Origin of the sequence: Actinospica acidithermotolerans (genome assembly GCF_018139625.1) — a bacterium.
GTDB classification, from domain to species: Bacteria; Actinomycetota; Actinomycetes; order Streptomycetales; family Catenulisporaceae; genus Actinospica; species Actinospica acidithermotolerans.
Map to the genome: position 1 here is coordinate 1 of NZ_JAGSOH010000015.1, position 57671 is coordinate 57671.

The following is a 57671-nucleotide window of genomic DNA, read 5'->3' on the forward strand; positions in this document are numbered from 1 at the left end:
GCTTGGGGCCGCCCCGGCCGTGAGGCGGCCGGGCGGCCGGCCGGCCCGGGGCCGCGGCCCTAGCGGTCGGCTATCACCGGGGCCGCCGGGGCGGGCTGGCTCGGCTGCTCGGCGGCCGGCTCGGCCTTCTCGATCCGCACCCGGGAGACGCGGCGGCCGTCCATCGACTGCACGGTGAAGCGCAGCCCGTCGTAGCCGACCTCGTCGCCCAGCGCCGGCAGCCGGCCGAGCTGCGCTATCAGGAAGCCGGCCAGCGTCTCGTACGGGCCCTCCGGCAGCGGCACGCCGACCACCTCGGCCGCGTCCTCCAGGTTGATCAGGCCGGACAGGTCCAGGCCGCCGCCGCGCAGCCGGATCACGTCGGAGCGGGCGCTGTCGTACTCGTCGCGGATGTCGCCGATGACCTCCTCGACCAGGTCCTCCAGGGTGACGATGCCGGCGGTGCCGCCGTACTCGTCGACGACGATCGCCAGGTGGAAGGAGTCGCGGCGCATCTCGGACAGCGCGTCGAGCACGTGCTTGGTGCCGGGCAGGAAGAGCGCGGGCCTGGTCAGCTCGGAGACCCGTCCGGCGTTCTCCGCGGCGTCGGGGCTCAGCAGGTCGCGCACGTGCACGAAGCCGACGACGTTGTCCGCGCTCTCGTCGATGACCGGGTAGCGCGAGTGCGGGTGGCGGCCTATCTCGGCGGCGGCCTCGGGGACCGGCGTGGCCGCGTCCAGGAAGACGACCTCGGTGCGCGGCACGAGCACCTCGCGCAGCTGCCGGTCGCCCGCGCCGAAGACCTCGTCGATCAGCCGGCGCTCGTCCGTGCTGAGCGAGGTGTTGTCGGCGACCATGCGGCGCAGCTCGGACTCGCTGACCTGCTCGCGCGCGGCGGACGGGTCGCCGCCGAACATCCGCACGACCACGTCGGTGCACACCGAGAGCAGCCAGATGACCGGGCGGCAGATCGTCGACATGCCGTTCACGAACGGGCCGACGGCGCGCGCGGTGGCCTCGATCCGCTGCATGGCCAGCCGCTTGGGCGCGAGCTCGCCGATCACCAGCGTGACGAAGGAGATCACCATGGTGACGCCGACCAGGCCGATGAATCCGGCCAGGCCGGAGCTCAGCCCGGTGGTCTCCAGAGCGCGCTTGGCGTCCTCGGAGAGCGTGGTCGCGCCGTACGCCGAGGAGAGCAGGGCGGTCAGCGTCACGCCGATCTGCACCGTGGCCAGGAAGCGGTTGGGGTCGCGGACCAGCCGCGCGACGACGGCGCCGCGGCGGCCGGACTCGGCGAGTTCCTGCACCTGGGATTCGCGCAGCGAGACCAGCGCGATCTCAGAGGCGACGAACAGCGCCTCGACCAGGATGAGGGCGAGTACGACGAGGCAGGAGGTCAGTGTCTGGTTCACCGGCTCTGCTCCTCGGCTTTCGGGAGCGAGCCGCCGGGTCTGTTGCACTCCGACGGAGGCGATGGGGCCATGGCACCAGTCTACGATGCCCGGACCTGCCGCTCGGCGGCCCGGGCACCGGGTTCACCCCCTGGTCGGCGCGGCGTGTCGGGTGACCCGTCAGCTGACGTACGACGTGGTGAGGGTGGCGCTGTCCGCGGCGAGGGCGCAGATGAAGAAGTCCTGGCTGTCGAACGTGTCCGAGTCCTGCGGGAAGAAGTACTCGGTGCCGATCGAGGACGGGGCGTCCGCGGAGATCGCGGAGGTCGCGGAGTCCGCGTCGCAGTCGGCCTTCGCCTCGGTCTGCAGGGTGCTGACGCCCGGGAAGGTGCTCTCGCTGATCTTCGGCTCCGCGTAGACCTGCGAGTCGTGCGCCTGGGTGCACGGGATGGCCTTGACCGAGGAGATGCCCGAGGTGCCGCTGGGCGAGTCGAAGCAGTCGCCGACGGCCAGGTCGGTCGCGGCGAGCGAGCCGGACTGGGTGACCTGCCCGTTGGAGTTGCGCGTCGCGTTGTCGGAGGTGGCGAAGTGGTAGATCGCGACGCCGCCGGCGATCACCAGGAAGATCACCAGCCGGCCGATCGCGCTGCGCAGGAACGCCGCCGCGACCAGGCCGCCGCGGCCGCGCTGCTTGACCGGCTGCATCGGCACGCCACCGGCGTACGGCTGCTGCTGGTAGGGGTTGCCCGCGGCGTACGGGTTCGCGTTCGGGTCCGGGTACGCGGCGGTCGGCTGGGTCGCGGGCTGGCCCCACGCGGGCGCGCCCTGCGGCTGCTGCGCGTACTGCGCGGGCTGCTGCGGAGCGACGGGCTGGACCGGCTGCTGCGGCTGGCCCTGCTGCGGGACCGGCGCGCCGAACTGCGGCGGCTGGCCGTACTGCTGCTGCCCTGGGTTCTGGTCGTACGGGCTTGACATGAGAGTCCTGCTCCCCCGGTTTAAGTTCGATGTCTTCGAACGGACCGGGCTAGACAAACGCATCCGTACGCGCTACCGCAAGCGGAGTTACCGAACCGAGAGAGAGCGCGGCCCGCCTCGGTCCGGGGAAATCCGGAGAGGCGGGCCGCGCTCACGGAACGTCAGGCCGAACCGGGGGGATCGTCAGATCAGGCCGAGCTTGACGACCTCGTCGCGCTCCGAGGCGAGCTCGGCGACGGAGGCGTCGATCCGGCCCCGGGAGAACTCGTTGACGTCCAGGCCCTGGACGATCTCGTAGTCGCCGTCCTTGGTGGTGACCGGGAAGGAGGAGACCAGGCCCTCCGGCACGCCGTAGGAGCCGTCGGACACGATGCCCATCGAGGTCCAGTCGCCGGGCGCGGTGCCGTTGAACCAGGTGTTCACGTGGTTCAGCGCGGCGGAGGCCGCGCTGGCCGCGGAGGACAGGCCGCGGGCCTCGATGATGGCGGCGCCGCGCTTGGCGACGGTCGGGATGAAGTCGCCCTCCAGCCACGCCTGGTCGTCGATGACCGCCGCCGCGCTCTTGCCGTTGATCCTGGCGTTGAACAGGTCGGGGTACTGGGTGGCGGAGTGGTTGCCCCAGATCGTCAGGTTGCTGATCTCGGTCACCGGGACGCCGGCCTTCTTGGCGACCTGGGCGACGGCGCGGTTGTGGTCGAGCCGGGTCATCGCGGTGAAGCGGGTCTTCGGCACGTCGGGGGCGTTGTTCGCGGCGATCAGCGCGTTGGTGTTCGCCGGGTTGCCGACGACCAGCACCCGGATGTCGTCCGCGGCGTGGTCGTTGATGGCGCGGCCCTGCGGCTTGAAGATGCCGCCGTTGGCGGAGAGCAGGTCGCCGCGCTCCATGCCGGCCTTCCGCGGCATCGCGCCGACCAGCAGCGCCACGTTGGCGCCGTCGAAGGCGGTCTTCAGGTCGTCGGTGATCTCGATCCCGCGCAGCAGCGGGAACGCGCAGTCGTCGAGCTCCATCGCGGTGCCCTCGGCGGCCTTGAGCGCCGGGGTGATCTCGAGCAGGCGCAGGCTGACCGGGACGTCCGGGCCGAGCAGGTGGCCGGACGCGATCCGGAACAGCAGCGAGTAACCGATCTGGCCGGCCGCGCCGGTCACCGTGACGTTGACGGGGGTGCGAGTCATGTCGTGACGCCTTCTTCTGCTTCGAAGTCCAGGGGCTTTGGCGGGGTTTCCCGCCGGTAACGTTACTCTGCCGCGACCTCCGGTACGGCCCGGGACGGCTGTGAGACTGACGACAGAGCGGCGCCGCGCTCATCGCCCGCGAAATGACGCGGTGGATACGCCCGCGTGCGGATAGCATCAGGCCTCCGCAGGACTTCGGGAATCCCACACTGGAGGTCGCGTGCGCTTCGCGCTGCTCGGTCCGCTCTCGGTGCACGTTGGATCCGGCGAGATATCCGTGGCCGGACGGCTGCGGCGCACACTGCTCGCGGCGCTGCTCTTGGAGGCGGGCACGCCGGTGTCGACCGACCGGCTCGCCGCGCTGCTGTGGGGAGAAGAGGCGTCCGGCTCGTCGGCGCCGACGGCGTTGCACGTTCAGGTGATGCGGCTGCGTCACGCGCTCGGCGACGGGGAGCAGGAGCGGGTGCGCGCGGTGCCTCCCGGCTATCTGATCCAGGTGGAGCCCGGCGAGCTCGACCTGCACGTGTTCGCCGAGGAGTACGCGGCGGGCCGGCGGAAGCTGGGCGAGCAGGCGTGGGCGGAGGCGGCGAAGCGGTTCGGCGCGGCGCTGGAACTCTGGCGGGGTCGTCCGCTTGCGGATATACCCGCGCTCGCGGACGACGCACGGGTGCGCGAGCTGGAGGAGACCTACGTCCAGGCCTTGCAGGGCCGGATCGAGGCCGAGCTGAACCTTGGGCGGCACCATGAACTCGCCGACGAACTGGCCGCGCTCATTCGAGAGCACCCGCGCAACGAGACGTTCCACCGGCAGCTGATGCTCGCGTTGCACCGCGCCGGGCGATCCGGCGAAGCGGTCGGCGCCTACGACGCATATGAGAGGTCGCTGCTCGACGAGCTCGGCCTCGAACCGTCCGCCGAGCTCGCGGAGCTGCGCGAGGCTGTCGTCCGCGACGATGCCTCGCTCGCGCTTCGGCCGAACCCCGACGCGCCGCGTCAACTGCCCGCCGACACGCGCCTGTTCACCGGCCGGGCCGCCGAGACGGCCGAGCTCGTCGCCGCGGCCGAGAAGTCCCCGGGCACGCTGGTGATCTCCGCGCTCGACGGCCTCGGCGGCATCGGCAAGACCACGCTCGCCGTGCACGCCGCGCACCGCCTCGCCGACCGCTTCCCGGACGGCCAGCTGTTCATCGACCTGCGCGGGCACTCGGCGGGCACCGAACCCGTCTCGCCGGGGGACGCGCTGGCCTACCTGCTGCGCTCGCTCGGCGTGCCGCCGCGGGGCGTGCCGGACGAGGTGCCGGAGCGCTCGGCACTCTACCGGAGCAAGCTCGCCGACAGCAGGACCCTGATCGTGCTGGACAACGCGGCGAGCCCGGAGCAGGTCCGTCCGCTGCTGCCGGGCGCCCCCGGCTGCCTCGTGCTGATCACCAGCCGCAACCGGATGACGGGCCTCGAGCACGCCGAGGCGATGACCGTGGACGTGCTGAGCGAGGCTGAGTCGCTGGCCCTGCTCGCCGTCGTCGCCGGTCCGCGGCGTGCGCTGACCGACTCTCCCGCCGTGCGCGAAGTGGCAGCGTTGTGCGGGCACCTCCCGCTCGCCTTGCGCATCGTCGCGGCACGGCTGCGGCATCAGGACACGTTGACGGTCGAGAGCCTGGTCGAAGAGCTCGCTGACGAGGATCGACGGCTCGGCGGCCTCTCCGACGGCGAGCGCGATCTGCGGTCGGTGTTCGACTCCTCGCTCGCCGCGCTGCCCGCGCCGGAGCGCGACCTGCTGGTCCTGCTGGGCCAGATCACCGGCCCGGACGTCGACGTCTACGGCGCCGCGAACCTGGCGGACCTCGACCTGGCGACGGCCCGGCGTCTGCTGGACGCCTTGGTCGAGCACAATCTGCTGATCCGGCAGGCGGATCGCTACGGCCTGCACGATCTCGTGCGCTCGTATGTCCGTACCCTGATGGACCGGACCGGCGTCCGGGCGCGCGCCGCGCGGGAGCGGCTGCTCGACTACTACCAGCACACGGCGTGGATCGGCGCCATGCAGCAGGCAGCCGGGGTCCGGTGGCGCGCCCTTGCCTTCCCCGAGCCGTCGGGCCCGGTCCCCGAACTGCCGGACGTATCGGGCTCGCTGTCCTGGTTCCGGGCGGAGCGGGCGAACCTGCTCGCCGCCGTCTCGGACGCCGGCATACCGCCGGAGCGGCGCATCGACCTGACCTCGGCGCTCGCGGGCTACCTGCTGCAGGACGGCCCGTGGTCGCAGACCGCTCAGTTGCACGAGACCGCCGCGCGGATCGCCGAGGGGCTCGACGAGCCGCTCGCGCTGGCCGCCGCGCTGTGCAATCTGAGCCAGATCCTCCGTCAGATCGGGCGGAGCAGGTTCGACGAGGCCGTGGAATCGGCCGAGCGGGCGCTGCGGATCTGCCGCGAGCTCGGGCACCGACGCGGCGAGGCCGACGCGCTCTACCGGCTCGGGCAGATCTCCTACAACCAGGGCAGGCCAGCGGACACGGTCGCGACGCACATGCTGGCGCTGCCGATCGCTCAGGAGACCGGCGACCGGTATGCGGAGGCGCAGATCAGGCTGGCATTGGGCCAGAGCTGCGACCTGCTCGGCAAGCACGAGGAATCCCGCGTGCACCACGACATGTCCGTGCGGATCCTGCGCGAGCTCGGCCTTCCGCACATGGAAGCGCTGGCGCTCAGCTCGTCCACCCGCAAGCTGATCAGCGAGGGCGAATTCGCGGTCGCGGCCGAGAACTGCCGACGCGGCCTGGCCATCGGCCGCGAATACGGCCACCGCCAGGTCGAGGCGAGCTTCCTGACGAACCTGGGCTGGATCCTCGGCATGACCGGCCGGCACGAGCAGGCTCACGCGGAATTCCGCAACGCGCTCCGGATCTACGAGGAGCTCGGCTACGAGACCGGCGTGACGATGGTGCTGGCCTTTCTCGGCCCGTCCCGAACCAACGCCGGCGACCCGGTCTCCGCGATCGGGTACCTCGAACGCGGCTACTCGGACACCGACGTCGCCGCGGCGGGCGCCCACCTCTATACGCAGGTCGAGCTGATGCGCGAGCTCGGCTACGCGCGCTACCTGACCGGCGATCCCCGGGGCCTGCCGCTGCTGGAGCGGGCCTTGGAGACGTACCGCGGGCCCCTGGACGACGATCAGGGCATGGGCGCGACGCTGAACCGCCTGGGCGCCGTCGCCCTCGACCAGGGCGAGACCGAGATCGCGATCGACCGCTTCGAGCAGGCGCTGCGACTCACCCGAACGGCGGGTATGCCGATCGACCAGGCTCACGCCCTGGACGGCCTGGCGCGCTGCCGGGAACGGCTCGGGGAGCGCGATTCGGCGCGGGAGAACCTGCGGGAGGCCGCGGAGCTCTACCGCCGGATGGGCGCCTTCGAGCTGGCCGACGCGGAGCGGCGTCTCGCGGCGCCAGGCGGCTGAGCCCCGGTACGCCGCGGGCCCGGGACTGAGGTATCTTGATGTCGAGAAAATAGCGAAGTCCTCAGCCGAGCGGAGCACCCGGTGACCGATTCGACCATCATCTACACGCACACCGACGAGGCGCCCGCGCTGGCGACGTACTCGTTCCTGCCGATCATCCAGGCCTACGCCTCGACCGCCGGGATCGCCGTGGAGACGCGCGACATCTCGCTGGCCGGACGCATCCTGGCGGTGTTCCCGGAGTACCTGACCGAGGACCAGCGGATCGGCGACGCGCTCACCGAGCTCGGCGAGCTGGCCACCACCCCCGGCGCGAACATCATCAAGCTGCCGAACATCTCCGCCTCGGTGCCGCAGCTCAAGGCCGCGGTCGCCGAGCTGCAGGGCCAGGGGTACGCGCTCCCGGACTACCCGGACGAGCCGAAGACCGACGAGGAGCGCGACGTTCGCGCCCGCTACGACAAGGTCAAGGGCAGCGCGGTGAACCCGGTGCTGCGCGAGGGCAACTCGGACCGCCGCGCCCCCGCCTCGGTGAAGAACTACGCGAAGACCCACCCGCACCGCATGGGCGCCTGGTCGGCCGACTCGAAGACCGAGGTCGCGACGATGGGCGCGAACGACTTCCGGTCCACCGAGAAGTCCGCCACGCTGTCCGCCGCGGGCACCCTGCGCATCGAGCACGTCGCGACCGACGGCGCGGTGACCGTGCTCAAGCCGAGCGTGCCGGTGCTCGAGGGCGAGGTCGTGGACGCATCCGTGCTGCACGTCGGCGCGCTGGAGACCTTCCTCGGCGAGCAGATCGCCCGCGCCAAGGCCGAGGGCGTGCTCTTCTCCGTGCACCTGAAGGCCACCATGATGAAGGTCTCCGACCCGATCATCTTCGGCCACGTGGTGCGCGCCTTCTTCCCGAAGACCTTCGCCGCGTACGGCGCCGACCTCGCCGCCGCGGGCCTGAGCCCGAACGACGGCCTCGGCGGCATCCTCAACGGCCTGGCCGCGCTGCCGAACGGCGAGGAGATCAAGGCCTCGTTCGACGCCGAGCTCGCGGCCGGCCCGGCGCTGGCGATGGTCGACTCCGACCGCGGCATCACCAACCTGCACGTGCCCAGCGACGTGATCGTGGACGCCTCGATGCCCGCGATGATCCGCACCTCCGGCCACATGTGGGGCCCGGACGGCAAGGAGGCGGACACCATCGCCGTCCTGCCGGACAGCAGCTACTCCGGCGTCTACCAGGCCGTCATCGAGGACTGCAAGGCGCACGGCGCCTACGACCCGGCCACCATGGGCTCGGTGCCGAACGTCGGCCTGATGGCGCAGAAGGCCGAGGAGTACGGCAGCCACGACAAGACCTTCGAGATCGCCGCGGCCGGCACCGTCCGCGTCGTCGACGGCTCCGGCGCCGTGGTGCTCGAGCAGCCGGTCGAGGCCGGGGACATCTTCCGGATGTGCCAGACCAAGGACCTGCCGATCCGCGACTGGGTCAAGCTGGCCGTCACCCGCGCCCGCGCCACCGGCGACCCGGCGGTGTTCTGGCTGGACGCCACCCGCGCGCACGATGCCGAGCTGATCAAGAAGATCGAGGCGTACCTGCCGGAGCACGACACCGACGGGCTGACCGTCAAGGTGCTCTCCCCGGTCGAGGCGACGAAGTTCTCGGTCGAGCGCATCCGCCGCGGCGAGAACACCATCTCGGTCACCGGCAACGTGCTGCGCGACTACCTGACCGACCTGTTCCCGATCCTGGAGCTCGGCACCAGCGCCAAGATGCTCTCCGTCGTCCCGCTGATGAACGGCGGCGGCCTGTTCGAGACCGGCGCCGGCGGCTCCGCGCCCAAGCACGTGCAGCAGCTGGTCAAGGAGAACTACCTGCGCTGGGACAGCCTGGGCGAGTTCCTGGCGCTGGCGGTCAGCTTCGAGCAGTTCGCCACCACCGTCGGCAACGCCCGCGCGCAGGTCCTCGCGGACACCCTGGACCGGGCCACCGCGACGTTCCTGAACGAGGACAAGTCGCCCAGCCGCAGGCTCGGCGGGATCGACAACCGCGGCTCGCACTTCTACCTGGCGCTGTACTGGGCCAAGGAGCTCGCCGCGCAGACCGCGGACGCCGAGCTCGCGGCCGCCTTCGCCGACCTGGCGAAGACCCTCGCCGAGCAGGAGAAGACGATCGTCGACGAGCTGATCGCCGTCCAGGGCACGCCGGTCGACCTCGGCGGCTACTACCAGCCCGACCCGGCGAAGGCGAGCAGGGCGATGCGCCCCTCGGCCACCTTCAACCAGGCGCTGGAGCTGCTCGCGAAGTAGGCCTCGCCGACAGGCGGGCCCCGCGGCGCGGCACGAGCGCTTTCGAGAACGGCCCTCGACCCGGGTGTGCGGACCCGGGCCGAGGGCCGTTCGTTCTCGAACCCGCTCCGCGGTGGCCGCGCCTGGCCGCTCGACGGCCTCGGGGCCGGTCTGCGGGAGGGCTTCAGTCGCTCGGCGGGACGGTGCCGGCCGGCGGGCTCGGGTCAGTCGGCCGGCCGGCCTCAGTTGGTCAGCGGGACGACCGAGAGAACCAGCATCACCAGGCCGAGCAGGCCCATGGTGACCACGTCCGCGCCGCGGCCGCGGATCGCCAGCAGCCCGGCGCGCGGGGTGGGCAGCGCGAACCTCAGCCCGGAGCCGAGCAGCAGCGCGCAGCCCAGGATGAGCACGCCGTGCTGCAGATTGCCGAGCGCGATCAGCGCCACTGCGGCGAGGGCCACCGCGAACACGGTGGCGAAGGGCCACTCACGCCGTACGTCCATACCTCCATGGAACCACGCTTCCGGGCCTCGTGCGGAACGCTGCCGAGAGGCGGACGATTCATCGTGCCCTTATCCTGCTGTCCGAGAGGAGGCACACATGGGTGCGAACATCCCGCCGGTCGGTGCGGCGGAACCGGAACGCAAGCGCGACCCGGGGCTGGCGGGGCGGCTGGCCTCGCCGAAGGTCTTCATCGGCGGCCTCGTCACGATCGCGGCCGTCTGGTTCATCATCGCCAACAACGCGCAGGTCCGGATCCACCTGTGGGTGACCTGGGTCAGCGCGCCGCTGTGGCTGGTGCTGCTGCTGGTCTTCCTGGCCGGGGGCCTGGTCGGCTTCCTGGCCGGCCGCCGCAAGCGCAACCGCAAGCCGAAGCGCGACTAGCGGGGCGCGAGCCGTCGCGAAACGATCCGCGAAGTGCGTCGCGAAGCGATCAGCGAAGTGGGTCGCGGGGCGATCCGCGCAGTGCGTCGCGGGGCGGCGCTCCGGCTCGTGCGGTTCGGAATACGGACCGCGCGATACCGGTCCCGAACGGCCGGCGGCTCTCGCGGCTCAGCGGGCGCGGGGCGCCGCGCCAGGGGCGCGCGACGTGCGCCGTGACGCCCGGATGGCTACGACGGCGGACGTCGGGCGCCGTATGCACCGTGGTACTGCGGCGCCTTGTGATCTACCGTGAAGGTCACCGGCGGGCAGGCTCGGTACCCACACGCAGTGAGTCCACGTCTGGTGAGGTGCATCCGTGGTCCCCGATCGTCATTCACCCGTACAGCGCAAGACCGTCCGAAATCCGGAGCTCTGCTCGATCCGCGTCTTCTGCGGGGACTGCAATTGCGGATGCCCCGAACTCTTCCTCGATCCCGAGGCCGACCTACCCCGCCGGATCGTGCTCGCCGACGACTTCGGGCAGCGCGTGCAGATGTCCGTGGAGCAGCTCGAAGAGCTGGTCAGCGACGCGAAGTCGGGTCTGCTCGACGAGCTGATCCGGCGGGCCACGGCCGGCCGCGGCCGCTCCTGACACGGCATGGGATGCCCGCCCCGGCGTGGCCGCGCGTCCGCCACGCCGTGTGCATCCGGTAACGCAGTGGCCTCCCGTACCACCCTCGAACGTGGCAGTCTGGGACAGGTGACGGGAGAAAAGAAGAAGAATCCGGCGGCCCACGACGCCACCGCCGGCACCGCGGCCCCTGCCGAGCGCACCGACCGCGCCGCGTTCGAAGGCCTGCTCGGCGGCTCGTGCCACGATCCGCACGCGCTGCTCGGCGCGCACCCGGCGGGAGAGGACTCCCGCGTCATCAGGGTGCTGCGGCCGTTCGCCGAGGGCGTGCGGGTGGTCCAGGCGGACGGCGAGTACGCGCTGCGGGACCAGGGCGAGGGACTGTTCGCGGGAGTCGTGCCCGGGCGTCCGGACGAGGCCTACCGGCTGCGCGTCGACTACGGCGAGACGGTGCACGAGCAGGACGACGCGTACCGCTTCCTGCCGCTGCCCGGCGAGGTCGACCTGCACCTGATCGGCGAGGGCCGGCACGAGCAGCTGTGGGAGGTGCTCGGCGCGCACGTGCGCACGGCCACCGCCCCGGACGGCACCGAGGTCGAGGGCACCGGCTTCGCGGTCTGGGCGCCGAACGCCCAGGGCGTCCGCGTGATCGGCGACTTCAACTACTGGGACGGCACCGGCTACCCGATGCGCTCGCTCGGCTCCAGCGGAGTCTGGGAGCTGTTCGTGCCGGGCATCGGCGCCGGGCAGCGGTACAAGTACGAGATCCTCGGCCGGGACGGGGTCTGGCGGCAGAAGGCCGACCCGCTCGCGCAGCAGACCGAGTGCCCGCCGGACACCGCGTCGGTGATCAGCGAGTCGCGCTACGAGTGGGGCGACGAGGAGTGGCTCAAGCGCCGCGCCGAGTCCGACCCGTACCGCGAGCCGCAGTCCGTGTACGAGCTGCACCTCGCCTCCTGGCGGCCCGGCCTGACCTACCGCGGCCTGGCCGAGCAGCTGCCGCCCTACCTCAACGAGCTCGGATTCACCCATGTCGAGTTCCTGCCGCCGACCGAGCACCCCTTCGGCGGCTCGTGGGGATACCAGGTCTCTTCGTACTTCGCGCCCACCGCGCGGCTCGGCGGCCCCGACGACTTCAGGGCCCTGATCGACGCGCTGCACGCGGCCGGGATCGGCGTGATCGTGGACTGGGTGCCGGCGCACTTCCCGAAGGACTCCTGGGCGCTGGCCCAGTTCGACGGGACGAACCTGTACGAGCACCCGGACCCGTGGCGCGGCGAGCACCCGGACTGGGGCACGCTCGTGTTCGACTTCGGCCGCCGCGAGGTGCGCAACTTCCTGCTCGCCTCCGCGCTGTACTGGTGCGAGCAGATGCACATCGACGGCCTGCGCGTCGACGCCGTCGCCTCGATGCTCTACCTCGACTACTCGCGGCCCGCGGGCTCCTGGCACCCGAACGCGTTCGGCGGCCGGGAGAACCTGGAGGCGGTCTCCTTCCTGCAGGAGCTGACCGCGACCGTCTTCAAGCGGGTGCCCGGCGTGCTCATGTACGCCGAGGAGTCCACCGCGTGGCCCGGCGTGACCAAGCCGACCGACAGCGACGGCCTCGGCTTCGGCTTCAAGTGGAACATGGGCTGGATGCACGACACGCTCGGCTACCTGGGCGAGGAGCCGATCAACCGCAGGTACCACCACCACCGGATGACGTTCTCGCTGGTCTACGCGTTCACCGAGAACTTCATCCTGCCGCTCAGCCACGACGAGGTCGTGCACGGCAAGCGCTCGCTGCTCAACAAGATGCCCGGCGACCGCTGGCAGCAGTTCGCGAATCTCAGGGCGCTGCTGGCCTACATGTGGGCGCACCCCGGCAAGCAGCTGCTGTTCTCCGGCGGCGAGTTCGCCCAGAGCGACGAGTGGTCCGAGCAGCACGGCCTCGACTGGTGGCTGCTCGACCACGCCGAGCACCGCGGCGTGTTCAAGACCGTCCAGGACCTGAACGCCGCGTACAAGGACCGCCCCGCCCTCTGGCAGCAGGACTTCGACCCGGCCGGCTTCACCTGGCTCTCCTCCGACGACGCCGACCACAACGTCTTCGCGTTCACCCGGTGGTCGGCCGACGGCAAGCCGCTCGTCTGCGTGGCCAACTTCGCCGGCAACCCCTGGGAGGACTTCCGCCTCCCGCTCCCCCTCCCCTACGACCGCGCCGCCCGCTGGACCGAGGTCCTCAACACCGACGCCCAGACCTACGGCGGCAGCGGTGTGGGCAACATGGGCACCGTGCACGCCATCGACGAGCCGATGTGGGGCCAGCCCGCCCACGCCGCCCTGCGCCTGCCGCCGCTGGGCGTGCTGTGGCTGGAGCCTGAGTAGACCGGCTGATCGGTGGGGGTGGAGGTCGGGGCCGACGACGGCTTGCGGGTTCGTCGTCGGCCCCACCTGTTTCGCCGATGCTCCGCTGCGCTCCGCGTCCGCGACTACGTCCGGGGACGATTAGTAGCCTCACTCCTCTCATGAGGACTTCTCCCGCAGGCGTGTAGTCCTGCACGCACAGGCTCGCGTCCTGGAATACGAGAAGGCACACGATGTGCGACCTCGTGATGCCGGGCGCAACGGCGTCCGGACCGGAAAGTGGGGGCCATGGGGGACCATGACGCATTCTTCGTCGGGCTCATCGAGTCCCGGTACAACGCGCTGGTCCGCAGCGCCTACCTGTTGACCGGCAACGTGGATTCGGCGCGGGACCTGGTGCAGGCAGCGTTGACCAAGGCCTACGCCAAGCGCGTCGGGATGCGTGATCCCGGCGCGATGGAGGGTTACGTGCGCCGCACCATCGTCAACCTGCACATCAGTTCGTGGCGTCGACACCGCGGGCGCGAGGCCACGGTCGCCCAGCCGCCAGAGCCGGTCTCGCGCCGCGTCGCAGGCGAACCGGAGCCGGCCCCCCTGGCCGACCAGGTGGCCGCGCAGGTGGACCTCTGGCGCGCACTCCAGACCCTGACACCACGTCAGCGCACCGCCGTCGTCCTGCGGTACTTCGAGGACCTGCCCGTCGCCGAGGTCGCCCGGCTCATGGACTGCGGGGAGCAGAGCGTGAAGACGCACACCGCGCGCGCCCTGGCGAATCTGCGCGACCGACTGGGCGCGCACGAGGTCAGCCGGATCGAATCGGCGAGAGCTGCGAAGGCGTCCGCGGGAGTCAACATTCTGAAGGAGGCCGAGGCCGCATGAACGAGCGCAGCGAGCACAGCGAGCACCACGAGCAGGCCGTCTTCGTCACCGACCCGTCCGGCCCGGGTGAGACCGGACTCGAGCAAGCCGTGCGGGCGACGCTGGAGCAGCACGCGGCGTGCATTGCGTTGCAGGATCCGCCTGCCGCACGACTTCTCAAGCGCGGCCGGGATCGTCGCCGCAGGCGCGACGCGCTGCGCGTCACCGGCGTGCTGGCGATGGTGTGCGCGGGCGTGCTCGGCATCCACTCGGTGAGCGCGGCCGGGTCGGGCAGAGCTACTGCGGCGACGCCGCAGGTCGTCGGGGTGACCACGCGGCCGACCGGGAGCGCGAGCGCGGCGGCCGGCTATCACGCGATGTTGCCGAGGAACTGGAAGCCCGGCGCCAAGCTGCCGCTGAGCACCTACTCCTCGGTGCCGCGCTGGGTGACGGCGACGAACGCGGCCACCGAACTCGGCGGCGACAAGGCGAAGGGCCATCACGTCAACCTGGGCATGAGCCCCGACCCGACCACCTGTCTCACCCTCGGGTCCAACCCGATCGTGTGGCCCGAGGGCTATTACGCCGAGGGGACCCCCCTGGTGGTGTTCGACCCCAAGGGGCGGCCCGTGTACGTCGTGGACCAGGGCCTGACCGGTGTGGACGGACCGGCCGAACTCGGCTTCGGCGACGGGCTGCATCTTCTGCCCGGGCTCGACGTGAGCCACTGCACGGCCGAGGCGGCCAACGGGATGGAGCCGTACGCGCTAGCCATGATCTTCCCGGACACGCCACACCAGTGAGCACCGCGCTCAAGGCGAGCGATCCATCACAGCGCCGACGTCGCGAACGACGCGCCGTGACCCGAATCGCGGCCTGGCTTCTGGGTATCGCACTCCTCGCCTTCGCGACGTTCGCGATCTACTTCATCGCGGCGGTGATGTACGCCGCGGCAACGGCAAGTCGCTGAACAGCCCGGCCCGCGCCGCGGAACGCAGGGGCGACGACCGGCTGCGGCCGGTCGCCGACCCTCAGCGCACTTACCGCGGGGCGGCCGCGGCCCTCTCCGCCGCCTCGACCACGTTCGTCAGCAGCAGGGCCCTGGTCATCGGGCCGACGCCGCCGGGGTTCGGGGACAGGAAGCCGGCGACCTCGGCGACCTCGGGGTGGACGTCGCCGGTGAGCTTGCCGTCGACGTGGGAGACGCCCACGTCGAGGACGGCTGCGCCGGGCTTGACCATGCCGGGGGTGATCATGTGCGGGACGCCCGCGGCGGCCACGACGATGTCGGCGCGCTTGACGTGGGCGGCGAGGTCGCGGGTGCCGGTGTGGCAGAGCGTCACGGTGGCGTTCTCGCTCTTGCGGCTGAGGATCAGGCCGAGGGGGCGGCCGACCGTGGTGCCGCGGCCGATGACGACCACTTCGGCGCCGTCGAGTTCCACGCCGAAGCGGCGCAGCAGGACCACGCAGCCCCAGGGGGTGCACGGAAGCGGGGTGGGCTCGCCGAGCACGAGCTTCCCCAGGCTGAGCGGGTGCAGGCCGTCGGCGTCCTTGGCCTGGTCGACCCGCTCGAGTACGCGGTACTCGTCCAGGCCCTTGGGCAGCGGCAACTGCACCAGGTACGCGTGGCACGCCGGGTTCTCGTTGAGCTCCCTGACCGCGGCCTCGACCTCGGCCTGGGTCGCGGTGGCGGGCAGCCTGCGGTCGATCGAGTCGATGCCGATCAGACCGCTGTCACGGTGCTTCATCGACACGTACGCGTGCGAACCCGGGTCGTCGCCGACGAGGATGGTGCCCAGGCCCGGGGTGACGCCCCGCTCCTTGAGCCCGGCCACGCGCTCGGCGAGGTCGGCCCGGATCTCCTTGGCCGTGGCCCAGCCGTCCAATACGGTCGCTGTCATGGTGTCATCCTCGCATTTGCTCTACGCTCATTCGGTGATCAGCCGAAATCCAAGGGCGTCATCTAATTCTTCAGATTCCGAAGGGTGAGGATCAGGTGTCCGAGCAGTGGGGGCAGCAGCCGCAGGACCAGCCGGATCAAGGTCAGACCCAAGCGCAGTTCCCGCAGTACTCTGAGCAGCAGTACCCGTCGGCGCCGCCGCTCGGGGGAGGCTTCGGCGGCGCTCCGGGCTACGGCGTTCCCGGGCAGCCCTACGGGCCGCCGCGTAACAGCAAGCTCGCCATCGCGTCGCTGATCCTCGGCATCGTCTCGCTCCCGCTGGTGCTGATCGCCGTCATCGGCCCGATCGCCGCGTTCGTCGGGCTGGTGCTCGGCGTCATCGGCATCGCGGGCGCGTCGCGCAAGAACCTCAAGCGCGGCGTCGGCATCGCCGGGATCGTGCTGAGCCTGATCGGGCTGATCGGCGGCGGCCTGGTGACCACCGTCGAGCTGCACGCGGTCAACGCCTGCAAGTCGATCGACAGCAAGACCGATCCGACGGCGTACAACGACTGCGTCCGGCACAACCTGAAGTTCTAGGCCGGAGGCTGCGGTGCCGTGCCTTGCCTGGCCCGGCGCTTCGCGGCGGCGGCCCGATCGCGGATCGGGCCGCCGCCGCGCTTCGGGTCAGTGCGCGAAGTGCCGCGTGCCCGTCAGGTACATCGTCACGCCGGCCGCGTCGGCGGCCGCGATCGAGTCGGCGTCGCGCACGGAGCCGCCGGGCTGGACGACCGCGCGCACCCCCGCGTCGATCAGCACCTGCAGGCCGTCGGCGAACGGGAAGTAGGCGTCCGAGGCGACGACCGAGCCCGCCGCCCGCTCGCCGGCCCTGGCCACCGCCAGGCGGGCCGAGTCGACCCGGTTCACCTGGCCCATGCCGACGCCGACCGAGGCCTGCCCCGCGGCCAGCAGGATCGCGTTGGACTTGACCGCGCGCACCGCCCGCCAGGCGAAGGCCAGGTCGGCCAGCACCTCGTCGGACGCCGCCGGGCCCGCGGCGAGCTGCCAGGCCTCGGGCGCGTCGCCGGGCGCCTGGTAGAGGTCGCCCTGCTGCACCAGCAGGCCGCCGCAGATCTGCCGGAACTCGACGTGCCGGCGGGCCCGGGCCGGGGTGCGCAGCAGCCGGATGTTCTTGCGGGCGGCCAGGATCTCGACGGCGCCGTCCTCGTACTCGGGGGCGATCAGCACCTCGGTGAACACCTCGGCGACCTGGCGCGCCATCTCGACGCTGACCGGCCGGTTCACGGCGATGACCCCGCCGAACGCGGAGACCGGGTCGCAGGCGTGCGCCTTGCGGTGCGCGTCGGCGATGTCCACGCCGGAGACCGCGATGCCGCACGGGTTCGCGTGCTTCATGATCGCGACGCACGGCTCCTCGAAGTCGTACGCGGCCCGCAGCGCGGCGTCGGAGTCGACGTAGTTGTTGAACGACATCTCCTTGCCGTGCAGCTGCTCGGCCTCGGCGAGCGTGCCGGCGCTGTGCTGCGCGAGGTAGAGCGCCGCACCCTGGTGCGGGTTCTCGCCGTAGCGCAGCACCGAGGAGCGCACGTACGGCATCGCCAGGAACTCGGGGAACGGCGAGTCGTCGGCGGGCGCGTAGTCCCGGGCGAACCAGGAGGCGACGGCCGCGTCGTACGCCGCGGTGTGCGCGAAGGCCTCGGCGGCCAGCCGCTTGCGCTGGGCCAGGGTGAAGCCGCCATCGGCCGAGTTCGCGGTGGCCAGCACGTCGGCGTAGCGCTCGGGGTTGACCACGACCGCGACGCTCGGGTGGTTCTTCGCGGCGGCGCGGACCATGGACGGCCCGCCGATGTCGATCTGCTCCACGCACTCGTCCGGGGCGGCGCCGGAGGCGACCGTCTGGGTGAACGGGTAGAGGTTGACCACGACCAGGTCGAAGGGCTCGACGCCGAGCTCCTCGAGCTGCGCGACGTGCTCGGGCAGCCGGCGGTCGGCGAGGATGCCGGCGTGCACCTTCGGGTGCAGCGTCTTGACCCGGCCGTCCAGGCACTCGGGGAAGCCGGTGAGCTCGGCGACCTCGGTGACCGGCACGCCCGCCTCGCGGATCCGCGCGGCCGTGCTGCCGGTGGAGACGATGGCGACGCCGGCCGCGTGCAGGCCGGTGGCCAGCTCGGCCAGGCCGGTCTTGTCGTAGACGCTGACCAGCGCCCGGCGGATCCTCACGGCCTGCTCTGCGTTGTTCTCGGTCATTTCACGGTCACCTTTCGCTCCGCGTCGATGGTCCAGCCGCCGCGGGCCATCCGGCCCACGTAGTCCACGAGCAGCGCGCGTTCCGCGACCTTGATGCGCTCGTGCAGGGAGTTCTCGTCGTCGTCCGCCTCCACGGGGACCGCGCTCTGCGCGATCACCGGGCCGTCGTCCACGCCCTCGGTCACCGCGAACAGCGTGCAGCCGGTGACCTTCACGCCGTACGCGAGCGCGTCGCGCGCCGCGTGCATGCCGGGGAAGGAGGGCAGCAGGGCCGGGTGCGTGTTCACCACCCGGCCGGGGAACGCGGCGAGGAAGTCGGGGCCGAGCAGCTTCATGAACCCGGCGCTGACCACCAGGTCGGGCTCGTAGCCGGCGACGGTGTCGCGGATCGCCAGGTCCCAGGCCCGGCGGTCCGGGTGGTCCTTGACCCGGTGGACGAAGGTGGGCACGCCCGCGCCCTCGGCCCTGGCCAGGCCTTGGATCGCGTCCCGGTCGGCCCCGACGGCGACGACCCGCGCGCCGTACGCGGGGTCCCGGCTCGCGTCGAGCAGAGCTTGGAGGTTGGTTCCCGAGCCGGAGACCAGCACGACGAGGCGCGCCGGCGCATGGCCGGGTAAGAGGTCCAGAGTGGAGGCCACGACCGCGGCTCCCTTTCTGTGAGATTCTGGCTGCAGAATTCGAACCGCGTCGTCCGTCCGGACGGTGTGTAACGGGCGGGACGCGGATTCGCGGCCAACGATATCTATGGATACCGTGAGAGGGCCAATCAGCGACTGACGACGATATGACGACGGAACCTGAGGAGAACGTGACCGACGCCTCGCCCAGCCAGACCGAGCCGGACAGCGGACTCGAGCCGTCGGGCGAGGGCCCCGGCGACGCTGCGCACGACGGCGCCCCGAAGCCCCCGCGCTGGTCGGACAGCCAGCCGGCGCCCGCGCCGTGGTTCGTCGGCCAGCCCGGCGGCGGTCCGCAGGCGCCTGCGCAGGCGGGCTGGGGCGTGGCGATGCCCCCGCAGCAGCCGATGCCCCCGCAGCAGCCCGCGCCGCCGCGCGAGTCGTCCGCGGCGCCGGGCGCGTCGCAGGATGCTCCGGCGCAGCACGCTCCGTCGCAGGACACGGATTCGGCGGACGCGCAGGCTTCGGCGGGCCCTGAGGATCAGTCCCCTGAGGCGCAGGGCGCTGCGGAGCCGCAGCAGCCGCCGATCGCGCCGCCGCCGCAGGGCCCGTACGGCCAGCCGCTGCCGCCGCCGATGCCGCCGTGGCACGGGCCGAGCCCGTACGGCCCGCCGCAGCACCGGCAGCAGCCCCCGCCGAACCGGCAGGACGATCCGTGGCAGCGGCAGCGCCAGCCGCGTCCGCCGGCCGAGGAGGACAAGCGCGCGCCGCTGGACCTGCGCACCCGCTGGGCCCGCGGCCTGGCGCTCGGCGCGATCGCCTGCACGATGGCGTCGATCTGGTACAGCGTCTCGAACTTCCCGACCTGGATGGTCGGGGCCGGGGCCGGGCTCGTGCTCGGCCTGGTCGGCCTGTGGCTCGGCGTGTTCGCGCAGCGCGCGGCGCTGGCGCGCAACAAGCGCGCGCCGGAGGCCGTCGGCGCGATCGTGTGGAGCTCGATCGCGGCGCTGCTCTCGCTGATGATCCTGGCGTTCTCGCTGATCTTCTACACGCAGCTCTCGCAGCTCTCGACCTGCCTGCGCTCGGCGACCACGATCTCCGCGCAGAACCAGTGCGAGACGAGCTTCCAGCACGATTTCGGGACCAGAGGCTGATGTACGCGGCCGGGGCGCCGTCGCCGAACCGGCTCGTGCGCCTCGCGCCGCGCCGGATGCCGGGGCGGCTGCGCTCGTGCGCCGCACGCCTCGGCCTGGCGGCGGCCTGCTCGCTCGGCGCCGCCTGGATCCACGAGCACCACGATCCGGGTGCGCTCTGCCCGCTGCGCCGGCTGACCGGCGTCCCGTGCCCGATGTGCGGGTCGACGACGGTGTTCATGGAGGCCGGCGCCGGGCACTGGACCGCGGCGCTGATGGCCAACCCGGTCACCGTGCTCGCGTTCATCGTCTTCCTCGCCGCGCCGCTCGCGCTCGTCGACCCGGTCGCGTCCTGGGCGAGCCTGCCCGCGCGGCGGCGCAACGCGCTGCTCGGCGTCGTGCTGGCGATCTCCTGGGCGTGGCAGCTGCACCGCTTCGGCTTCCTCCTCGGCGGCACGCGGTTGGAGTAGCCCGAGAGGCGGAACGCCCGCGCTCGTCACATGATCTGTTTGACGGACGGACAGATCTGGGAGGCCACGGTGAGCACGCCCGAGAACCCGAGTTCGCAGGACCCGCGACCGCCCGAGGAGCAGCGGTCCGAGGCGGCCGGCCAGGGCGGGGTCACGCCTGAGGACGCGCTGCGCGAACTGCACCAGCAGCCGCGGGTGGACGAGCAGGGCAATCCGACGGCGTTCACCGCGGTGCCGCCGCCGCTCAACCAGCAGCTGGGCCGGCCGGGACAGCATCCCGGTCCCCAGCAGCCGTGGGAGCCGCCGCCCGAGGGCGCTCAGCAGCAGCAACAGCAGCCCTACGGCCAGCAGTTCCAGCAGCCGCAGTACGGCCAGCCGCAGCAGCCCTCGTACGCGCAGCAGCAGCAACCCGGCTACGGCCAGCAGGGGCAGGGCGGCCAGTCCGGCTACGGCCAGCAGGCGCAGGGCGGGCAGCCCGGCTACGGCGAGCAGAGCCAGGGCGGGCAGCCCGGCTACGGCGAGCAGGGGCAGGGCGGGCAGCCCGGCTACGGACAGGGCCGGCAGGAACCGCAGCAGCCCTACGACCAGCCTCCGCCGCCGTACGGCCAGCAGGCTCCGTACGGCCAGCAGCAGCCGGGCTACGGCTATCCCCCGCCACCCGGCTATCCGCAGTACAGCGGTCAGCAGCAGCCCTACGGCGCCGAGGCGCTGCCGCCGGGGATGCCGCCGTTCGCCTCCTGGGGTCAGCGCGCCGGCGCGTGGATCATCGACAACCTGCTCGCGGTCATCGGAGGCTGGCTGACCGAGATCGCCTACTACGACTGGGGCGGCGGGCCGCGGGCGGTCGGCCTGGTGATCCTGGTCGTCGGACTGGTGTGGTCGATCTACAACGCGTACCTGGCCGGGAAGACCGGGCAGTCCACCGGGAAGCGGATGACCGGGATCCGGCTCGCGCGCTTCCGGGACGGGCAGGTGGTGGGTCCGGCGTACGGACTGCTGCGGCTGTTCATGAACGGGGTCTTCTGGGCGATCTGCGCGATCCCCGGGGTGCTCAACTACCTGTGGCCGCTGTGGGACCGGAAATCGCAGACCTGGAGCGACAAGATCGCGTCCTCGGTGGTGGTCCAGGCCAGGTGAACGCGCGGTTGGCGTTGACCACGATCAGGTGACAAGTACGGACCCGGGGTTACCTGACGTCCCATCGTCGGATAAATTGCGGAACCATGTCCGACCCCTCTTCCGAGTCCGCCAACGCGCCGTCCGACGCGCCCTCCGACGCGCAGTCAGCGCAGCCGGCGCCGCAGGCCGAGCCGACCCAGTGGGCGATTCCCACCCTGGGGAATCAGAACCCGAGCACCGAATCGGCACCGGAGCCGGCGGCCGCGCAGCCGTCGTCCGCGCAGGCCGAGCCGACGCAGTGGGCGATCCCGACGCTGGGCGGCCAGCCGGGCGCCGCTCCGCGGCCCGGCGCGGGCGACGCGCCGAGCCCCGCCGAGCCGACCAGGCTGACCTGGGGTCCGGGCCACGAGGGGACGGGCGCGCCGCAGCCGGCTCAGAACCCGCAGTTCGGTGCGCCGCAGCAGGGACAGCAGCAGTTCGGCGCGCCGGGGCAGCAGCCGCAGCAGGGCCAGAACCCGCAGTTCGGTGCGCCGCAGGGGCAGCAGCCGGGTCAGCCGCAGTTCGGACAGCAGCCGGGTCAGCTGCCCGGCCAGCAGAACCAGTTCGGCGTACCGCCGCAGGGGCAGAACCCTCAGTTCGGCGCCCCGCAGCAGGGACAGCAGCAGTTCGGCGCTCCCGGCCAGCAGCCGCAGTACGGCCAGCCCGGCCAGCCGCAGTACGGTCAGCAGCCGGGTCAGAACCCGCAGTTCGGCGTGCCGCCGCAGGGTCAGCAGCCGCAGTACGGCGCCCCGCAGCAGGCGCCGTACGGTCAGCCGCAGCAGCCGTACGGCCAGCCGGGCCAGCCGCAGTACGGCCAGCAGCCCGCGTTCGGCGCCCCGCAGCAGCAGGGCCAGCCGCAGTACGGCGCCCCGCAGGGACAGCAGCAGTTCGGCGCTCCCGGCCAGCAGCCGCAGTACGGCCAGCCCGGCCAGCCGCAGTACGGTCAGCAGACCTCGAGCACGCCGCCCGGCGGCTCGCCGACCTCGGCCCCGGCGACGCCGTGGGGTGCGCCGCAGGACCAGCAGCAGGGACAGCCGCAATACGGCATCCCGCAGCAGGGACAGCCGCAGTTCGGACAGCCCGGACCGCAGCAGCAGTACGGCCAGCCGGGGCAGCCGCAGTTCGGCGGACCGCAGGGACAGCCGCAATACGGGGCCCCTGGCCAGTACGGCGCCCCCCAGCAGGGCTACCCGGGCATGCCACAGGGCGCGTACGCGGGCGTGCCCGGCGCCGGTGCGGGGTCAGGCGCCCTCGCCAGCTGGGGGCAGCGGTTCGCCGCCGGGCTCATCGACTACGTCGCCCTGATGATCCCCTTCTGGATCTGCTACGCCTACTACGTCAGCGGCCTGCTCACTCCCATCACCGTCGACCCCACCACCGGTACCACCAGCGGCGGCCCCTCCGGCGGCGCCGTCATCGCCCTGCTCCTCGGCATGGTCTACATCATCGCCATCGGGCTCTGGAACGCCCACAAGCAGGGCACCACCGGCCAGTCCGTCGGCAAGGGCGTCATGCACATCCGGGTAATTCGGGAGGCTGACGGTCAGGTCACCGGCTTCGGCGGGGCCATCGGCCGGTACTTCTGCCACATCCTCGAGTTCGGCATCGGCTACTTCGCCCCGCTCTGGGACGCCAAGAACCAGACCTTCGCCGACAAGATCGTCCACACGGTCGTCGTCCAGGCCTGACGACGCCGGCACCACCCGCTCATCGCGCCCGCGCAGCCGTTCGGCCAGCGCGGGCGCCACGTACCAGGCCCCGAACGTGGCGGCGGCGGCCAGCAGCACCTCCGCGGACACGAGCGCGCCGACGAGCCACGCCGTCGAGCCGACCACGGACATCGCGCCGAAGGCCACCGGGCCGCCCGCGTACATCTCGGCCACGGCCAGGATCAGCCCGGCCGCCGCCGCCATCGCCGCGGTCGCGGTGATCCGGTCGGGCCACGACGCGGCCCGCCGCCCGACCAGCAGCGCGCCGAGCGCTCCGGCCGCCGCGGGCACGAGCAGGAGTGCGAGCCAGCCCATCGCAGGCTGCTGGGACGCCGGGGTCGCGGAGAGCAGCGGAAGGCCCGGCAGCGGGCCGCGCACCACGGAGAACAGCGATACGTCCGTGCCGGTGCCGAGTGCGAACCCGGGCCCCGCGAGCACGCCGATCACCCACAGCACCGCGTTCGGCACCAACGCGACGTCGATCAGGAACAGGCCGGCCTCGCCGGCCGGTCCCGCGCCGATCTGCTGCTGCGCCGTCAGTGCCGCGTCGGCGTGCGTGACGACGAGGGACGCCGCGAGCAAGGCCGCCGCCCCGAGGTAGACGCAGAGCGCGGCCGCCGTCCCGCGCGCGGCCGCCGGAAGCCACGGTGCTTCCGTACGCGGCAGCAGCTCCCTGATCGACCCGGCCGCGCCCGCCGCGTGGCCCGCGAGCGCGATTCCGGCGGGATACAGCAGCACCTGCGCGTACTCGGGAGTCAGGCCGTCGCCGGTCGCGCCCGCCGCGATGATGCATGCGCACGCCGCGTATCCCACCGCCGCGCCGACCGACGCCCGTACCGCGAAGCCGGGCACCTTCCGCGCTGTCCGCTGCCCCGCGGCGTACAGGCCGACCACCGGCAGCAGCGTGAATCCCAGGGGGCTGAGACCGAAGGGGCCGTCCGGGGCGTGGAGCATCACGTGATGCGCCGCCAGCCAGAGCTCGGCGCTCACCCGCAGCGGGATCGACGGGTCCGAGCCGGCGGGCGCCGCCGTGGCCCACAGCAGCAGCGTGAGCGACGCGGCGACCAGCCAGCCGCCCGCCGCCACCACCGCCGCCGCGCGCACGCCGGAGAGGTACGCGGAGCCGTTCTCGGCGAAGTCCCGGCGCACCCGCGAGGGCAGCGCCCGCACGGTCTCCGGGAGCGGCGGGAGCTGGGCGAGCTGATCGGCGATCAGCCGCGCGAGAGGCGGCCGGGCCCGGCCCGGCCCGAGCTCCTCCGGCTCGGCCGCGGACCCGGCGGCCGCTTGTTCGGTCTCGGCCATCCCCCCATGCTGGCGCGGGCGCCCGCGCGGCCGGGAAAGGCTCGCCAGCTCGTCACTCTAAAGAGAAAACGAGCTCCCTGCCCGCGTAACGGGCAGGGAGCTCACGTAAGCACCCGGCTGCGAAAGTCGACCGTACTACGGTCCCGACTGTCGTCTTACCGCAACCAACAACGGGCCTGAAACCGATTTACAGCGCTTCCACGATTTCGCGCATCAGCTTGGCGGTCTCGGACGGCGTCTTGCCGACCTTGACGCCGACGGCCTCGAGGGCCTCCTTCTTCGCCTGCGCGGTGCCGGAGGAACCGGACACGATGGCGCCGGCGTGGCCCATCGTCTTGCCCTCGGGCGCGGTGAAGCCGGCCACGTAGCCCACCACCGGCTTGGTGATGTGCTCCTTGATGTAGGCCGCGGCCCGCTCCTCGGCGTCGCCGCCGATCTCGCCGATCATCACGATCGCCGCGGTCTCCGGGTCGTCCTGGAAGGCCTGCAGCGCGTCGATGTGCGTGGTGCCGATGACCGGGTCGCCGCCGATGCCCACGGCGCTGGAGAAGCCCAGGTCGCGCAGCTCGTACATCATCTGGTAGGTCAGCGTGCCGGACTTCGAGACCAGGCCGATCTTGCCGGGCTTGGTGATGTCCGCCGGGATGATGCCCGCGTTGGACTTCCCGGGGCTGATCAGGCCGGGGCAGTTCGGGCCGACGATGCGGGTCTTCTTGCCCTGCGCGTGCGCCCAGAAGACGGTCGAGTCGTGCACCGGGATGCCCTCGGTGATGACGACGGCGAGCGGGATCTCGGCGTCGATCGCCTCGATGACGGCGCTCTTGGCGAAGGCCGGCGGCACGAAGATGACGGAGACGTTCGCGCCGGTCTCGGCGATCGCGTCGGCCACGGTGCCGAACACCGGGATGGACGCGCCGTCGATCTCGACCTTCTCGCCCGCCTTGCGCGGGTTGACGCCGCCGACGATCTTGGAGCCCGAAGCCAGCATGCGCTTCGTGTGCTTCATGCCCTCGGAGCCGGTCATGCCCTGGACGATGATCTTCGAGTCCTCGTTGAGGAAGATAGCCATGATCAGTCCTCTTCCTTACTTCGCGGCCAGCTCGGCGGCCCGCGCTGCGGCGCCGTCCATGGTGTCGACCTGCTCGAGCCGCGGCAGCGCCGCCTCGGTCAGGATCTTGCGGCCGAGCTCGGCGTTGTTGCCGTCGAGCCGGACCACGAGCGGCTTCGTGACGGCCTCGCCGCGCGACTCGAGCAGCGCGAAGGCCTGCACGATGCCGTTGGCGACCGCGTCGCACGCGGTGATGCCGCCGAAGACGTTGACGAACACGGACTTGACGTCGGTGTCGCCGAGAATGATCTCCAGGCCGTTGGCCATGACCTCGGCCGAGGCGCCGCCGCCGATGTCCAGGAAGTTGGCGGGCTTGACGCCGCCGTGGTTCTCGCCCGCGTACGCGACCACGTCCAGCGTGGACATGACCAGGCCGGCGCCGTTGCCGATGATGCCGACCTCGCCGTCCAGCTTCACGTAGTTGAGGTGCTTCTCCTTGGCCGCCGCCTCGAGCGGGTTGGCCGCGGCCTTGTCCTCGAGCTCGGCGTGGCCGGCCTGGCGGAACGCGGCGTTCTCGTCCAGCGAGACCTTGCCGTCGAGCGCCAGGATGTCGCCGGCCGGAGTCTTGACCAGCGGGTTGACCTCGACCAGGAGGGCGTCCTCCTGGACGAAGACCTGCCAGAGCTTGACCAGCACGTCGGCGACCTGGTCGGCGACGTCGGCCGGGAAGTTCGCGGCCGCGACGATCTCGGCCGCCTTCTCCGGGGTCACGCCCACGGTCGCGTCCACCGGGACCTTGGCCAGCGCCTCGGGCTTGGTGACGGCGATCTCCTCGATCTCCATACCGCCCTCGACGGAGGCCATCGCCAGGAAGGTGCGGTTGGAGCGGTCGAGCAGGAAGGAGACGTAGTACTCGGTCTCGATGTCGGCGGTCTGCGCCAGCATCAGACGGCGCACCACGTGCCCCTTGATGTCCAGGCCGAGGATGCCCTCGGCCTTGGCGCGCGCGTCGGCCGGGTCCTCGGCCAGCTTCACGCCGCCGGCCTTGCCGCGGCCGCCGGTCTTGACCTGGGCCTTGACGACGACCTTGCCGCCGAGCTCGGCGGCGACGGCCTCGGCTTCCTCGGGAGTGTCAGCGATCTTGGCCGAGAGTACGGGTACGCCGTGCTTGGCGAACAGGTCCCTCGCCTGGTATTCGAAAAGATCCACGCTCGTCCGTCCTCAATGACGTGCTGCGGCTCGGGGCACGGGGTCCCCGTCCTGGACTAGATTCTCGTCCGAGGTTATCCCGTCCGCGATGCGAGGGCGGAATCCGCGGAGTGTGAGCTACGCCGCTTGTGGGCATGTGTCAATGAATTATCGCCGCCCGCAAGATCGTCCGCAGCCGCTCCGCCCGACAGCCCGCACCACCCGTCCGGTTATCGGAACGAGCGTGGATCTCTCCGTCTGCCGGAACGCGCCGCGCTAGACCCGCTCGACGAGCCCGGCCAGCAGCCGTCCGACGGCCAGGTAGACGACGGCCGCGAGGCCATAGTCGAGCAGCGTGTTCCATTTCGCGCTGGACGTGGTGAACAGCCCGTCGAACCAGGCCGCGAGGTGCCGCGCCCAGGTGGCGTCCGTCGAGACGATGCTGTTGCCGGGGTTCGCGCCGATGAGCACGAACAGGATGTGCAGCACCAGAATCAGGACGATGACGCCGACGATGAGCATGATGACAGCGGCGAGGCCGCTGTACCGTCTCCGCAATGCTTCAGCCATACCGCCGAGTGCCCGCGAATCGCAGTGCTCATGCGTGCGAGAATCCCCCGGCGCGCAGCCGGGGGCGTTCGGCGGCAGGCGATCCGGGCTCAGCCGAGGTTGGCGTACGCCCAGTCCACGATCTCCTGGGTCGGGGTGCCCGGGGTGAACACGGCCGCGATGCCCGCGTCGAGCAGCGAGCGGATGTCGCCCTCGGGGATGATCCCGCCGACGAAGACCTTGATGTCCGCGGCGTCCTGGGCCTTGAGCAGCTCGACGACCTTCGGGCAGAGGGTCATGTGCGCGCCGGAGAGGATCGACATGCCGATGCCGTCCGCGTCCTCCTGGATGGCGGTGGCCACGATCTGCTCGGGCATCTGGTGCAGCCCCGTGTAGACGACCTCGACGCCGGCGTCGCGCAGGGCGCGGGCGACGACCTTGGCGCCGCGGTCGTGGCCGTCGAGGCCGGGCTTGGCGATGACGACGCGGATCGGCGCAGATCCGGGGGCGGGCGTGTGGGCAGCCTTGATCTCGGTCTCGCTCATGCTCACTCCTTCGTGAGGCCGATGGAGTACCCGCGTACTCGACACTTTCGGCCAGTCGCAGCGTAGCCGAGGCCGCCGCGGACGGCGCGCCGGCGGGGCTGTGATCTCCGGCACGGGGTGGGGCTGGCACCACCACGGACCCGGGTGCCCGCGCCCTCGTGCCGGACGGGTCCGGAGCGCGACGCTGGATCCATGCCGAAGAACACTGAGAACCTCCGCCGGGGCCACGCCCCCGCGATCGAGGCGCGCGGGCTGACCAAGTCCTACGGAAGCAAGACCGTGGTCGACGGGCTCGACTTCCAGGTGCACGCCGGCCGGGTGACCGGCTTCCTCGGGCCGAACGGCGCCGGGAAGTCGACCACGATGCGGCTGCTGCTCGGCCTCGAGCGCCCCGACTCGGGGCAGGCGCTGATCGAGGGCCGCCCGTACGCCGAGCTGACCGCGCCGCTCTCGCACGTCGGCGCGCTGCTCGAGGCGAAGGCCTTCCATAAGGGCCGCAGCGCGCGCAACCACCTGCTGGCGCTCGCGCAGTCCCAGGCGCTGCCCGAGCGGCGGGTCGACGAGGTGCTCGACCTGGTCGGGCTGCACGACGTGGCCGGCAAGCGGGCCGGCGGCTACTCGCTGGGCATGGCGCAGCGCCTCGGCATCGCGGCGGCGCTGCTCGGCGACCCGCGGATCGTGCTGCTGGACGAGCCGGTCAACGGCCTCGACCCCGAGGGGGTCTTCTGGATCAGGAACCTGATGAAGCGGCTGGCCGCCGAGGGCCGCGCGGTGCTCGTCTCCTCGCACCTGATGAACGAGATGGCGGTGACCGCGGACCACCTGATGGTGATCGGCCGCGGCCGGCTGCTGGCCGACTGCGGCACCGCCGAGTTCATCGAGCGGCACACCGATCCCGCCGTCTACGCGGCGACCCCGGACGTCGCCAGGCCCGCGCTGCTCGAAGAGGCCTTCATGCGGCTGACCGCGAGCGCCGTCGAGTACTCCGCCCGATAAGTCCGACTCCACGAGAACAGGGGATCCCACGATGACGACCGCCACCCTCACCCGCGCCGGGGACGCCGTGCGTCCCACGCACCGGCCCGGCATGACCGACCTGATGCGCAGCGAGTGGACCAAGCTCAGGTCCCTGCGCTCGACCTGGTGGTCGCTGGCCGCGATGATCGCGGTCAGCGTCGGCTTCACCGTCGCCGCGTGCGCCGTCTACACGCACGACTTCACCCATCTGGACGCGGCGACCCAGACCGAGTTCCGGCAGGACACGATCGGCCTGATCCTGCAGCCGGGCGTGCAGTTCGCCAGCCTGGCCGTGAGCGTGCTCGGGGCGATGCTGATCACCTCCGAGTACTCCACCGGGATGATCCGCGCGACGATGCTCGCCGAGCCGCGCCGGACCCGCGCGCTGCTGGCCAAGGCGGCGACCTTCGCGCTGTTCGTGTACGTCTTCTCGGAGCTGATCGCGATCCCGTCCTTCTTCATCGGCTCCGCGATCACCAGCGCGCACGCGTCCGTCTCCATCAGCGATCCGACGAACATCCGGGCGATCCTCAGCTTCGGACTGTTCATGACCGCGATGGGCCTGATCGCGCTGTCCATCGGCGCGATCGTCCGGCACACGGCCGCGGCCGTCAGCCTGGTGCTGGCGCTGCACTTCGTGCTGCCGGGCGTGCTCAGCCTGATCCCCGGCACCGTCGGCAAGCACCTCTCGGCGGCGATGCCGCAGGGCACGAGCGTGGTGGTCAGCAGCGGGCACAACGCGGGCAACCTGTACACGCCGGCGCAGGCCGGTCTGATCCTGGCGGCCTGGGTGGTCGTGCTCGGCGGCGCGGCGCTCGTGTCCGTCAAGCGCCGTGACGTGTAGGTTCCGATGAGTGAGAATGCTGTGACGATGGAGACGAACCCGGTCACGGCGGTGGTCAGGCGCGTGCTGCGTGAGCCGTTCACCGCACGCGCCTGGCGCACGTTCGTGTTCTGCTTCTGCCAGCCCTTCCTCGACCTGGTCTGCCTGATCGCCATCGGGATCGCGGTGGCGGTGTCGATCGTGACCGGCGGCCTGGCCTCTCCGGTGCTGCTGCCGCCGCTGCTCGGCCTCTCCCGCGGCCTCGGCGGGCTGCGCCGGGCGATGACCCGGCAGCTGCTCGGCGTGGACATCCCGGAGCCGGTCAGGGCGCCGCGGCGGCCCGGCGCGCTCGGCTTCATCGCGTACCACTTCGGCGAGGCGGTCGGCTGGCGCGGGATCGGCTACGTGCTGATCAGACTGCTGATGATCTTCGAGTTCGTGGTCGGCGTCGGCTTCCGGCTCGGCCTGCCGCTGGTCTTCATGGGCGCGATCCACGACCGGGGCGTCAACTCGGTCACGCTGGTGGCGGTGTGGACCGCGATGTTCCTGGCCGCGCCCCCGCTGACCGAGCTGATCCTCCAGCTGGACGTATGGCTGATGCGGCGGCTGCTCGGCCCCTCCGAGGACTCGCTGCGTATCAGGGAGCTGGAGCAGACCCGCTCGCACGCGATCAACGAGGCGGCGGCCACGCTGCGCCGGATCGAGCGCGACCTGCACGACGGGGCCCAGGCCCGGCTCGTGGCCCTCGGCATGCAGCTGGGAAGGGCGGAGCGGCAGTTCGAGCGCGGCGAGAGCGAAGCCGGGCTCTCGCTCATCCGCGAGACGCGGGCCGAGGCGAAGGCGATCGTGCAGGAGCTGCGCGACCTCGTCCGCGGCATCCACCCGCCCGCGCTCGACAGCGGCCTGGAGCCAGCGCTGCGCACCCTCGCCGCGAAGACGCCGATCCCGACGTCGGTGCGCGTGGGCCTGCGGTCGCGGCTGCCCGCCGCCACCGAGACGATCCTGTACTTCACCGCCGCCGAACTGCTGACCAACGCCGCCAAGCACAGCGGCGCCCAGGCGATCGCCGTCACCGTGATCGGCGACATCCGCGAGGACGCCGTCCAGCTCATCGTCACCGACGACGGACGCGGCGGCGCCCGGATGGACGGCGCGGGCACCGGCCTGCGCGGGCTGGCCGAGCGGATCCGGACCATGGACGGGCACCTCACGGTCCTCAGCCCCGTCGGCGGCCCGACGACCGTGACCGTGCAACTTCCGACGATGAAGGCCGACGAGGGGAACTGAGGGAATGCGCATCGTGGTGGCGGAGGACTCCCCGATCCTGCGGGCCGGGCTGGTGGGCCTGCTCGAGGACGAGGGGCACGAGGTGGTCGCGGCGCTACCCGACGCGACCCGGCTGCGCGAGGCGGTCGAGGAGCACCGCCCGCAGATCGTGGTCTCCGACATCCGGATGCCCCCCACCCACACCGACGAGGGCCTGCGCGCCGCCATCGAGCTGCGCGCCGCCGACCCGAGCCTCAGAATCCTGATCTTCTCGCAGTACGTCGAGACCCAGTACGCGAGCCGCCTCCTGGCCGGCAACTCGGCCGGCGTCGGCTACCTGCTCAAGGAGCGCGTTATGGACACCAAGGACTTCATGGACGCACTGGAGCGCGTCGCATCCGGCGGCACCGCCCTGGACCCGGAGGTCGTCTCCCAACTCGTGGGCGCCAGCAACTCGCGCAACGCCCTGGAGACCCTCACCCCCCGCGAACGCGAGGTGCTGGGCCTCATGGCCGAAGGCCGCTCCAACGCCGCCATCGCGGCGGCGCTGTTCGTCACGGAACGCGCGGTCGAGAAGCACGTGGCGAGCATCTTCACGAAGCTGGACCTGCCGGTCTCCGGCGCCGACCACCGCCGGGTGCTCGCGGTGCTGAGGTATCTGGGCGTGTAGCCGCGTCTCGCAATCAGGCTGACGGCACTTCGGCTCGATGCCGAGGACCCCTCGCGTCCAGCAGGCGTGACGATGGCGATGACGGAGGCCACTGCTTCATCTGCGAGCTCGCTGACGAGCCAACGACACCTGAGCACGAGACCGTGCTCTACCGCGATGAGCACTGGGCAGCGCAAACCACGGGGTGCGACAGCACCCCGAACCCCAGCCGTCCACCGCGACGCCGGCCCCGAGCTGAATCAGGACGGTCACAGCTTCTGCAGCGGTGCGAAGGCGAGCACCAGCTTCCTGACTCCCTCGGATCCGAAGTCCACCGTCGCGTGCTCGCCGGTGCGGCCCTCGACGGAGACGACCGTCCCCAGTCCGTAGGTGTCGTGGATGACGCGGTCGCCGGGGGCGACGGAGATCGGCTCGCGGCCGAAGGCGCCGAGGGACTTGAAGCCGGTCTTGCGCGTCTTGCTGGCGGACGCGGTCAGCTGCGGGGTCTGGGTGCCGAACGCGGTGGAGCTCGGGGCGGGGGCCTCGCGCTCCCATTGGACCAGATCCTTCGGGACCTCGCTGACGAAGCGGCTCTCGGGGTTGTAGGCGGGGGCGCCCCAGGCGGAGCGGAGGACGGCGCGGCTGAAGTACAGGCGCTGGCGGGCCCGGGTGATACCCACGTAGGCGAGCCGGCGCTCCTCCTCCAGCTCCTGCGTGTTGCCGAGGGCGCGGGTGTGCGGGAAGACGCCCTCCTCCAGGCCGGTCAGGAAGACGACCGGGAACTCGAGGCCCTTGGCCGTGTGCAGCGTCATCAGGGTGATGAGGCCGTCTTCGTGCTCGCCGGGGATCTGGTCGGCGTCGGCGACGAGGGCGACGCGCTCGAGGAAGCCGTCTATCCCCTCGTTGCCCTCGGTGCTCTCGTACTCGTGGGCGACGGCGACGAGCTCCTGGAGGTTCTCGGCGCGGCTCTCGTCCTGCGGGTCGGTGGACTCCTGCAGGTCGGCGAGGTAGCCGGTGCGCTCCAGGATCGCTTCGAGCACCTCGGCCGGGCCGGCGCCGTCCTCGACCTTCTCGCGCAGGCCGGCCATGAGCGCGGCGAATCCCTTGACGGCGTTGAGGGAGCGGGCGGCCATGCCGTAGGCCTCGTCGGCGCGGTCGACGGCCGCGCCGAAGGAGATGCGCTCGCGGTTGGCGAGCGCGTCGAGCATCGCCTCGGCGCGGTCGCCGATGCCGCGCTTGGGCACGTTGATGATGCGCTTCAGGGAGACGGAGTCGTCCGGGTTCGCCAGCGACCTGAGGTAGGCCAGGACATCCTTGACCTCCTTGCGCTCGTAGAAGCGCACGCCGCCGACCACGCGGTAGGGCAGGCCGACCCGGATGAAGCACTCCTCGAACGCGCGGGACTGCGCGTTGGTCCGGTAGAACACGGCCACGTCGCCGGGCTTGGCCAGCCCCTCGTCGGTGAGCCGGTCCACCTCGTTGGCGACGAAGGCGGCCTCGTCGTGCTCGGAGTCGGCGACGTAGCCGATGATCCGCTCGCCGGCGCCGGAGTCGGTCCACAGGTTCTTCGGCTTGCGGCCGCGGTTCTTCTCGATCACCGCGTTCGCGGCGGTCAGGATGGTCTGGGTGGAGCGGTAGTTCTGCTCAAGCAGGATCGTCTTGGCGTTCGGGTAGTCCGCCTCGAACTCGAGGATGTTGCGGATCGTGGCGCCGCGGAAGGCGTAGATCGACTGGTCCGCGTCGCCGACGACGCACAGCTCGGCGGGCGGGAGCTCGCCGTCCGCCGGGCCGACGAGTTCGCGGACCAGCACGTACTGCGCGTGGTTGGTGTCCTGGTACTCGTCGACCAGCACGTGCCGGAAGCGGCGGCGGTAGCTCTCGGCGACGGCCGGGAACGCCTGGAAGAGGTTGACCGTCGTCATGATCAGGTCGTCGAAGTCCAGCGCCTTCGCCGCGATGAGCCGGTTCTGGTAGACGCCGTAGACCTCGGCGATCAGCTGCTCGCGGTCCGACTGCGCGGCGTCGCGCGCCGACTCGTGGTCGACCAGCTCGTTCTTGAGCGCGGAGACCGCGGCGAGCAGGCCGCGCGGCGGGTGCCGCTTGACGTCCAGGTCGAGGTCCCTGGCCACCTGCGTCATCAGCCGGCGCGAGTCGTCCGCGTCGTAGATGGTGAAGGAGGACGGCAGGCCCAGGTGCTCGTGCTCGCGGCGCAGGATGCGCACGCAGGCGGAGTGGAACGTGGAGACCCACATCATCCGGGCGCGCGGGCCGATCAGCGCCTCGACCCGCTCGCGCATCTCGGCGGCGGCCTTGTTGGTGAAGGTGATCGCCAGGATCTCGCCGGGGTGCACGCCGCGCTCGCCGAGCAGGTAGGCGATGCGGTTGGTGAGCACCCGGGTCTTGCCGGAGCCGGCGCCGGCGACGATGAGCAGCGGGGCGCCGCTGTGCACGACGGCCTCGCGCTGGGCCGGGTTGAGGCCGTCCAGCATCGCGGTCATGTCCCGCGCGGCGGCGGGCGCGAACGGCGGCGCCCCCGCAGACGACGGGGCCGGCAGATCGCCGCGCTCCTGCTCACGGGGCGCCGGGCGGCCGAGACCGGGCAGCGCGGACTCCGCCCGGTGCCGCGCGGGGGCGGGAGGCTTGGGCAGATCGAACAGGGGGGTCTCGTAGCCGCTCATCGCACCCGAGTGTAGAACCGTCCGCCGACAACGGCCGGATCCGTGAGTTCGCTCACAGGCCGTGCGGGGGCGCACGGGGGCGGAGCGTGATTTGGATTACGGTTGAATAACGAGACGAGTCTGACCTCTGGAGACCGATGAGCGAGCGAGACAACGCGCGGGAACCGCAGGACGACAGGAAGCCGCGACTGAATCTGACCACGAGTCAGGTCGCGGCTTCCGCGTTGGCGGCCTGCTGCGCCTCGGTCGTCGCCTCGTACCTCGGCGTGGCCGGCACGGTGATCGGCGCGGCGGTCGGCTCGATCGTGGCGACGACCGGCGCGGCGGTCTGGGCCCACCTGTTCCGCACGGGCGGGGACAAGATCAAGCAGACGCTGCTGGTGAACGGTCAGCTGATCGAGGTCGAGACGGACGCGGAGGATGCGAAGCGGGCGGAGAAGGCACAGCAGGCGGAGCGGGCGCGGGCCGGAGCGCAGGACGCAGGGCAGGCGGCGCGGCCGGTGCCGGCCGGACGTTTCTACAGCGCGGCGGCAGCGCCCGCGGTAGCGCTGTGGACGCCCAAGGAGGCCACGGCCGAGACCGAGGTCGTCCGGGACGAGACGAAGCTGATCCTGCCGCCCGGGGTGGACGCGGACCGGACCCGGCTGCTCACTCCGCCGGCGACCGGGGACGAGCCGAGCCCCGTGCGCCGCAACCGCCTCGCCCGGATCCTCAAGTACCGCAAGCCGATGGGCATAGCCGCGGCCATCCTCGCGGTCTTCAGCGTCTCGATCGTCGTCGGCATGTTCGCCGGCGCCCCGGTGCGCGACGCGGGCTCGAACACGACGCCCTCGACGACCACGACGACGACCGTGACCGAGACGACCCGGAAGGCGACCGGTGACGGCTCGTCAGCGTCGCCGGATTCCACGCAGTCGCAGGGATCCGAGGCCACGTCATCGGCGTCGGCGTCCTCCTCAGGCTCGGCCTCGTCCTCACCCTCGGCGAGTTCCTCGGCGTCGCCCGGGGCCTCCGCGTCGGCCGGCTCCACGGGGACCGCGAGCGGTTCGCCTCAGGCCCAGGGCGCGACCAGCACCGGATCTCCCTGAATTACCTCGACACACACCGTTGACCGGCGGATATCGGAGCGTGCACACTATGCACGACTCATGAGAATGAGAACCCGACTTCTTGCCGACGCTCTGTCGGAAACCCTTCCTCCGCTTGGCGCATCACGAAACGGCTCGCATGCCGGTCCGTTTGGTCCGGTTCGCCCGACCGGCAAAACGGACAGAGCACGGCAGACTCCGACCATTCGCCACCGCCCGGCGGCCCGCGTACGGCCACGGTTCGATCACGACGGGGGCAAAGAGAACTTAAAGAGCGGGGCCGAAAAATCGATGCCCCGCATGCACATGGCTAGAGTCCACAATCAGATAACCGCCCCACGCGGGGTCGCCAGACCCCCGGCGGATATCCGCGCCGAGTCCAATCGGCGGGGCCTCGAAGGGCCGTGCAGCGCGACTGCCGCGCGATACGGACCGCCGGGGAACCGTCGCGGAGCCGGGGACCCACCCGCAGCACCGGGGTGAATCACCGCGCCCGACCGGATCGCACCCGCGACCCGCGAAGGCAAGGTGTAGGGCGAACACTTCCCGCCCGAACCCGTCAGCTAACCCGGTAGGCGCCACCGGAAGAGGAACGCATGCCGTCTCACCGCGCCCCGAAACTCTCGCCGCGCAAGGCGTCGGCCGTCGCCCTGGTGGGCGTCGCCGCCGGATCCACCCTCCTGATGCAGGGCAGCGCACACGCCGAGACCCTGTCGCAGGCCAAGGCCGACTACAACACCAAGATGCAGCAGTCGGAGGTCGCGACCGAGGCCTACAACGCGGCGAACGAGCAGGCCGCGACGCTGCAGGCGAAGGTCAACAGCCTTCAGGCGCAGATCTCCACCGCGACCGCCGAGATGAGCTCGCTGCAGCGCACGATGGGCCTGCAGGCCGCGCAGCAGTACGAGAACGCGGGCATGTCCTCGACCCTGGAGCTCGCCCTCGAGTCCAGCCCCGAGACCTACCTGAACAAGGCGCTGGCCAGCAACGAGATCTCGCAGAAGGAGGCGCAGCTGCTCAAGCAGCTGGCCACCGACAAGGCGCAGATCGCCGCCGACCAGAAGCTCGCGCAGACCGAGCTGGCCCAGCAGCAGGCGGCCGTGGCCACGGCGCAGAAGCAGAAGACCGCGGCCCTCGCCGCCGCCAGCCAGGCGAAGTCCGTGATCAGTACGCTGAGCGCGGCGCAGCAGGCCACGATCACCTCGGGCGGCGGCAGCACCACGAACACCGTCAAGGTGGTCGCGTCGAACTCCCGCGCCGCAACAGCCGTCGCGTACGCGGAGTCGAAGCTCGGCGACAGCTATGTCTACGCCGCCTCCGGGCCGAGCACGTTCGACTGCTCCGGCCTGACGATGGCCGCCTGGGCCGCCGCGGGCGTCACGCTGCCGCACAACGCCGCCGAGCAGATGAGCGTCACGCAGTCCGTCAGCGAGTCTCAGGCCCAGCCCGGCGACCTGGTCTTCTTCTACGACGGCCCCGGCTACGTCGGCCACGTCGGCATTTACCTGGGCAACGGCATGCTGATCGACGCCCCGCACACCGGAGCCTGGGTGCGCGAGATCTCCCTGAGCAACATAGGCATGCAGGTCGCCGGCTTCGGCCGCGTGTAGCCGCTCACCAGAACACCTCAGGCCATGTGACCTGGCGGCGTTCTCAACCCCCCTCCCCCTCGTGAGGACGCTGCCTTCCAGCGCCCGGATCGCCGGGGCCTTCGCGACCCGCAACCTCTCCCCCCTGTGCGGATCGCGGAGCCCTACCCACCGGCGATCCGGGCGCTAATACCTCTGCCCGGGTGCCGCCGCCTCGGCGAGCCGGTCCGCGGAGACGATGCTGAATCAACCACCTGACACAGGCTACGCGGACTGGGGCGCGCCCTCCGAGCTCGCGTGCATGAAGCTGTTCCACAGCCGCGCGTAGGCGCCTTCGGCGGCGAGCAGGTCGTCGTGCGTGCCGTCCTCGACGATGAGGCCGCCGTCGAGCACGAGGATGCGGTCGGCGCGGGCGGCGGTGGTGAGCCGGTGCGCGACGACGAGGGTCGTGCGGGATCGGGACACCTCGTCCATGGCGCGCGTGACGGCGGCCTCGCTGGCGAGGTCGAGGGCCGCGGTGGCCTCGTCGAGCAGCAGGATGTCCGGGTCCACGAGGTAGGCCCGGGCCAGCGCGAGCAGCTGCCGCTGACCGGCCGACAGGCTCCGCCCGCGCTCGCCGACCTGGTGCAGGTAGCCGCCGGAAAGCTTGGCGACCATCTCGTGCGCGCCGACGGCCCGGGCCGCGGCCTCGATCTCGGCGTCGGACGCGCCGGGCCGGCCGTAGGCGATGGCCTCGGCGACCGTGCCCGGGAACAGGTACGCCTCCTGCGGGACGACGCCGAGCCGTCCGCGGTACTCGCTGAGGTCGTAATCGCGCAGGTCGACGCCGTCGACCAGCACCGCGCCCGAGGTCGGGTCGTAGTACCGGGCGACCATCTTGACCATGGTGGACTTGCCCGCGCCGGTCTCGCCGACCAGGGCCACGGTCGTGCCCGGGTCGATCACGACGTTGACGCCCGCCGCGTCCTCGCCGCGGCCGCCGAGCGCCGGGTTCGCGCTGGTCGTGTAGCCGAAGCGCAGGTCCCTGAACTCGATCAGCCCGGTCAGCCCGGTCACCGGCGCCGGCTTCTCGCGCTCCGGCGTGTTCGTGCGCGTACGCAGCAGGTCGGTGATCCGGCGCAGGCCGACGGCCGCCTGCTGGTAGCTGTCGAACACCTGCGAGAGGTTCTGCACCGGCGCGAAGAACATGTCCACGTACAGCAGGTACGCGATCAGCGCGCCCGCCGTCATCGAACCCTGATGGATCAGGTGGGCGCCGTAGACGATCGCGAACGCGGCGGTCAGGTCCGCCAGCAGCTGCACGAACGGGAAGTACGTGGCGATGTACTTCTGCGCCCTGAGCCGGGAGACGCGGTAGGCGTCGGTCTTGCCCGCGTAGCGCGTGCGGTTGACGCCCTCGCGGCGGAAGGCCTGGGTCACCCGCATGCCCGCGACGTTCTCCTGGAGGTCCGCGTTCACGGCGCTGATCCGGTCGCGCGCCTCGCTGTAGGCCTTCGAGGAGCGCCGCTTGAAGATCACCGTGGCCACGATCAGGATCGGGATCACCGCGAAGACCACCAGCGACATCCGCCAGTTCACCACGATCAGCGCGCCGGCGATGCCGAAGAACGTCAGGATCGAGACGACCGTGGTGGACACGCCGTTCTGCAGGAACGTGGAGAGCGCGTCGATGTCCGAGGTCATCCGGGTCATCAGCCGCCCGGCCATCTCCTTCTCGTAGAAGTCGAGGCCGAGGCGCTGCAGGTGCGCGAAGGCCTTGAGCCGCAGCGTGTAGAGCAGCCGCTCGCCCATCCGGCCGGTGACCATCGTCTGGATCGCCTCGACGACCCAGTCCGCGAGCACGAGGCAGAATCCGACGATCGCCATCGCGGCGATGACGTGGTACGCCGCGCCCTGGATGCCCTCGTCGACGCCGGTGCGGATCAGGGCCGGGATCGCCAGCGAGGCGAGCGCGTCGGCGCTCTCCAGGAGCAGGCCGAAGACGAGCACGACGAGGAAGGGCCGCAGCAGACGCTTGAGCGAGAACGCGTAGTCGGGCGCGGTGACGGCGGCCTTGTCCAGATCAGGCTTGTCGTTGGCCGGCGGCAGCGCCGCGACCTTGGCGAGCAGCTCCGGTGTGGCCGGGAGCGCGGCGATCATGTTGCGGCCGCCGCCACCTCCGCCGCCTCCGCCGCCCTGCGGCACGCGGTTGGCCGCTGCTGCCGCCGCCTGCGCCGATTCGCTGTACTGCGGGAGCTTCGAGTGGTCCCACAGCGCCGGGGTGACGCCGTCGACCTGCACCATCGCGTTGTCGACCGGCAGTTCGCCGGCGTCCACGCCCTCGGCGTCGTCGCCCGGGCCGGACAGCAGCAGCCGGTAGAGCGGGCAGTCGCGCTCGAGCTCCTCGGCCGTGCCGACGGCGACCAGGCGGCCGTGGTCCAGTACCGCGATCCGGTCGGCGAGCTGCAGGGTGGAGCGGCGGTGGGCGATCAGGAGGGTCGTGCGGTTCTCCATCACGCGGTGCAGCGTCGCGTGTATCTCGGCCTCGGTGGCGGCGTCCACGGCCGAGGTCGCATCGTCCAGCAGCAGGATCTGCGGGTCGGTGATCAGCGCTCGGGCGAGGGCGACCCGCTGGCGCTGGCCGCCGGAGAGGGTGAGGCCCTGCTCGCCGACGACCGTGTCGTAGCCGTCCGGCAGCTCCTCGATGAAGCGGTCGGCCTCGGCGGCCCGCGCGGCGGCGCGGACCTGCTCGTCGGTGGCGTTCGGCGCGCCGTAGGCGATGTTCGCGCGCACGGAGTCGGAGAAGAGGAACGCCTCCTCCATGACCAGCCCGATCGACGCGCGCACCGACTCGGTCGTCACGTCGCGCAGGTCCTGGCCGCCGATGCGCACGCCGCCGCCCTGTGGGTCGTAGAAGCGCGGCAGCAGCATGGCGAGCGTGGACTTGCCGGAACCCGAGGTGCCGATCACCGCCATCGTCTCGCCGTGCCGCACGCTCAGGTCCAGGCCGTGCAGCACCGGCTCGGAGGCGAGGTAGCCGAAGGTCACGTCGCGGAACTCGACGTCCAGCGCCTCGTGCGGGATCGAGCCCGCGCCGGGCCTGTCCTGGATGTCGGGCTTCGAATCGATGACCTCGAACACGCGGATGGCGCTGGCGCGGACCTGCTGGCCGAAGGTGATCAGCGTGGTGAGCATCCGGACCGGGCCGACGAACGCGGCCAGGTAGCTGGAGAAGGCGAAGAAGGTGCCGATGGTGATCTGGCCGTTCAGCGCCATCCAGCCGCCGAGCGCCAGGATGCCGATCTGGCCGAGCGTCGGGATCGCGCCGAGCGTCGGGTTGTAGCGCGCCGTCAGCCGCACCTGCCGCATCCGCGCGGCGAACAGCGTGCTCGCGGCACGGTCGAGCTTGTCGACCTCCTGCCGCTCCTGGCCGAACCCCTTGACCACGCGCACGCCGGTGACGGCTGACTCGACCACGCCGGCCAGCGCGCCGGTCTTCTGCTGCGAGTCCCACGTCGCCGGGAACAGCTTGCGCCGGGCCAGGATGTTCACCGCCAGCAGCCCCGGGCCGACGGCGAGGCCGACCAGCGTGAGCGCCGGGGACAGAAAGAGCATCGCGACGATCGAGCTGAAGAACATCAGGATCGTGCCGGCCATCATCGGGGCCATGCCGATCAGCTGGGACACCATGTTGATGTCGGAGGAGGAGCGGGAGACGATCTGCCCGGTCTCCAGGTTGTCCTGGCCGCGCCCGTCGAGCCGGGAGAGCGAGTCGAAGACCTCCGTGCGCAGGTCGTTCTGCACCTCGATGCCGATGGAGCCGCCGAGGTAGCGCCGGGTGCGCGAGACGACGAAGTTGAGCAGCGCGATGCCGATCAGCGCGATCGCCCAGGGCAGCACCGGGCCCTTGCCGCTGATGATCACGCTGTCGATGATGCTGCGCTGGACCAGCGGCACCACGACGCCGATGCCGGCGATCGCGACCGAGCTGGCCGAGGCGATCAGCACGATCTTCTTGTAACGCCAGATGTATCCGACCAGTCTCCGCAGCCAGGCGTCCTCGCTCTTCACCTTCGCGACCACGGCGCCCCCTTCAGGTTCGGTTAATGCAGGCTCAGCATAAGTGAGACTACCTCATCAACGCCACTCGTTTGTCCCGCCGGATACAATCTGGTCTCAGCTTGGCGGTCGAAGGCGCAACGCGAGATGGGACGTCGTGCACACCGAAGCATGCTCCGCGGTCGACGAGATCAACCTGCTCTCCGAACGTCCCGAGGAGCCGAACCTGCACTACGTCGAGGCGGCCCTGACCGGCAAGCTGGAGATGCCGCGGCTGCGCGAGGCGGTCGCCGCGGTGCTCGAGGCGCACCCCGCCGCCCGCGCCAGGATCGCCACCTCGTCACCCATGCGGCTGTGGACGCAGTGGGCCGTGCCCGGCATCGCGGAGACCGATCCGGTCCAGGACCGCGCCGCCGGCGGCCGCACCGACCTGACCGAGGCGCGCGAGGAGATATTCGCCACCGCGCTACCCGTGCGCACCGGGCCGCTGTTCCGCCTGCACGTGCTGCGCCAGCCGCGGGTGACGAACCTCATCCTGGCGGCCCACGCCGCCCGCTTCGACGCGTACTCCGCGCTCGGCCTGCTGCGCGCCATCGCCTCGGCGTACACCGGCGGCAAGGCCTCGGCCCCGCCGCACGACCAGGCGCCGCTGCTGCGCGGCAACTCCCGTCCGCCGCGCATCCAGGGCCCGCCGCTGCGCATCGAGCCCGGCCGCACCCCCCAGGACGCCAAGGCGCCGAAGAGCGGCTACCACTTCCGCCATGTCGCCATGGACATGCGCGACCTGTCGAACGCCATCTCCTACTACGCCGACGCCTCGATCGAGGACGCCCTGCTGGCCGAGGTCGCGCGCGCCGTCTACGAGTGGAACGCCTCGAAGGGCAAAGGCTGGGGCCAGATCAGGGTCATGATGCCGATCGACCGCAGGTCCGTGATGGACGAGACCCTGCAGATGGGCAACCTGGCCGCGTACGGCACCGTCGCCCTCGACCTCGCGGACATCGCCCAGAACCCGCTGCCCGCCGTCTCCGCGCAGACCAAGTGGCTGCGCAGGAACGCGGTGGAGCTCGACGGCGTGGCCCGCACCTTCGCCGAGCCCTGGGCCCCCTACGGCATCCGCAGGGCCCTGAAGATCCCCGTCGACCGCCGCACCGCCTCCCGCGTGCCCAGCACCATGCTCGCCAACCTCGGCGAGATCGACCAGCTCTGGTTCGGCGCCGTGCGCACCGGCGCCGTCTGGTACGCCCCGCCGGCTCCGCTGCCGATGGGCCTGGCAGTCGGCGCGATCGCGTACAACCGCCGCATGCACCTGACGCTGCGGTACCGGAGGGCGATGTTCACGACGCCGCCGTTCTGGGGGCGCGGGTGAGGTTCGCCCTCACAACCGCCGGTCGTTGGCCCACCTCGAGAGCTCGTACCTGTTCGAGAGCTGCAGCTTGCGCAGGACCGAGGAGACGTGCGTCTCGACGGTCTTGACCGAGATGACGAGCTCGCGGGCGATCTCCTTGTAGGCGTAGCCGCGTGCGATCAGGCGGAGGACCTCGCGTTCGCGGGCGGTGAGGCGGTCTAGTTCCTCGTCCACGGAGGCGGCAGGGGCCGTGGTGGCGGGGGCCGCGCCGGAGAAGGCGTCCAGGACGAAGCCGGCCAGCTTCGGGGAGAACACGGCGTCGTTCTCGGCTACGCGCCTAAGCGCGTCGACGAGGTCGGTGCCGGAGATGGACTTCGTGACGTAGCCGCGGGCGCCGGCGCGGATGACGCCGATGACGTCCTCGGCGGCGTCGGAGACGGACAGGGCCAGGAACCGCGTGTCCGCCGCCTTGCCGGGGCCGCCGCCGGTGAGCAGGCATTGGCGCAGCACCTCGACGCCGCCGCCCCCGGGGAGGTGCACGTCCAGCAGCACCACGTCGGGCCGCCGCTCGACGATGACGGCTACGGCGCTCGGCGCGTCGGCCGCCTCGCCGACGATCTCGACGGTGCCGCGGGCGGCCTCGTCCAGTTCCGCGCGCACGCCGGTGCGGAACAGCTTGTGGTCGTCGACCAGCACCACCCGGATCGGACGTGCGGTCGCGGCCGCGGCTGCCGCCACGACCGTGATCTCAGGACTCGACGACGCTTCGCTCTGCACCGGTGGACCTTTCCTCGTTCACATCGTTGCCGTTGCCCGCACCGCCGGCGCCCGGCTGCGGCACGCGCTTGGCCGTCAGACGCACCTCGGTGCCCTCGCCGGGCCCCGTGCGGATCTCGGCCTGGCCGCCGTGCCGGCGCATGCGGCCGAGGATCGACTCGCGCACGCCCATCCGGTCCGGGGCCACGGCGTCCGGGTCGAAGCCGGGGCCGCGGTCCTTCACGAACACCTCGACGCGGTCCTCCGCGAGCTCCGCGTAAACCGAGATCGGCGCTTCGGGTGCGTACTTCGCCGCATTGACCATAGCCTCCCGCGCGGCCGCGACGCACGCCTCCAGCTGCGCGTCGAGGGGCGCGTCGCCGACCGAGACGACGTCGAGGCGCGCCCCGTGGCGGTCTTCGACCTCGGCGGCCGCCGCGCGAATCGCCTCGGCGAAGCTCTCCGTCGCGGACTTGCGGGCACCGTAGAGCCATTCGCGCAGCTCGCGCTCCTGGGCGCGGGCCAGCCTGGCCACCTGCGCGGGGTCTTCGTGGTGACGCTGGATCAGGGTCAGGGTGTGCAGGACGGAGTCGTGCATCATCGCCGCCACCTCCGCGCGCTCCTGGGAGCGTGCGCGCTCGGTGCGCTCGTGCGCGAGGTCCCGCAGAATCCTGAGGAAGAACGGCAGGCCGATCAGGCCCGCGCCGACGAGCAGCGCGAGTGCGGCCAGCAGGGTGCGGCCGGTCTCGGCCCAGCTGTTGTTGCCGTCGGCTAGCGCGATCATGCCGCCGATCGCCACGGCGGCGCCGAGGCCCGCGCGTGCGAGGTGCGTCGTGGAGCGGGTGCGGGTCCTCGGTCCCTCGCCTGCGCGCTGCGCGTCGTCCGCCTGGCGCCACAGGACGGCGAGCCCCAGGGCGACGGCGGCGAGCGGGAGGATCGTGCGCCAGTCGGTCGGGTGGGTCGTGGGTACGCCGAACAGCAGGAGCAGGCCCAGCGCGACCAGTCCCAGCAGGACGAGGCGCACCTGGCTGCGCGGTTCGGAGCGCTCCTGCTCGGGCACGTCGCCGAGCGGCACGAATATCCAGAACGCGGCGTAGGCCAGTACGCCAAGGCCGCTGACCCAGGTGAAGATCGCGAAGAGCGCGCGCACCAGCCACACGTTCACGCCGAGGTGCAGCGAAAGCCCCCGGCAGATACCGCCCGCGAGCCGTCCCTTGCGGGAGCGGCGCAGCCGGCGGGTGTCCTCGGGCAGGGGCGGCGACATCACCCCCTCATCGTCACACGTCCGCTCGCCGCCGGGCATCGGGGATTGACCCGGACCCGTACCCTGAGAGCGCGGGCGGCGGAATCCAGGGTGCGATCAGGGCGCTGCCCGATGGTGCCGAGCGCCCCCGATCCAGAATCCTGGACACCATGAGCGAAGAGACGACGAGAGGCCACGCCACGCGTGGCCCGCTGCGCCGGGACCGGCGCTCGAAGGTCATCGCGGGAGTGTGCGGGGGGCTCGGCCGTCATCTGGACATCGACCCCGTCGTCTTCCGCATCCTGTTCGCGGTGCTCTCCTTCGTCGGGGGCATCGGCCTGCTGGCGTACGCAGCCGCATGGCTGTTCGTGGCGCAGGACGGCACCGACCGCTCGATCGTGCACCGGCTGCTGACGGGCAAGAATCCGCTGGTCGCCGTGCTGGCCACGGTCGGGCTGGTGCTGGGCGCGCTGATCTCGGCCCGGGCGCTGTTCAACGGCGTGTCGAACCTGTGGCCGATGTTCATGCTGGCGGCCGCGGTCGCCGCGGTGCTGATCTGGCGCGGCGACCTCAAGCTCGGCCGCGGCGAGAGCACGCGCGCCGTGCGGCAGCCGCCGACCTGGTGGCAGCAGCCGATGGAGGAATCGCAGGGCACGTCGACGGGCGGCGGGGAGCCGTCGGCCGCGCCCGGGTTCGCCACCGTCACGGGCGAGCCGCAGGACGCCCCGCCGCCCTTTCCCGGCGTCACGATGCCGACTGCCGCGGCGCCCGGGCGGGGGCGGCGGCGCGGCTACGGCGGACTGGTGCTCGCCAGCCTGCTCGCGGCGACCGGCGTGCTCGGCGTCCTGGACGCGGCCGGCCTGATCAGCCTCGGCTGGCTCTCCGGCGGCGCGCTGGTGCTGGTGCTGCTCGGCACGGGCATGGTGATCGGCGGCGTGTTCGGCAAGACGACCGCGCTGGTCCCGATCGGCCTCGTGGTGGCGATCCCGCTGATCGCGCTCGCCGCGATCGGGGTTCCGCTGCACGGGACGATCGGCGACGAGAACTGGGCGCCGCCCACCGCGTCCGCCGTGCAGCCCTCCTACCAGCTCGCGGTCGGCGACGGCACCCTGGACCTGTCCAACGTGACGCCGGGTGCCGGCAAGACGGTCGTCGTGACGGCGCAGGTCGGGGTCGGGCAGCTGGAGGTGACGGTGCCGGCGGACGTGACCGTGAAGGTCCGCAGCCACGCCGGAGCCGGCACGATCGCCGACCTCGACCAGCCGGGGCTGACCGACGGCCACGGCAGCTACGGCACGCGCCGGAACGACGGCGTGAACGTGGACAAGAACTTCACCGTGGCGTCGCAGGGCACGCCCCAGGGCACCATCGTGCTCGACCTGAGGGTCGGCGTCGGTGCCATCCACATCCAGACGGAGGGACCGTGATGACGGAGACGGAGACCGGGCGCAGGACCCGGCCGCGGTTCCGGCCGGACGCCGCGTCGATCACGGCGGGCCTGGTGTTCATCGGGATCGGCCTGGTGTACCTGCTCGCCGGGTCGGCGAGCCTGCAGGACGCGGCCCGCTGGACCGGCTCGGTGCTGGTACTGGGGCTCGGCCTGGCCTGGGTGGTCGGCGCGATCACCCGGCGGCGGCGCTGATCCGGCGGTATCAGTACTCTTCCGCCGAGGCGATGTCCAGCGCGTAGTCGTCGGTCTCGAGGCCGGCGGCCGTGACGACGCGGACTATCCACGGACCCGGATCCACGTCGTAGGGGACGGGCACGGTGATCGAGCTGTCCGTCGGGTTGCTGAAGCCGCCCTCGGGGCCGGGCACCAGCGGCACGTGGATGTGGATCGGCCCGAGCTTGACCACGATCCGGGCGAGCTGGTCCGGGTCGGCGGCGGCCGGGGGCACGAAGCCCAGGCCCCTGATCTCGATGTCGTCGCCCTGCCGGATCGGCCCGTCCAGGCCGCCCGGCGGGCGCACCCGGACCACCGAGACGAGCACCGGCCGGCGCGCCTCGACCAGCCGGACCACGGCGTAGAGCACCGCGGCGGCCAGCGAGATCCACACCACGATCGCCGGGATCGGCGGGAGCCCGTAAGGGTTCTTCGCCAGCCCGGCGATCAGGAACAGCGCCGCGGCCAGGTAGGACGGCAGCCAGACCGCCGAGGCGAGCGAGCCGAAGCCGGTCTCGTCCAGCACCAGGTCCCGCACCTGCGAGCGCTGGCCCGGCAGGTACGGCACCGCGCGGCGGCGCATCCGCATCGCGGCGACCGCGTTCGTGACGACCGAGACCAGTATCGGCACGGCGAGCAGGACCAGATACTCCCAGCGCGGGTGCGAGATCGCGTCGCCGACGGCGGAGCGCTCCGACGCGGTCCCGGCCGCGAAGTCCTCGACCGCGAAGTAGACCAGCGCCGTGCTCAGCGCCGCGCCCCAGAACAGGCCAAGCGCCTTCGCCGGGGAGAGCCGTCCGTCCGCGCCGACCATGAAGCACAGCACGCCGCCCACCTCGCTGTGCACCAGGCTCAGCCCGGTGATCAGCGCGGCCAGAGCTGCGAAGGCGAACAGCACCGCCGTATGCGGCAGCGTCCAGGATCCGGAGACCGGCAGCGTAGCCAGGTCGATCACCAGGACGAGCCCGAACAGCATCCAGCTGCCGCGCATCGTCCAGCGCCCGACGAGCGCCAGCCAGGCGGAGTTCTCGGCGCGCGCGGTGACCGCGAGCCGCTGCGCGCGGCGGGTCAGCTCATCGGATATCCACTGCCGCGCGCCGCTCTCCGAATGGGAGAGCGCGGCGGGCACACCCTCGTTCTGCGCGAATTCACGGCAGCGCTCGGCGAACTCGCTCAGCTCCCGTTCGTACTCCTGCCGCGCGCCGGCGTGGCTCTCCGGGCCTTGCACCACCGCGAAATCCCCTCCACCGGCGACAGCTGGATACACCCCTTAGGGAGCTGAGATGCTACACCTATTCCCACTCGATGGTTGCCGGGGGCTTCGACGTCGCGTCGAGCACGACGCGGTTCACGCCGGGCACCTCGTTGGTGATCCGGGTGGAGATCCTCGCGAGCACCTCGTACGGCAGCCGCGTCCAGTCCGCGGTCATCGCGTCCTCCGAGGAGACCGGCCGCAGCACGATCGGGTGGCCGTAGGTGCGGCCGTCGCCCTGCACGCCCACCGAGCGCACGTCGGCGAGCAGCACGACCGGGCACTGCCAGATCTCGTCGTCCAGGCCGGCCGCGGTCAGCTCCTCGCGGGCGATCGCGTCCGCGTCGCGCAGCAGCTCGAGCCGCTCCTCGGTGACCTCGCCGACGATCCGGATGCCGAGGCCCGGGCCGGGGAAGGGCTGGCGCTGCACGATCTCGCGCGGCAGGCCGAGCTCGGCGCCGACCTTGCGCACCTCGTCCTTGAACAGCTTGCGCAGCGGCTCGATCAGCTTGAACTGCAGGTCCTCCGGCAGGCCGCCGACGTTGTGGTGCGATTTGATGTTCGCGGTGCCCGCGCCGCCGCCGGACTCGACGACGTCCGGGTAGAGCGTGCCCTGCACGAGGAACTCCACCGGCTCGCCCTCGGCCGCGGCCTCCGCCAGGATCTCCCGCTCGGCCTGCTCGAAGACGCGGATGAACTCGCGCCCGATGATCTTGCGCTTCTGCTCCGGGTCGCTGACGCCCTCGAGCGCGGCCAGGAAGCGGGCGCGCGCGTCCACGGTCTTGAGCGAGACGCCGGTGGCCGCGACGAAGTCGCGCTCGACCTGCTCGACCTCGCCCTTGCGCAACAGCCCGTGGTCGACGAAGACGCAGGTCAGCTGGTCGCCGACGGCGCGCTGCACGAGCGCGGCGGCCACCGCGGAGTCGACCCCGCCGGACAGCCCGCAGATCACCCGCCTGCCGCCGACCTGCTCGCGGATCGCGGCGACCTGCTCCTCGACCACGTTCTCGGTGGTCCACTCGGGCTTGATCCCGGCCGCGTGGTACAGGAAGTTCTCCAGCATCCGCTGGCCGAACTCGGAGTGCAGCACCTCGGGGTGGTGCTGGACGCCGTAGAGCCGGCGCTCGTCGTCCTCGAACGCGGCGACCGGCGTGCCGGCCGTGGACGCGGTGACCTTGAACCCGTCCGGCGCCGCCACGACCGCGTCGCCGTGCGACATCCACACGGTCTGCTGGGCCGGGCTGCCCTCGAACAGCGTCGAGGCGGTGTCCGAGACGGCGAGCGCGGTGCGGCCGTACTCCCGGGTGTTCGTGTGGTCGACGACGCCGCCGAGCGCCCGCGCCATGGCCTGGAAGCCGTAGCACATGCCGAACGTCGGCACACCGGAGCCGAACAGCTCGGCGCCGACGTTGGGCGCGCCCTCGGCGTACACCGACGAGGGGCCGCCGCTGAGGATCACCGCGGCGGGCTTGCGCTCCAGGATCTGCTCGGCCGTCCACGTGTGCGGGACGATCTCGCTGTAGACCCGGGCCTCGCGCACGCGGCGCGCGATGAGCTGGGCGTACTGCGCACCGAAGTCGACGACCAGGACGAGGGGGGAGGTGGAGGCGTCATCCATGATGGGGACGATTCTACCGGCCGTCGGGGCGCTCCTTCGCCGGTGGACGGCCTGCGCCCCGCGCGCGGGCAGCGGCGGGGCGCAGGTCCTGGCGAATGGGCGGGGCCGTCGGGCAATCCGTCGCGAGGTCCCACAGCCGGGGCCGGCGACCGGACGCGCCGGACCCGAGCCGATCGCTCGGGATCCATTCAGCGGGGATAACGACCCAGCGGACCGCCGGTTACGCGCAACAGCGCCGGTGCGAGCCTCACACCCTCCCGCGGCCCAGTTCGAGCAGAGCCATCGCGACAGTCGTACCGGGGCGGCCCAGCTCGCGGGTGTAGCGGCCGATGACCTCGGTCTCCCGGCGCAGGTCGACGCGGCGGCCGCCGTCGGCCATTCGCGCGGCCTGGATCTCGGCGGACACCGCCATCCGCCGCCGGATCAGCGCGACGAGCTCGGCGTCGATGGCGTCGATCCGCTCCCGGCCGCCAGGCACGCCGTCGGGCGCGGGCGGCGCTGAGGGAGCGGGGACCGCGGCGGCCGGCTGCGGCGGGACGGTATCCGTCGGCGCCGGGCCGCCCGCGGCGGGTGCGGCTGTGGGCGTCGCAGTCGCTACGGGTGCGGTGGCCGCGGGTGCGGCTGCGGGCGTCGCAGTCGCTACGGGTGCGGTGGCTGCGGGGACAGCTGCTGCGGGGACGGCGGTGTCTGCCATGGGGCTCTCCTCGGTTCGGCGGTCGGCGGCCGGCGTTCCGCGACCTACCCCGTCCCGGGGGGCTTTATCAGCATCGTGAGAAACGACGGCGCCCCGGACCGGGGATCGGTCCGGGGCGCCGTACGGGTCTCGGCTGAGCTCTCAGCGCGCGACGTCGTGGCCGGCCGGAACGATCCGGTGGCCATAGCTAAATCGACGGGCGCTCGTGCTCACGGGCGCAACCCTAGCAGCTCCACCCGCCGCACCGTGCCGGAATCCGGCAGGAGGACGGCTCGCGGCGCGCTCCTAGCTCCAGGCCGCGGCGTTCGCGTTCTCGGTGGAGGTGTAGGCGTCGTGCGCGGCCTCGACGGCCTTGCCGATCGCCTGCAGCACCTGGTTGATGTCCGACTGGGCCTGGTCCCACTTGCGCTGCTGGACCTGGTAGTTCTCGGAGGCCTTACCCTGCCAGCTCGCGGCGATCGGGTTCAGCATCGACTTCAGGTCGTCCAGCTTCTGGTTCAGGTTGTTCGACGTCTGCTGGATGGTCTGCGCCGCGTTCGCCAGCTCGGCGAACGTCACGAGCATCATTCCGTCTTGCGCCATGGTTTTCTCCCCTCAAAGGTTTTACGCTTCGCCGCCGCACGGTCTCGACGGGACCGCGGGCGGAAGGTGGCCTCGACGGCCGGACGGCTTACTGCAGGCCGCTGAGCAGCTTCGAGATCGAAGACTGGTTCTGCTCTTCCGTGGCCTGGTAGTTCTTGTTGTTCGAATCGATGGCCTGGCCGATGGCGTCCAGAGCCTGGGTCAGCTTGGTGCCGTCGTCCTGGAAGCGCTGCATCAGCTGCTGGAAGGCCTGGTAGGCAGAGCCCTTCCAGGACGAGCCGAGCGGCTCGACGGCGCTCTGCAGGGAGCGCATCTCCGCCTGGATGTCCTGCACGGTCTGCTGGACGGCCTGAGCGGCCTTCGCCATATCGGCCGACGTAGTCGAAAAGCTAGACATGTGTCGCCACCTTCCCCGTTCTTAGGAATGGTCTTATCTCCGTGAACACCGCCGGCCCGGCAACTCCACGGCCTGGCAGTGGCCTGCGAGTCCCGCCCCGCCCGACGCACCCCGCTGCGCAGTCTGTGCCCAGAGGTGTCGACCGCGGTTTCTCCCGCAGCACCAAGCTACTTGGCGAGCGCTCGGGAACGGTAGTCGAGAAGCCGATATTACCCCGGCTTTACGTTTCGGGCGGCGCCGGGGTCACGTCCCGGGGCCGCCCGAACACGTGCGATATGCGCGCCCTGCTATCGGACTCGCAGCGTTTTGAGCACGCGCAGCGCCTTGCCGAGGACCTTCGTGTAGCGCGCCGCGTCCAGCCCCATCGAGGGCGCGATCGGCATCAGCGTCTGGCGCGCCACGGTCTGGATCTCGGTGTAGCGCCAGATGCCCTCGGAGCCGCTACGCCGCCCGACGCCGGAGTCGCCCATGCCGCCCGTGGCCGCCGCGACCGAGCCGAAGGCCGCCGCGTACGCCTCGTTCACGTTCACCATGCCGGAGTGCACGCGCAGCGCCGCCTCCTTGGCGCGCTTCGCGTCGCGGGTCCAGATCGACGAGCTCAGGCCGAACCGCGTGTCGTTGGCCGCCCCGAGCACCTCGGCCTCGTTCTCGAAGCGGTAGAGCGAGACGACCGGGCCGAAGGTCTCGTCCGCGTAGAGCGTCATGCCGGGGGCCACGTCGGTCAGCACGGTCGGCTCGTAGAACAGCGGGCCGACGTCCGGCCGGCGGCGGCCGCCGGCGAGCACGCGGGCGCCCTTGATCCGCGCGTCCTCGACCTGCTGGGTGACGGTCTCCAGCTGCTTCGTGTTGGTCAGCGAGCCGACGTCCGCGGCGAAGTCGAGGGTCGAGCCGAGCTTGAGCGCCTTGACCTCGGTGACGAAGCGGTCGACGAACCGGTCGTAGACCGCGTGGTGCACGTACATCCGCTCGATCGAGATGCACAGCTGGCCGGCCGAGGTGAAGCAGGCGCGGATCGCGCCGGCCACGGTCTTGTCGAGGTCGGCGTCCTCGAACACGATCATCGCGTTCTTGCCGCCGAGCTCCAGGGAGCAGCCGATCAGGCGACCGGCCGCCTGCTGCGCCACCTGCCGTCCGGTGCGGGTCGAGCCGGTGAACGCGACGTAGTCCGCGTGGTCGACCACGGCCGGGCCGGTGACCGGGCCGTCGCCGGTGACGACCTGCCACAGCTCGGCCGGCAGCCCGGCCTGGACGGCGAGCTGACGCAGGTAGAGGCCGCTGAGCACGGTCTGGTTGTCCGGCTTGTGCACGACGCCGTTGCCCGCGACCAGGGCGGGCAGGATGTCCATCGCGGCCAGCGCGAGCGGGTAGTTCCACGGGGTGATCACCCCGACCACGCCCTTGGGATGCCGGTACTCGGTGACCCTGGTCAGGACCGGCAGCACGCCGATCTTGCGCCGCGGCCTGAGGTAGCCGCGCGCGGCGTGCGCGTAGTGCCGCGCGGTCGCCACCGAGACGCCGATCTCGTCGAACGCGTGCAGCCGGGTCTTGCCGGTCTCCACCTGGATCAGGCTCAGCAGGTGCTCGGAGTTGTCGAGCACCAGGTCGTGCAGCCGGCGCAGCACGGCGGCGCGCTCGCCCACCGGCCGCGCGGCCCAGGCGGCCTGCGCGGCGCGGGCCTTCTCGAAGGCGTGCCGCACGTCGCCGGGGCCGGACTGCGGCAGGTCCACGATCGTCTCGCCGGTCAGCGGCGCGACGATCTCCACCGACTGCGGGTTCGAGCCCACGGTCAGCTGGTCCACCAGCCGCGCCGTGAACTCGCGCGGCAGGTACGGGCGGATGGATTCGAGCCGCTCGGTCGGCCCGGTGGCCCGGGGGGCGGAGCCTTCGGCGGGCGCGGCCTGCGTCTGCTCGCCGGTCGCGGAAGCGTTCGTCGTGTCGCCTGCGGTCATAACGCAAAGACTAGGCCCGGGCCAGGGGCCGGGGAAACCGCGCTGGGCGCGCCGGACCTGGGACGGCCCGCAAAACTCCGGTCAAAGACCGGGCCCCGGGCCGTCCGCCGACCGGGTCAGACCACGCTCAACGGGAGCAGCTTGCGACCGGTCGGGCCGATCTGGATCTCGGTGCCCATCTGCGGGCAGACGCCGCAGTCGAAGCACGGGGTCCAGCGGCAGTCGTCCACCTCGGTCTCGCGCAGCGCGTCCTGCCAGTCCTCCCACAGCCAGTCCCGGTCCAGGCCGGAGTCCAGGTGGTCCCAGGGCAGCGTCTCGATCTGGTCCCGCTCGCGGGTGGTGTACCAGGCCACGTCCACCGGCTCGTCGGCCAGCGCGCGCTCGGCCGCGGCCATCCAGCGGTCGTAGGAGAAGAACTCGGACCAGCCGTCGAAGCGGCCGCCGTCCTCCCAGACCGCGCGGATGACCTTGCCGACCCGCCGGTCGCCGCGGGAGAGCAGGCCCTCGACGATGCCGGGCTTGCCGTCGTGGTACCGGAAGCCGATGGCCCGGGCGTAGTTCTTGTCGGCGCGGATCACGTCGCGCAGCTTGCGCAGCCGCTCGTCGGTCTCCGCGGCGCCGAGCTGGCCGCACCACTGGAACGGCGTGTGCGGCTTGGGCACGAAGCCGCCGATGGAGACGGTGCAGCGGATGTCCCGGGAGCCGGTCGCCTCGCGGCCGGCCTTGATGACGTTGCGCGCCATCTCGGCGATCTGCAGCACGTCCTCGTCGGTCTCGGTGGGCAGCCCGCACATGAAGTACAGCTTCACCTGCCGCCACCCGGCCGAGTAGGCGGCCGTGACCGTGCGGATGAGGTCCTCCTCGGACACCATCTTGTTGATGACCTTGCGGATGCGCTCGGAGCCGCCCTCCGGCGCGAACGTCAGGCCGCTGCGGCGTCCGTTGCGGGAGAGCTCGTTGGCCAGGTCGATGTTGAACGCGTCGACGCGGGTGGACGGCAGCGAGAGCGAGGTCTGGGTGCCCTCGTACCGGTCCGCCAGGCCCTTGGCCAGGTCGGCGATCTCCGAGTGGTCGGCGGAGGAGAGCGAAAGCAGCCCGACCTCCTCGTAGCCGGTGGCCTCGAGCCCGGCCTTGACCATGTCGCCGATGCCGGTGATCGAGCGCTCGCGCACCGGCCGGGTGATCATGCCGGCCTGGCAGAAGCGGCAGCCGCGGGTGCAGCCGCGGAAGATCTCCACGCTCATCCGCTCGTGCACCGTCTCGGCGAGCGGGACCAGCGGCTTCTTCGGGTAGGGCCACTCGTCGAGGTCCATCACGGTGTGCTTGGCGACCTGCCACGGCACGCCCGAGCGGTTCGGCGCTACGCGCTGGATCCGGCCGTCGGCCAGGTACTCGACGTCGTAGAAGCGCGGCACGTACACGCCGCCGGTCGCCGCGAGCCGCAGCAGCAGCCCGTCGCGCCCGCCGGGGCGCCCCTCGCCCTTCCAGGCGCGGACGATGTCCGTGATCGCGAGCACGGCCTGCTCGCCGTCGCCGATCACCGCGGCGTCGATGAAGTCGGCGATCGGCTCCGGGTTGAACGCCGCGTGCCCGCCGGCGATCACCACCGGGTGCGTCATGTCCCGGTCGGCCGCCTCGAGCGGGATGCCCGCGAGGTCCAGCGCCGTGAGCATGTTCGTGTAGCCGAGCTCGGTGGAGAAGGACAGCCCGAACAGGTCGAAGTCGCCGACCGGCCGGTGCCCGTCCACGGTGAACTGCGGCACGCCGTGCTCCCGCAGCTTGGCCTCCATGTCCGGCCACACGGAGTACGTCCGCTCGGCCAGCACGCCCTCGCGCTCGTTGAGGACCTCGTAGAGGATCATGACGCCCTGGTTGGGCAGGCCCACCTCGTACGCGTCGGGGTACATCAGCGCCCAGCGCACGTCGCAGGCGTCCCAGTCCTTCACGGTGGAGTTGAGCTCGCCCCCCACGTACTGGATCGGCTTCTTCACCGAGGGCAGCAGCGGTTCCAGGTCGGGCCAGACGGACCGGCCGGTGATCCGGTCGAAGGTCGGTGCGCTCATGTTCCCAGCGTAGCCGCCCCCGCGAGCGGCGCCGACAAGTCGCAGGTCAGCGCGCGGTCGAGCGGAGCCGGACGTTCTCCAGGATGCCGATGGCGATGAAGTTGGCGAACATCGAGGAGCCGCCGTAGGAGACGAAGGGCAGCGGGATGCCGGCGACGGGCATGATGCCCATGGTCATGCCGACGTTCTCGAACATCTGGAAGGCGAACCAGCAGACCACGCCGCCGGCCAGCAGCATCGGGAAGGTCTCGGTGGCCTGGCGGGCGATGACGCAGCCGCGCCAGAGCACGATCGCGAACAGGGCGAGCACGGCGAGGCCGCCGACCAGGCCGAGTTCCTCGCCGATGACGGTGAAGACGAAGTCGGTCTGCTGCTCGGGGACGAACTGGCCGTTGGTCTGGGTGCCCTTGAACAGGCCCTGGCCGAAGACGCCGCCCGCGCCGATCGCGAGGCGGGCCTGGTGGGTGTTGTAGCCGACGCCCTGGGGGTCGAGGTTGGGGTCGGCGAAGGCGGCGAAGCGGTTGATCTGGTGCTGGGCGAGCAGGTGCAGCTTCACGGCGGCGAAGGCGCCCGCGCCGACCACGGCCGTGAGCAGCGCCAGCCTGCGCAGGCGTACGCCGGACAGGACGACCATGCCGCCGGTGATGGCGAGGATGACCATGGTGCTGCCGAGGTCCGGGAGCATGCTGATGACGCCCATCGGCACGGCCGCGGCCAGCAGGGCGAGCACGAGCGCGCGGCCGCCGGGACGCGTGTCGTCGATGCGGCGGTCCTCGATCTGCGCGAGCATGCCCTTGCTGCGGCGCACGGCGGGCCGGTAGGCGAGGATCATCGCCAGCGCCATCACGATGCCGAGCTTGGCGAACTCGGCGGGCTGGATGGAGAAGCCGCCGCCGAGCTCGATCCAGGAGCGCGCGCCGTTGACGACCGTGCCGAGCGGGGAGAGCACGGCGAGCAGGCCGATGAACGAGAGCACGTAGACGGTGGGTGTCAGGGCCCGCAGCCTCTTGTGGTCGAGCGCGGTGACGCCGATGGCGAGGGCCATGCCGACGATCGCGTTCAGGATGTGCCGCTTGAGGAAGTACTGCGGGTCGCCGCCGGTCAGCTCGGTGCGGTCGCGGGTGGCCGACCACACCATGACCGCGCCGACCACGGCGAGCGCCGTGGACGCGCCGAACAGCGGCCAGTCGAAGCGCCGCAGCACGCCGCCCTCGCGCAGGGCGGCCTTGCGCCGGGACTCGGCCGGGCCGACCGGGGGCAGGCCCGCCGTCTCTCCGATGATCATGGCTTGCTCCGGGCGGCTCCCGCGACCGTCGCGCCCGGGGAGGCGGGCGGCGGCGCGACCGGCGGCCACTGCTGGGGGTAGGGGAAGGTGACCGGCAGCAGCCCGTCCGCGGTGATCACCGGCAGGCCGGCCGGGGGCGTCGGGAGCAGGGCTGCGTTCGCCAGCTGCGCGCCGCCCTGCACGCCGTACATCGCCTCTTCGATCTTCTCGACCGCCGGGCCGGAGATCTGCGCGCCCTGGCCGCCCTGCGGAACCATCATCACGATCGCGTACTGCGGGTGGTTCGCCGGGACGACGGAGGCGAACACCGAGGTCGGGTTCTGGCCGTACACGTCCGCGGTACCGGTCTTCGCGCCGACCGGGATCGTGTTCTGCGGCCAGGCTCCGTACACCCCGGAGGCCGTGCCCGCCTGGGCCACGCCCTCGAGCGCGTTCATCAGGAAGCTGCGGGTGGCCGAGTCGATCGGCACGTGCGCGACGACCTTCGGCTGGTAGGTCGAGACGACCTTGCCGCCCGGGGTCATCACGGCCTGCAGCAGGTGCGGCTGGTAGAGCGTGCCGCCGTTGGCGATCGTCGCGTACGCGCGGGCCAGCTGAAGCGGCGTCACCTCGACGCCGCCCTGGCCGATCGCCTCGAGCACCGCGTCGCCGGCCCGGAACTGCCAGCCGTCCAGGCAGTTCTCGTACGCGATCTGCTTGAGGTAGGCGGCGCGGGCCGGGTCGGTCCTGGCGACGTCCGGGTAGCCGTCCTTGCCGTGCGCGCACCAGTCGGCCTTGTTCGCCTGCCAGGACGCGAGCTTCTCCTGCCGGGTCTGGATCAGGCCGGGCGACTCGCCCGGCAGGTCGATCCCGGTGTCCTTGCCGAGCCCGAGTTCCGTCGACATCGTCTGCACCGGGTCGCTCGGGTGGGCGACGGGGTTGTTGCCGCCGTCCTTGAGCCACATCTGGTAGGCGACGCGGTAGAACACGGTGTCGCAGGAGACCTCGATGGCCTGCTTGAGGGTGATCGGGCCGAACGCCTCGCCCTCGAAGTTGTGGAAGTCCTGGTTGCCGACCGGGAAGTCGGTCGAGCAGTCGTAGGTGCCGTCCGCGGGGAAGCCGTCCTGCAGCATCGCCGAGGTGGTCACGGCCTTGAACGTCGAACCGGGCGGGTACTCGCCCTGGTATCCGCGGTCCAGCAGCGGGGTGCCGGCGGCGGCGCTGGTCAGCCGCGCGTAGGTCTGCGCGTTGATACCGCCGGTCCACACGTTCGGGTCGTAGGTCGGGTAGCTCGCCATCGCGACGACGCCGCCGGTCTGGACGTTGAGCACGACGACGGCCCCCGAGTCGGCCTTGCCGTAGCTGTGGGTCTCCGTGTCCCAGACGCCGTGCGCGGACTGGATCGCGGCGGCGAGCTGCTGCTCGGCGACCGCCTGAACGTGCGCGTCGATGGTGGTCACGATGTCGTCGCCGGGCACGGGGGCGGTCTGCGAGACGGTCCGCACCGCGCGGCCCAGGTTGTCCACCGCGACCTCGGACACGCCGGCTTCGCCGCGCAGGATCGAGTCGTACTCCTGCTCGAGCCCGGCGCGCCCGACCATGTCGGTGGGCTGGTAGTCGTTGCCCGCCTTGGAGAGCTCGGACGAGCTGACCGGCGAGAGGTAGCCGAGCATCTGCGCCGCGTTGACGCCGAACGGCGCGGGGTAGGTGCGCGTGGCGGCGGCCTGCGCGGTGACCCCGGGGAACTTGTCGTGGTCCTCCAGGATCTCCATGCCGATCGACTGCGCGACGTCGGTGGCCACCGGCACCGGCTGGTACGGCGAGCCGGGCCAGCAGGGCTGTTTGACCTTCGAGGAGCACAGCCGGAT

General features: G+C 71.7%; 47 protein-coding genes, 1 pseudogene and 1 riboswitch (1 of these 49 running past the window's edge). Of the genes and pseudogenes, 22 read left to right on the forward strand and 26 right to left on the reverse strand.

The window, feature by feature from the left end:
* Positions 1-59 precede the first annotated feature (59 nt).
* The 3 genes from KDK95_RS08070 to KDK95_RS08080 form a co-directional block, all read right to left on the reverse strand.
* Entirely contained in the window at positions 60-1394 is a 1335-nt protein-coding gene (locus tag KDK95_RS08070) for a hemolysin family protein (RefSeq protein WP_307844267.1), read from the reverse strand.
* Positions 1395-1553: 159 nt separating this feature from the next.
* Entirely contained in the window at positions 1554-2348 is a 795-nt protein-coding gene (locus KDK95_RS08075; RefSeq protein WP_212517407.1) for a hypothetical protein, read from the reverse strand.
* A gap of 183 nt (positions 2349-2531) precedes the next feature.
* Complete coding sequence (locus KDK95_RS08080; RefSeq protein ID WP_212517408.1) at positions 2532-3521, reverse strand: malate dehydrogenase; 990 nt, start codon at positions 3519-3521, stop codon at positions 2532-2534.
* 220 nt (positions 3522-3741) lie between these two features.
* Between KDK95_RS08080 and KDK95_RS08085 the strand changes: the two genes are divergently transcribed.
* On the forward strand, positions 3742-6975 hold the full coding sequence (locus KDK95_RS08085) for an AfsR/SARP family transcriptional regulator (protein WP_212517409.1): 3234 nt from the start codon (positions 3742-3744) through the stop codon (positions 6973-6975).
* A gap of 81 nt (positions 6976-7056) precedes the next feature.
* On the forward strand, positions 7057-9279 hold the full coding sequence (locus KDK95_RS08090) for an NADP-dependent isocitrate dehydrogenase (protein WP_212517410.1): 2223 nt from the start codon (positions 7057-7059) through the stop codon (positions 9277-9279).
* A gap of 221 nt (positions 9280-9500) precedes the next feature.
* On the opposite strand, the gene KDK95_RS08095 is transcribed toward KDK95_RS08090, so the two are convergent.
* Positions 9501-9761: a DUF3017 domain-containing protein gene (locus tag KDK95_RS08095; protein ID WP_212517411.1), complete on the reverse strand. Its 261-nt coding sequence runs from the start codon at positions 9759-9761 to the stop codon at positions 9501-9503.
* A 97-nt stretch (positions 9762-9858) separates the two neighbouring features.
* Here KDK95_RS08095 and KDK95_RS08100 point away from each other — a divergent pair, with 97 nt between their 5' ends.
* From KDK95_RS08100 to KDK95_RS08125, 6 genes are all read left to right on the forward strand, one after another.
* The gene (locus tag KDK95_RS08100) at positions 9859-10143 is read left to right on the forward strand and encodes a lipopolysaccharide assembly protein LapA domain-containing protein (protein WP_212517412.1); all 285 of its coding nucleotides are present in this window, start codon (positions 9859-9861) and stop codon (positions 10141-10143) included.
* 355 nt (positions 10144-10498) lie between these two features.
* Complete coding sequence (locus tag KDK95_RS08105) at positions 10499-10774, forward strand: hypothetical protein (protein WP_212517413.1); 276 nt, start codon at positions 10499-10501, stop codon at positions 10772-10774.
* 108 nt (positions 10775-10882) lie between these two features.
* Positions 10883-13123, forward strand: coding sequence for a 1,4-alpha-glucan branching protein GlgB (glgB, locus tag KDK95_RS08110; RefSeq protein ID WP_307844269.1), 2241 nt, complete (start codon positions 10883-10885; stop codon positions 13121-13123).
* A 267-nt stretch (positions 13124-13390) separates the two neighbouring features.
* Entirely contained in the window at positions 13391-13981 is a 591-nt protein-coding gene (locus tag KDK95_RS08115; protein WP_212517415.1) for a SigE family RNA polymerase sigma factor, read from the forward strand.
* Positions 13978-14763, forward strand: coding sequence for a hypothetical protein (locus tag KDK95_RS08120; RefSeq protein ID WP_212517416.1), 786 nt, complete (start codon positions 13978-13980; stop codon positions 14761-14763). Before KDK95_RS08115 ends, KDK95_RS08120 begins: the two co-directional genes overlap by 4 nt.
* The gene (locus KDK95_RS08125) at positions 14760-14930 is read left to right on the forward strand and encodes a hypothetical protein (RefSeq protein ID WP_212517417.1); all 171 of its coding nucleotides are present in this window, start codon (positions 14760-14762) and stop codon (positions 14928-14930) included. The genes KDK95_RS08120 and KDK95_RS08125 overlap by 4 nt, the downstream gene beginning before the upstream one ends.
* Positions 14931-15000: 70 nt before the next feature.
* Here KDK95_RS08125 and KDK95_RS08130 read toward each other — a convergent pair whose 3' ends face one another.
* Entirely contained in the window at positions 15001-15861 is an 861-nt protein-coding gene (locus tag KDK95_RS08130) for a bifunctional methylenetetrahydrofolate dehydrogenase/methenyltetrahydrofolate cyclohydrolase (RefSeq protein WP_212517418.1), read from the reverse strand.
* A gap of 95 nt (positions 15862-15956) precedes the next feature.
* Between KDK95_RS08130 and KDK95_RS08135 the strand changes: the two genes are divergently transcribed.
* Positions 15957-16439, forward strand: coding sequence for a DUF4190 domain-containing protein (locus tag KDK95_RS08135; protein WP_212517419.1), 483 nt, complete (start codon positions 15957-15959; stop codon positions 16437-16439).
* A gap of 87 nt (positions 16440-16526) precedes the next feature.
* Here the strand turns inward: KDK95_RS08135 and purH are convergent, their stop codons facing one another.
* Both purH and purN read right to left on the reverse strand, forming a co-directional pair.
* Entirely contained in the window at positions 16527-18107 is a 1581-nt protein-coding gene (purH, locus tag KDK95_RS08140) for a bifunctional phosphoribosylaminoimidazolecarboxamide formyltransferase/IMP cyclohydrolase (RefSeq protein ID WP_212517420.1), read from the reverse strand.
* A complete protein-coding gene (gene purN / locus KDK95_RS35640; RefSeq protein WP_307844270.1) occupies positions 18104-18745 on the reverse strand; it encodes a phosphoribosylglycinamide formyltransferase in 642 nt (213 codons plus the stop codon). The genes purH and purN overlap by 4 nt, the downstream gene beginning before the upstream one ends.
* 146 nt (positions 18746-18891) lie before the next feature.
* On the opposite strand from purN, the gene KDK95_RS35645 reads away from it, so the two are divergent.
* Genes KDK95_RS35645 through KDK95_RS08150 form a run of 3 tightly spaced genes read left to right on the forward strand, consistent with a single transcriptional unit; the run spans position 18892 to position 21464 of the window.
* Entirely contained in the window at positions 18892-19878 is a 987-nt protein-coding gene (locus tag KDK95_RS35645; RefSeq protein WP_249160650.1) for a hypothetical protein, read from the forward strand.
* A complete protein-coding gene (locus tag KDK95_RS35650; protein WP_249160652.1) occupies positions 19878-20327 on the forward strand; it encodes a DUF2752 domain-containing protein in 450 nt (149 codons plus the stop codon). Before KDK95_RS35645 ends, KDK95_RS35650 begins: the two co-directional genes overlap by 1 nt.
* Positions 20328-20366: 39 nt before the next feature.
* Entirely contained in the window at positions 20367-21464 is a 1098-nt protein-coding gene (locus KDK95_RS08150; RefSeq protein ID WP_212517421.1) for an RDD family protein, read from the forward strand.
* Between the two features lie 146 nt (positions 21465-21610).
* On the opposite strand, the gene KDK95_RS35655 is transcribed toward KDK95_RS08150, so the two are convergent.
* Positions 21611-22633, reverse strand: a complete 1023-nt coding sequence (locus KDK95_RS35655; RefSeq protein ID WP_249160654.1) for a hypothetical protein — start codon at positions 22631-22633, stop codon at positions 21611-21613.
* 156 nt (positions 22634-22789) lie between these two features.
* On the opposite strand from KDK95_RS35655, the gene KDK95_RS38170 reads away from it, so the two are divergent.
* Positions 22790-23173, forward strand: a complete 384-nt coding sequence (locus tag KDK95_RS38170) for an RDD family protein (protein ID WP_372463286.1) — start codon at positions 22790-22792, stop codon at positions 23171-23173.
* Between the two features lie 90 nt (positions 23174-23263).
* On the opposite strand, the pseudogene KDK95_RS35660 reads toward KDK95_RS38170, so the two are convergent.
* From KDK95_RS35660 to KDK95_RS08175, 5 genes and pseudogenes are all read right to left on the reverse strand, one after another.
* Positions 23264-24496, reverse strand: a pseudogene (locus tag KDK95_RS35660) (cell division protein PerM); the annotation flags it as partial.
* Positions 24497-24683: 187 nt separating this feature from the next.
* Positions 24684-25565 carry a succinate--CoA ligase subunit alpha gene (gene sucD / locus KDK95_RS08160; RefSeq protein WP_212517423.1) on the reverse strand — a complete coding sequence of 294 codons (882 nt, stop codon included), beginning with the start codon at positions 25563-25565 and terminating at the stop codon, positions 24684-24686.
* 15 nt (positions 25566-25580) lie between these two features.
* Positions 25581-26753, reverse strand: coding sequence for an ADP-forming succinate--CoA ligase subunit beta (sucC, locus tag KDK95_RS08165; RefSeq protein WP_212517424.1), 1173 nt, complete (start codon positions 26751-26753; stop codon positions 25581-25583).
* Positions 26754-27008: 255 nt separating this feature from the next.
* Positions 27009-27302 carry a hypothetical protein gene (locus tag KDK95_RS08170; RefSeq protein ID WP_212517425.1) on the reverse strand — a complete coding sequence of 98 codons (294 nt, stop codon included), beginning with the start codon at positions 27300-27302 and terminating at the stop codon, positions 27009-27011.
* Positions 27303-27391: 89 nt separating this feature from the next.
* Positions 27392-27826: a cobalamin B12-binding domain-containing protein gene (locus KDK95_RS08175; protein WP_212517426.1), complete on the reverse strand. Its 435-nt coding sequence runs from the start codon at positions 27824-27826 to the stop codon at positions 27392-27394.
* Between the two features lie 192 nt (positions 27827-28018).
* On the opposite strand from KDK95_RS08175, the gene KDK95_RS08180 reads away from it, so the two are divergent.
* Genes KDK95_RS08180 through KDK95_RS08195 form a run of 4 tightly spaced genes read left to right on the forward strand, consistent with a single transcriptional unit; the run spans position 28019 to position 31602 of the window.
* Complete coding sequence (locus tag KDK95_RS08180) at positions 28019-28822, forward strand: ABC transporter ATP-binding protein (RefSeq protein ID WP_212517427.1); 804 nt, start codon at positions 28019-28021, stop codon at positions 28820-28822.
* Between the two features lie 31 nt (positions 28823-28853).
* Positions 28854-29687, forward strand: coding sequence for an ABC transporter permease (locus KDK95_RS08185; RefSeq protein WP_212517428.1), 834 nt, complete (start codon positions 28854-28856; stop codon positions 29685-29687).
* Positions 29688-29693: 6 nt separating this feature from the next.
* A complete protein-coding gene (locus KDK95_RS08190) occupies positions 29694-30953 on the forward strand; it encodes a sensor histidine kinase (protein WP_212517429.1) in 1260 nt (419 codons plus the stop codon).
* 4 nt (positions 30954-30957) lie between these two features.
* Positions 30958-31602, forward strand: coding sequence for a response regulator (locus tag KDK95_RS08195; protein WP_212517430.1), 645 nt, complete (start codon positions 30958-30960; stop codon positions 31600-31602).
* Between the two features lie 248 nt (positions 31603-31850).
* Here KDK95_RS08195 and pcrA read toward each other — a convergent pair whose 3' ends face one another.
* A complete protein-coding gene (gene pcrA / locus KDK95_RS08200; protein ID WP_212517431.1) occupies positions 31851-34259 on the reverse strand; it encodes a DNA helicase PcrA in 2409 nt (802 codons plus the stop codon).
* 137 nt (positions 34260-34396) lie between these two features.
* Between pcrA and KDK95_RS08205 the strand changes: the two genes are divergently transcribed.
* Entirely contained in the window at positions 34397-35347 is a 951-nt protein-coding gene (locus KDK95_RS08205) for a hypothetical protein (protein ID WP_212517432.1), read from the forward strand.
* A 423-nt stretch (positions 35348-35770) separates the two neighbouring features.
* Positions 35771-35940, forward strand: a riboswitch (cyclic di-AMP (ydaO/yuaA leader).
* 3 nt (positions 35941-35943) lie between these two features.
* Complete coding sequence (locus KDK95_RS08210; protein ID WP_212517433.1) at positions 35944-36957, forward strand: C40 family peptidase; 1014 nt, start codon at positions 35944-35946, stop codon at positions 36955-36957.
* 243 nt (positions 36958-37200) lie between these two features.
* On the opposite strand, the gene KDK95_RS08215 is transcribed toward KDK95_RS08210, so the two are convergent.
* Positions 37201-40998, reverse strand: a complete 3798-nt coding sequence (locus KDK95_RS08215; protein ID WP_212517434.1) for an ABC transporter ATP-binding protein — start codon at positions 40996-40998, stop codon at positions 37201-37203.
* Between the two features lie 133 nt (positions 40999-41131).
* On the opposite strand from KDK95_RS08215, the gene KDK95_RS08220 reads away from it, so the two are divergent.
* The gene (locus KDK95_RS08220; RefSeq protein ID WP_212517435.1) at positions 41132-42343 is read left to right on the forward strand and encodes a hypothetical protein; all 1212 of its coding nucleotides are present in this window, start codon (positions 41132-41134) and stop codon (positions 42341-42343) included.
* A 9-nt stretch (positions 42344-42352) separates the two neighbouring features.
* Here the strand turns inward: KDK95_RS08220 and KDK95_RS08225 are convergent, their stop codons facing one another.
* Entirely contained in the window at positions 42353-43069 is a 717-nt protein-coding gene (locus KDK95_RS08225) for a LuxR C-terminal-related transcriptional regulator (RefSeq protein ID WP_372463287.1), read from the reverse strand.
* Between the two features lies 1 nt (position 43070).
* Entirely contained in the window at positions 43071-44342 is a 1272-nt protein-coding gene (locus KDK95_RS08230) for an ATP-binding protein (RefSeq protein WP_249160678.1), read from the reverse strand.
* Between the two features lie 149 nt (positions 44343-44491).
* Between KDK95_RS08230 and KDK95_RS08235 the strand changes: the two genes are divergently transcribed.
* Together KDK95_RS08235 and KDK95_RS08240 are read left to right on the forward strand one after the other, a co-directional pair.
* Positions 44492-45748 carry a PspC domain-containing protein gene (locus KDK95_RS08235; RefSeq protein ID WP_212517437.1) on the forward strand — a complete coding sequence of 419 codons (1257 nt, stop codon included), beginning with the start codon at positions 44492-44494 and terminating at the stop codon, positions 45746-45748.
* A complete protein-coding gene (locus KDK95_RS08240) occupies positions 45748-45963 on the forward strand; it encodes a hypothetical protein (RefSeq protein WP_212517438.1) in 216 nt (71 codons plus the stop codon). The genes KDK95_RS08235 and KDK95_RS08240 overlap by 1 nt, the downstream gene beginning before the upstream one ends.
* A gap of 10 nt (positions 45964-45973) precedes the next feature.
* On the opposite strand, the gene KDK95_RS08245 is transcribed toward KDK95_RS08240, so the two are convergent.
* The 9 genes from KDK95_RS08245 to mrdA form a co-directional block, all read right to left on the reverse strand.
* Positions 45974-47215: a hypothetical protein gene (locus KDK95_RS08245; RefSeq protein WP_212517439.1), complete on the reverse strand. Its 1242-nt coding sequence runs from the start codon at positions 47213-47215 to the stop codon at positions 45974-45976.
* Between the two features lie 61 nt (positions 47216-47276).
* Positions 47277-48854: a glutamine-hydrolyzing GMP synthase gene (gene guaA / locus KDK95_RS08250; RefSeq protein WP_212517440.1), complete on the reverse strand. Its 1578-nt coding sequence runs from the start codon at positions 48852-48854 to the stop codon at positions 47277-47279.
* A gap of 247 nt (positions 48855-49101) precedes the next feature.
* Complete coding sequence (locus KDK95_RS08255) at positions 49102-49548, reverse strand: chorismate mutase (RefSeq protein WP_212517441.1); 447 nt, start codon at positions 49546-49548, stop codon at positions 49102-49104.
* Between the two features lie 285 nt (positions 49549-49833).
* Positions 49834-50130, reverse strand: a complete 297-nt coding sequence (locus tag KDK95_RS08260; protein WP_212517442.1) for a WXG100 family type VII secretion target — start codon at positions 50128-50130, stop codon at positions 49834-49836.
* An 88-nt stretch (positions 50131-50218) separates the two neighbouring features.
* On the reverse strand, positions 50219-50527 hold the full coding sequence (locus tag KDK95_RS08265; RefSeq protein WP_212517443.1) for a WXG100 family type VII secretion target: 309 nt from the start codon (positions 50525-50527) through the stop codon (positions 50219-50221).
* Between the two features lie 287 nt (positions 50528-50814).
* Complete coding sequence (locus tag KDK95_RS08270) at positions 50815-52476, reverse strand: succinic semialdehyde dehydrogenase (RefSeq protein WP_212517444.1); 1662 nt, start codon at positions 52474-52476, stop codon at positions 50815-50817.
* Positions 52477-52592: 116 nt separating this feature from the next.
* The gene (locus tag KDK95_RS08275) at positions 52593-54539 is read right to left on the reverse strand and encodes a TIGR03960 family B12-binding radical SAM protein (protein ID WP_249160658.1); all 1947 of its coding nucleotides are present in this window, start codon (positions 54537-54539) and stop codon (positions 52593-52595) included.
* A gap of 46 nt (positions 54540-54585) precedes the next feature.
* Entirely contained in the window at positions 54586-55821 is a 1236-nt protein-coding gene (gene rodA, locus KDK95_RS08280; RefSeq protein ID WP_372463288.1) for a rod shape-determining protein RodA, read from the reverse strand.
* Positions 55821-57671 carry the 3' portion of a penicillin-binding protein 2 gene (gene mrdA / locus KDK95_RS08285; RefSeq protein ID WP_212517446.1) on the reverse strand. It continues 348 nt past the right edge of the window, so only the last 1851 of its 2199 coding nucleotides appear in the window; the start codon falls outside the window, past its right edge; it ends in the stop codon at positions 55821-55823. Before mrdA ends, rodA begins: the two co-directional genes overlap by 1 nt.

Coding starts and splice junctions, on each gene's coding strand:
- KDK95_RS08240 (WP_212517438.1), top strand. CDS start 45,748: ATGACGGAGACGGAGACCGGGCGCAGGACCCGGCCGCGGTTCCGGCCG.
- KDK95_RS08180 (WP_212517427.1), top strand. CDS start 28,019: ATGCCGAAGAACACTGAGAACCTCCGCCGGGGCCACGCCCCCGCGATC.
- KDK95_RS08190 (WP_212517429.1), top strand. CDS start 29,694: ATGAGTGAGAATGCTGTGACGATGGAGACGAACCCGGTCACGGCGGTG.
- pcrA (WP_212517431.1), bottom strand. CDS start 34,259: ATGAGCGGCTACGAGACCCCCCTGTTCGATCTGCCCAAGCCTCCCGCC.
- sucD (WP_212517423.1), bottom strand. CDS start 25,565: ATGGCTATCTTCCTCAACGAGGACTCGAAGATCATCGTCCAGGGCATG.
- KDK95_RS08235 (WP_212517437.1), top strand. CDS start 44,492: ATGAGCGAAGAGACGACGAGAGGCCACGCCACGCGTGGCCCGCTGCGC.
- KDK95_RS08075 (WP_212517407.1), bottom strand. CDS start 2,348: ATGTCAAGCCCGTACGACCAGAACCCAGGGCAGCAGCAGTACGGCCAG.
- guaA (WP_212517440.1), bottom strand. CDS start 48,854: ATGGATGACGCCTCCACCTCCCCCCTCGTCCTGGTCGTCGACTTCGGT.
- KDK95_RS35645 (WP_249160650.1), top strand. CDS start 18,892: ATGACGACGGAACCTGAGGAGAACGTGACCGACGCCTCGCCCAGCCAG.
- KDK95_RS08265 (WP_212517443.1), bottom strand. CDS start 50,527: ATGTCTAGCTTTTCGACTACGTCGGCCGATATGGCGAAGGCCGCTCAG.
- KDK95_RS08175 (WP_212517426.1), bottom strand. CDS start 27,826: ATGAGCGAGACCGAGATCAAGGCTGCCCACACGCCCGCCCCCGGATCT.
- KDK95_RS08230 (WP_249160678.1), bottom strand. CDS start 44,342: ATGTCGCCGCCCCTGCCCGAGGACACCCGCCGGCTGCGCCGCTCCCGC.
- KDK95_RS08100 (WP_212517412.1), top strand. CDS start 9,859: ATGGGTGCGAACATCCCGCCGGTCGGTGCGGCGGAACCGGAACGCAAG.
- KDK95_RS08115 (WP_212517415.1), top strand. CDS start 13,391: ATGGGGGACCATGACGCATTCTTCGTCGGGCTCATCGAGTCCCGGTAC.
- KDK95_RS08195 (WP_212517430.1), top strand. CDS start 30,958: ATGCGCATCGTGGTGGCGGAGGACTCCCCGATCCTGCGGGCCGGGCTG.
- purH (WP_212517420.1), bottom strand. CDS start 18,107: ATGACCGAGAACAACGCAGAGCAGGCCGTGAGGATCCGCCGGGCGCTG.
- KDK95_RS08210 (WP_212517433.1), top strand. CDS start 35,944: ATGCCGTCTCACCGCGCCCCGAAACTCTCGCCGCGCAAGGCGTCGGCC.
- KDK95_RS08205 (WP_212517432.1), top strand. CDS start 34,397: ATGAGCGAGCGAGACAACGCGCGGGAACCGCAGGACGACAGGAAGCCG.
- KDK95_RS08255 (WP_212517441.1), bottom strand. CDS start 49,548: ATGGCAGACACCGCCGTCCCCGCAGCAGCTGTCCCCGCAGCCACCGCA.
- KDK95_RS08130 (WP_212517418.1), bottom strand. CDS start 15,861: ATGACAGCGACCGTATTGGACGGCTGGGCCACGGCCAAGGAGATCCGG.
- KDK95_RS38170 (WP_372463286.1), top strand. CDS start 22,790: ATGATCCCCTTCTGGATCTGCTACGCCTACTACGTCAGCGGCCTGCTC.
- KDK95_RS08170 (WP_212517425.1), bottom strand. CDS start 27,302: ATGGCTGAAGCATTGCGGAGACGGTACAGCGGCCTCGCCGCTGTCATC.
- KDK95_RS08120 (WP_212517416.1), top strand. CDS start 13,978: ATGAACGAGCGCAGCGAGCACAGCGAGCACCACGAGCAGGCCGTCTTC.
- KDK95_RS08275 (WP_249160658.1), bottom strand. CDS start 54,539: ATGAGCGCACCGACCTTCGACCGGATCACCGGCCGGTCCGTCTGGCCC.
- KDK95_RS08095 (WP_212517411.1), bottom strand. CDS start 9,761: ATGGACGTACGGCGTGAGTGGCCCTTCGCCACCGTGTTCGCGGTGGCC.
- KDK95_RS08080 (WP_212517408.1), bottom strand. CDS start 3,521: ATGACTCGCACCCCCGTCAACGTCACGGTGACCGGCGCGGCCGGCCAG.
- KDK95_RS35650 (WP_249160652.1), top strand. CDS start 19,878: ATGTACGCGGCCGGGGCGCCGTCGCCGAACCGGCTCGTGCGCCTCGCG.
- KDK95_RS08270 (WP_212517444.1), bottom strand. CDS start 52,476: ATGACCGCAGGCGACACGACGAACGCTTCCGCGACCGGCGAGCAGACG.
- KDK95_RS08260 (WP_212517442.1), bottom strand. CDS start 50,130: ATGGCGCAAGACGGAATGATGCTCGTGACGTTCGCCGAGCTGGCGAAC.
- KDK95_RS08185 (WP_212517428.1), top strand. CDS start 28,854: ATGACGACCGCCACCCTCACCCGCGCCGGGGACGCCGTGCGTCCCACG.